Annotated in this window: 52 protein-coding genes (2 of these 52 only partly in view); 26 read left to right on the top strand and 26 right to left on the bottom strand. The window is 66.1% G+C overall.

The genetic code is table 11. From position 1 onward, the window contains the following. The 9 genes from gcvT to ITX31_RS09985 all read left to right on the top strand — a co-directional run. Positions 1–471: the final stretch of a glycine cleavage system aminomethyltransferase GcvT gene (gene gcvT / locus ITX31_RS10025; RefSeq protein WP_194783229.1), read on the top strand. Its footprint begins 651 nt before the window's first position; only the last 471 of its 1122 coding nucleotides appear in the window; its start codon lies beyond the left edge, outside the window; its stop codon occupies positions 469–471. A gap of 220 nt (positions 472–691) precedes the next feature. Further along, a complete protein-coding gene (gene gcvH / locus ITX31_RS10020; protein WP_194783228.1) occupies positions 692–1069 on the top strand; it encodes a glycine cleavage system protein GcvH in 378 nt (125 codons plus the stop codon). Next, the gene (gene glyA, locus ITX31_RS10015; RefSeq protein WP_323745638.1) at positions 1066–2367 is read left to right on the top strand and encodes a serine hydroxymethyltransferase; all 1302 of its coding nucleotides are present in this window, start codon (positions 1066–1068) and stop codon (positions 2365–2367) included. Before gcvH ends, glyA begins: the two co-directional genes overlap by 4 nt. 24 nt (positions 2368–2391) lie before the next feature. Further along, positions 2392–3813: an L-serine ammonia-lyase gene (locus tag ITX31_RS10010; protein WP_194783227.1), complete on the top strand. Its 1422-nt coding sequence runs from the start codon at positions 2392–2394 to the stop codon at positions 3811–3813. Positions 3814–3893: 80 nt separating this feature from the next. Beyond that, complete coding sequence (locus ITX31_RS10005; RefSeq protein WP_194783226.1) at positions 3894–4112, top strand: hypothetical protein; 219 nt, start codon at positions 3894–3896, stop codon at positions 4110–4112. A 2-nt stretch (positions 4113–4114) separates the two neighbouring features. Further along, positions 4115–4534: a ChaB family protein gene (locus tag ITX31_RS10000; RefSeq protein ID WP_194783225.1), complete on the top strand. Its 420-nt coding sequence runs from the start codon at positions 4115–4117 to the stop codon at positions 4532–4534. Positions 4535–4645: 111 nt separating this feature from the next. Continuing rightward, on the top strand, positions 4646–6211 hold the full coding sequence (locus ITX31_RS09995) for an alanine/glycine:cation symporter family protein (RefSeq protein ID WP_194783224.1): 1566 nt from the start codon (positions 4646–4648) through the stop codon (positions 6209–6211). 194 nt (positions 6212–6405) lie between these two features. Next, the gene (locus tag ITX31_RS09990; RefSeq protein ID WP_323745637.1) at positions 6406–8217 is read left to right on the top strand and encodes an L-lactate permease; all 1812 of its coding nucleotides are present in this window, start codon (positions 6406–6408) and stop codon (positions 8215–8217) included. Positions 8218–8239: 22 nt separating this feature from the next. Beyond that, entirely contained in the window at positions 8240–9628 is a 1389-nt protein-coding gene (locus ITX31_RS09985; protein WP_323745636.1) for an FAD-binding oxidoreductase, read from the top strand. Positions 9629–9640: 12 nt separating this feature from the next. Here the strand turns inward: ITX31_RS09985 and ITX31_RS15850 are convergent, their stop codons facing one another. Continuing rightward, positions 9641–9973 (bottom strand): hypothetical protein, encoded by a 333-nt coding sequence (locus tag ITX31_RS15850; RefSeq protein ID WP_228529129.1) that lies wholly within the window; start codon positions 9971–9973, stop codon positions 9641–9643. 775 nt (positions 9974–10748) lie between these two features. Here ITX31_RS15850 and ITX31_RS15845 point away from each other — a divergent pair. Then, complete coding sequence (locus tag ITX31_RS15845; protein ID WP_228529128.1) at positions 10749–10946, top strand: hypothetical protein; 198 nt, start codon at positions 10749–10751, stop codon at positions 10944–10946. 370 nt (positions 10947–11316) lie between these two features. On the opposite strand, the gene ITX31_RS09975 is transcribed toward ITX31_RS15845, so the two are convergent. The 3 genes from ITX31_RS09975 to ITX31_RS09965 all read right to left on the bottom strand — a co-directional run bounded on the left by ITX31_RS09975 (position 11317) and on the right by ITX31_RS09965 (position 14855). Beyond that, positions 11317–13815, bottom strand: a complete 2499-nt coding sequence (locus ITX31_RS09975; protein ID WP_194783222.1) for an MMPL family transporter — start codon at positions 13813–13815, stop codon at positions 11317–11319. 77 nt (positions 13816–13892) lie between these two features. After that, complete coding sequence (locus ITX31_RS09970) at positions 13893–14537, bottom strand: TetR/AcrR family transcriptional regulator (RefSeq protein WP_194783221.1); 645 nt, start codon at positions 14535–14537, stop codon at positions 13893–13895. Positions 14538–14573: 36 nt separating this feature from the next. After that, complete coding sequence (locus ITX31_RS09965) at positions 14574–14855, bottom strand: hypothetical protein (RefSeq protein ID WP_194783220.1); 282 nt, start codon at positions 14853–14855, stop codon at positions 14574–14576. Between the two features lie 236 nt (positions 14856–15091). Here ITX31_RS09965 and ITX31_RS09960 point away from each other — a divergent pair, with 236 nt between their 5' ends. Beyond that, positions 15092–15937: an HpcH/HpaI aldolase/citrate lyase family protein gene (locus tag ITX31_RS09960; protein ID WP_091601100.1), complete on the top strand. Its 846-nt coding sequence runs from the start codon at positions 15092–15094 to the stop codon at positions 15935–15937. A gap of 68 nt (positions 15938–16005) precedes the next feature. Here ITX31_RS09960 and rraA read toward each other — a convergent pair whose 3' ends face one another. Together rraA and ITX31_RS09950 are read right to left on the bottom strand one after the other, a co-directional pair. Continuing rightward, positions 16006–16473, bottom strand: coding sequence for a ribonuclease E activity regulator RraA (gene rraA, locus ITX31_RS09955; RefSeq protein WP_194783219.1), 468 nt, complete (start codon positions 16471–16473; stop codon positions 16006–16008). A gap of 66 nt (positions 16474–16539) precedes the next feature. After that, a complete protein-coding gene (locus ITX31_RS09950) occupies positions 16540–17106 on the bottom strand; it encodes a TetR/AcrR family transcriptional regulator (protein WP_194783218.1) in 567 nt (188 codons plus the stop codon). Positions 17107–17244: 138 nt separating this feature from the next. On the opposite strand from ITX31_RS09950, the gene ITX31_RS09945 reads away from it, so the two are divergent. After that, positions 17245–18942: an MFS transporter gene (locus ITX31_RS09945; protein WP_323745635.1), complete on the top strand. Its 1698-nt coding sequence runs from the start codon at positions 17245–17247 to the stop codon at positions 18940–18942. Between the two features lie 10 nt (positions 18943–18952). On the opposite strand, the gene ITX31_RS09940 is transcribed toward ITX31_RS09945, so the two are convergent. Further along, positions 18953–19393, bottom strand: coding sequence for a universal stress protein (locus ITX31_RS09940; protein ID WP_194783217.1), 441 nt, complete (start codon positions 19391–19393; stop codon positions 18953–18955). Between the two features lie 100 nt (positions 19394–19493). Here ITX31_RS09940 and ITX31_RS09935 point away from each other — a divergent pair, with 100 nt between their 5' ends. Beyond that, the gene (locus tag ITX31_RS09935; RefSeq protein ID WP_323745634.1) at positions 19494–20696 is read left to right on the top strand and encodes a multidrug effflux MFS transporter; all 1203 of its coding nucleotides are present in this window, start codon (positions 19494–19496) and stop codon (positions 20694–20696) included. 260 nt (positions 20697–20956) lie between these two features. Continuing rightward, the gene (locus tag ITX31_RS09930) at positions 20957–21865 is read left to right on the top strand and encodes an SDR family oxidoreductase (protein ID WP_194783215.1); all 909 of its coding nucleotides are present in this window, start codon (positions 20957–20959) and stop codon (positions 21863–21865) included. Positions 21866–21938: 73 nt separating this feature from the next. Here ITX31_RS09930 and ITX31_RS09925 read toward each other — a convergent pair whose 3' ends face one another. After that, positions 21939–22964: a YrzE family protein gene (locus tag ITX31_RS09925; RefSeq protein ID WP_194783214.1), complete on the bottom strand. Its 1026-nt coding sequence runs from the start codon at positions 22962–22964 to the stop codon at positions 21939–21941. A 128-nt stretch (positions 22965–23092) separates the two neighbouring features. On the opposite strand from ITX31_RS09925, the gene ITX31_RS09920 reads away from it, so the two are divergent. Further along, the gene (locus tag ITX31_RS09920) at positions 23093–23593 is read left to right on the top strand and encodes a DUF456 domain-containing protein (protein ID WP_194783213.1); all 501 of its coding nucleotides are present in this window, start codon (positions 23093–23095) and stop codon (positions 23591–23593) included. On the opposite strand, the gene ITX31_RS09915 is transcribed toward ITX31_RS09920, so the two are convergent. Beyond that, the gene (locus ITX31_RS09915) at positions 23583–24158 is read right to left on the bottom strand and encodes a dihydrofolate reductase family protein (protein WP_194783212.1); all 576 of its coding nucleotides are present in this window, start codon (positions 24156–24158) and stop codon (positions 23583–23585) included. The genes ITX31_RS09920 and ITX31_RS09915 overlap by 11 nt on opposite strands. A 166-nt stretch (positions 24159–24324) precedes the next feature. Between ITX31_RS09915 and ITX31_RS09910 the strand changes: the two genes are divergently transcribed. Beyond that, a complete protein-coding gene (locus tag ITX31_RS09910) occupies positions 24325–24909 on the top strand; it encodes a YdeI/OmpD-associated family protein (protein ID WP_194783211.1) in 585 nt (194 codons plus the stop codon). Here ITX31_RS09910 and ITX31_RS09905 read toward each other — a convergent pair. Further along, on the bottom strand, positions 24906–26426 hold the full coding sequence (locus tag ITX31_RS09905) for a S10 family peptidase (RefSeq protein WP_194783210.1): 1521 nt from the start codon (positions 26424–26426) through the stop codon (positions 24906–24908). The genes ITX31_RS09910 and ITX31_RS09905 overlap by 4 nt on opposite strands. A gap of 360 nt (positions 26427–26786) precedes the next feature. Here ITX31_RS09905 and ITX31_RS09900 point away from each other — a divergent pair, with 360 nt between their 5' ends. Further along, complete coding sequence (locus tag ITX31_RS09900; RefSeq protein ID WP_194783209.1) at positions 26787–28133, top strand: MFS transporter; 1347 nt, start codon at positions 26787–26789, stop codon at positions 28131–28133. Between the two features lie 97 nt (positions 28134–28230). On the opposite strand, the gene ITX31_RS09895 is transcribed toward ITX31_RS09900, so the two are convergent. The 3 genes from ITX31_RS09895 to ITX31_RS09885 form a co-directional block, all read right to left on the bottom strand. Then, positions 28231–28662, bottom strand: coding sequence for an META domain-containing protein (locus ITX31_RS09895; RefSeq protein ID WP_194783208.1), 432 nt, complete (start codon positions 28660–28662; stop codon positions 28231–28233). Between the two features lie 11 nt (positions 28663–28673). After that, positions 28674–29669 carry a magnesium/cobalt transporter CorA gene (gene corA, locus ITX31_RS09890; protein ID WP_194783207.1) on the bottom strand — a complete coding sequence of 332 codons (996 nt, stop codon included), beginning with the start codon at positions 29667–29669 and terminating at the stop codon, positions 28674–28676. A 76-nt stretch (positions 29670–29745) separates the two neighbouring features. Beyond that, the gene (locus ITX31_RS09885; protein WP_194783206.1) at positions 29746–30390 is read right to left on the bottom strand and encodes a M23 family metallopeptidase; all 645 of its coding nucleotides are present in this window, start codon (positions 30388–30390) and stop codon (positions 29746–29748) included. 87 nt (positions 30391–30477) lie between these two features. Between ITX31_RS09885 and ITX31_RS09880 the strand changes: the two genes are divergently transcribed. The 3 genes from ITX31_RS09880 (at position 30478) to ITX31_RS09870 (ending at position 33387) form a co-directional block, all read left to right on the top strand. Further along, on the top strand, positions 30478–31479 hold the full coding sequence (locus ITX31_RS09880) for an acetamidase/formamidase family protein (protein WP_194783205.1): 1002 nt from the start codon (positions 30478–30480) through the stop codon (positions 31477–31479). A gap of 14 nt (positions 31480–31493) precedes the next feature. Further along, positions 31494–32255 carry an SDR family NAD(P)-dependent oxidoreductase gene (locus tag ITX31_RS09875; protein ID WP_194783204.1) on the top strand — a complete coding sequence of 254 codons (762 nt, stop codon included), beginning with the start codon at positions 31494–31496 and terminating at the stop codon, positions 32253–32255. Between the two features lie 316 nt (positions 32256–32571). Further along, positions 32572–33387, top strand: a complete 816-nt coding sequence (locus ITX31_RS09870; protein ID WP_194783203.1) for a mycofactocin-coupled SDR family oxidoreductase — start codon at positions 32572–32574, stop codon at positions 33385–33387. 87 nt (positions 33388–33474) lie between these two features. On the opposite strand, the gene hpaD is transcribed toward ITX31_RS09870, so the two are convergent. The 12 genes from hpaD to ITX31_RS09815 all read right to left on the bottom strand — a co-directional run bounded on the left by hpaD (position 33475) and on the right by ITX31_RS09815 (position 48587). Beyond that, the gene (gene hpaD / locus ITX31_RS09865; protein ID WP_194783202.1) at positions 33475–34545 is read right to left on the bottom strand and encodes a 3,4-dihydroxyphenylacetate 2,3-dioxygenase; all 1071 of its coding nucleotides are present in this window, start codon (positions 34543–34545) and stop codon (positions 33475–33477) included. A gap of 26 nt (positions 34546–34571) precedes the next feature. After that, a complete protein-coding gene (gene hpaE, locus ITX31_RS09860) occupies positions 34572–36089 on the bottom strand; it encodes a 5-carboxymethyl-2-hydroxymuconate semialdehyde dehydrogenase (RefSeq protein WP_194783201.1) in 1518 nt (505 codons plus the stop codon). 30 nt (positions 36090–36119) lie between these two features. Then, positions 36120–36770, bottom strand: coding sequence for a GntR family transcriptional regulator (locus ITX31_RS09855; protein ID WP_323745633.1), 651 nt, complete (start codon positions 36768–36770; stop codon positions 36120–36122). A gap of 23 nt (positions 36771–36793) precedes the next feature. After that, positions 36794–38272, bottom strand: a complete 1479-nt coding sequence (locus tag ITX31_RS09850; RefSeq protein WP_194783199.1) for a fumarylacetoacetate hydrolase family protein — start codon at positions 38270–38272, stop codon at positions 36794–36796. A gap of 483 nt (positions 38273–38755) precedes the next feature. After that, positions 38756–40738: a DUF3732 domain-containing protein gene (locus ITX31_RS09845; protein WP_194783198.1), complete on the bottom strand. Its 1983-nt coding sequence runs from the start codon at positions 40736–40738 to the stop codon at positions 38756–38758. Continuing rightward, positions 40738–41235, bottom strand: a complete 498-nt coding sequence (locus ITX31_RS16170; RefSeq protein ID WP_416354803.1) for a three component ABC system middle component — start codon at positions 41233–41235, stop codon at positions 40738–40740. The genes ITX31_RS09845 and ITX31_RS16170 overlap by 1 nt, the downstream gene beginning before the upstream one ends. Next, the gene (locus tag ITX31_RS09840) at positions 41232–42329 is read right to left on the bottom strand and encodes an ABC-three component system protein (protein ID WP_194783197.1); all 1098 of its coding nucleotides are present in this window, start codon (positions 42327–42329) and stop codon (positions 41232–41234) included. Before ITX31_RS09840 ends, ITX31_RS16170 begins: the two co-directional genes overlap by 4 nt. Positions 42330–42942: 613 nt before the next feature. Then, a complete protein-coding gene (locus tag ITX31_RS09835) occupies positions 42943–43809 on the bottom strand; it encodes a trypsin-like peptidase domain-containing protein (protein ID WP_194783196.1) in 867 nt (288 codons plus the stop codon). A gap of 341 nt (positions 43810–44150) precedes the next feature. Next, a complete protein-coding gene (locus ITX31_RS09830) occupies positions 44151–45695 on the bottom strand; it encodes a DUF6297 family protein (RefSeq protein WP_194783195.1) in 1545 nt (514 codons plus the stop codon). Positions 45696–45698: 3 nt separating this feature from the next. Beyond that, positions 45699–46385 carry an ABC transporter ATP-binding protein gene (locus tag ITX31_RS09825; RefSeq protein ID WP_194783194.1) on the bottom strand — a complete coding sequence of 229 codons (687 nt, stop codon included), beginning with the start codon at positions 46383–46385 and terminating at the stop codon, positions 45699–45701. Positions 46386–46394: 9 nt separating this feature from the next. Beyond that, a complete protein-coding gene (locus tag ITX31_RS09820; RefSeq protein WP_228529127.1) occupies positions 46395–46985 on the bottom strand; it encodes a hypothetical protein in 591 nt (196 codons plus the stop codon). Between the two features lie 171 nt (positions 46986–47156). Beyond that, positions 47157–48587, bottom strand: a complete 1431-nt coding sequence (locus ITX31_RS09815) for a lipase maturation factor family protein (protein WP_194783192.1) — start codon at positions 48585–48587, stop codon at positions 47157–47159. A gap of 80 nt (positions 48588–48667) precedes the next feature. On the opposite strand from ITX31_RS09815, the gene ITX31_RS09810 reads away from it, so the two are divergent. The 6 genes from ITX31_RS09810 (at position 48668) to ITX31_RS09785 (ending at position 55552) form a co-directional block, all read left to right on the top strand. After that, positions 48668–49474, top strand: coding sequence for a PIG-L deacetylase family protein (locus tag ITX31_RS09810; protein WP_194783191.1), 807 nt, complete (start codon positions 48668–48670; stop codon positions 49472–49474). A gap of 141 nt (positions 49475–49615) precedes the next feature. Further along, positions 49616–50617: a LacI family DNA-binding transcriptional regulator gene (locus ITX31_RS09805; protein ID WP_194783190.1), complete on the top strand. Its 1002-nt coding sequence runs from the start codon at positions 49616–49618 to the stop codon at positions 50615–50617. A 33-nt stretch (positions 50618–50650) separates the two neighbouring features. Further along, complete coding sequence (locus ITX31_RS09800) at positions 50651–51970, top strand: ABC transporter substrate-binding protein (RefSeq protein WP_194783189.1); 1320 nt, start codon at positions 50651–50653, stop codon at positions 51968–51970. 80 nt (positions 51971–52050) lie between these two features. Then, positions 52051–53061 (top strand): carbohydrate ABC transporter permease, encoded by a 1011-nt coding sequence (locus ITX31_RS09795; RefSeq protein ID WP_228529126.1) that lies wholly within the window; start codon positions 52051–52053, stop codon positions 53059–53061. After that, complete coding sequence (locus ITX31_RS09790) at positions 53058–53948, top strand: carbohydrate ABC transporter permease (RefSeq protein WP_194783188.1); 891 nt, start codon at positions 53058–53060, stop codon at positions 53946–53948. The genes ITX31_RS09795 and ITX31_RS09790 overlap by 4 nt, the downstream gene beginning before the upstream one ends. Continuing rightward, complete coding sequence (locus ITX31_RS09785) at positions 53945–55552, top strand: alpha-amylase family glycosyl hydrolase (RefSeq protein WP_194783187.1); 1608 nt, start codon at positions 53945–53947, stop codon at positions 55550–55552. The genes ITX31_RS09790 and ITX31_RS09785 overlap by 4 nt, the downstream gene beginning before the upstream one ends. A 46-nt stretch (positions 55553–55598) precedes the next feature. Here the strand turns inward: ITX31_RS09785 and ITX31_RS09780 are convergent, their stop codons facing one another. Next, positions 55599–56279, bottom strand: partial view of a helix-turn-helix transcriptional regulator gene (locus ITX31_RS09780; RefSeq protein ID WP_194783186.1) — the 3' portion only. It continues 12 nt past the right edge of the window; the window shows 681 of its 693 coding nt (coding positions 13–693); its start codon lies off the right edge, out of view; the stop codon is at positions 55599–55601.

The raw sequence follows: 56279 nt of genomic DNA, 5'->3' as shown, positions 1-56279 counted from the left end.
CAGGCGCTGCTTGCCGCCGGTGAAGGACGAGGACTCGTCCCGGCAGGCCTTGCCTGCCGCGATTCGCTGCGCCTGGAAGCGGGCATGCCGCTTTACGGCAACGAACTCTCCCTGGACGTGGATCCGTACGCGGCCGGACTGGGCGGCGTCGTCGCGCTGTCAAAGGACGGAGACTTCGTGGGACGCGAGGCCCTGGCTGCCAGGAAGGAGCAGGCCCCGGCACACAAATTGGTTGGACTGAAGGGTTCCGGCCGCCGGTCGGCCCGCTCGCACTACCAGGTCCTTCAGGACGGCAACTCCGTCGGCGAAGTCACCTCCGGCGCTCCCAGCCCCACCCTGGGCTACCCGATCGCCCTGGCCTACGTCGATGCCGCCGTCTCCGCCCCCGGCACCTCCCTCGACGTCGACCTCCGCGGCAAGCCTGAATCCTTCGAAGTCGTCTCTCTCCCCTTCTACAAGCGCGCCAAGTAGTACCGAGGAAGAAGCCGTACAAAACCGGGCGCACGTGTCGGCGTCCGGCTCGCGGCGGGCGGTGCGGTGTTCTGTGTAGCCCCGCATCGCCGAAGCGAGGAACGAGCGAGGTGTCTAAGGGGCGGCAGAATGCCGTACCGTCTGCCCCAGACACGGGCACGCAGCATCGACATCCGTAGACTTTGAACCAGTTGTTCACACCACTTGAAAGGCACATCCTATGAGCAAAGTTGACTCTTCCCTCCGTTACTCCGCCGAACACGAGTGGGTGGACGCTTCCAGCCCCGTGAAGGTCGGCATCTCCGCCGTCGCTGCTGACGCCCTGGGCGACGTCGTGTACGTTGACCTGCCCGCCGTCGGCGACACCGTCACCGCAGGCGAGACCTGCGGCGAGGTTGAATCCACCAAGTCCGTCTCGGATCTGTACGCCCCGGTTTCCGGCACCATCGTGGAGGTCAACCAGGAAGCCGTGGACAACCCGGCCATCCTGAACGAAGACCCCTACGGTGCCGGCTGGCTGTTCACCGTTGAGGTCACGGAGGAGGGTGAGCTCATGAGCGCTGCCGAGTACGCAGAGAAGAACGGCGGCGAGCTGTGACGGATTTCCTGAACTCCCGCCTGGCGGAGATCGATCCCGAGGTTGCCGAGCAGATCGACAACGAGCGCCGCCGTCAGCAGGACGGCCTGGAGATGATCGCCTCCGAGAACCACACTGCGGTGGCCATCATGGAAGCCCAGGGCTCGGTGCTGACCAACAAGTACGCCGAAGGCTACCCCGGGCGCCGCTATTACGGCGGCTGCGAGTACGTGGACGTCATCGAGCAGCTGGCCATCGACCGCGCCAAGGCCCTGTTCGGTGCGGGCTTCGCGAATGTCCAGCCGCACTCCGGCGCCCAGGCGAACGCCTCGGTAATGCACGCACTGATCCGTCCGGGTGACACCGTGCTGGGACTTTCCCTGGCCGACGGCGGCCACCTGACGCACGGCATGAAGATCAACTTCTCCGGCCGGCTGTACAACATCGTTCCCTACGGCGTGGACGAAACCACCCACACCGTGAACATGGACGACGTCGCGCGCCTGGCCCGTGAGCACAAGCCGAAGCTGATCGTCGCCGGCTGGTCCGCCTATGCGCGCCAGCTGGACTTCGAAGCGTTCCGCGCCATCGCCGACGAGGTGGGTGCCTACCTCATGGTGGACATGGCGCACTTCGCTGGACTGGTCGCGGCCGGGCTGCACCCCAGCCCGGTTCCGCACGCTCACGTGGTGACCTCCACGACGCATAAGACCCTGGCCGGTCCGCGGGGCGGCATCATCCTCTCCAACGACGCGGACATCGCCAAGAAGATCAACTCCGCGGTGTTCCCTGGCCAGCAGGGCGGTCCGCTGGAGCACGTGATCGCGGGCAAGGCGACAGCACTGAAGATCGCCGCCACGCCCGAGTTCCGCGAACGCCAGGAACGCACCCTGGCCGGATCCCGGATCCTCGCCGAGCGGCTGCTTGCAGAGGACGTGGCTGCCAGGGGAATCTCCGTGGTCTCCGGTGGCACGGACGTGCACCTGGTCCTGGTGGACCTGCGCAACGCGGAGCTGGACGGCCAGCAGGCCGAGGACCGTCTTGCCCAGATCGACATCACGGTCAACCGCAACGCCGTGCCGTTCGACCCGCGTCCTCCGATGGTCACCTCCGGTCTACGCATCGGTACTCCGGCACTGGCAACGCGCGGCTTCGACGAAGCAGCGTTCACAGAAGTCGCAGACATCATCGCGCTGGCGCTCATAGCCGGGAACGGCAAGGACCTCAGTGCACTCAAGGACCGCGTCCACGCACTGGCCGCGGCCCATCCGCTCTACCCGCAGGTCGCCGACCTGGCCGGAGCACCCGCCCGCGCCTAACCGGCGCGAACCAAAGGACACCGCATGGCTGTAGGCGTATTCGACCTCTTCACCGTAGGCATCGGCCCCTCAAGCTCCCACACCGTGGGGCCGATGAGGGCGGGCGCGGCCTTCGCCGCGGAGCTCGCCGACGCCGGTGTCCTTGGCTCCGTGGCCGGTCTCCGTGTGGACCTTTACGGGTCCCTCGCGGCGACCGGCCGCGGGCACGGCACTTTTCCCGCCGTCCTCCTGGGGCTTGAAGGCTTCGCGCCGGAAGAGATCCTCCCTGATGAGATGGAGGAACGGCTCGCCGAGATTGAAGCCAGCGGCAAGGTCCAGCTGGGCAGCCAGCTCAAACCGGCCAACGGCGTCGGCGTGGTCCTTGAATACGGAATCGCGGACATGGTGCTGCACCCGCTCACCGTCCTGCCGCGGCACACCAACGGCATCCGGTTCGCAGTTTCCGGCACGGACGGTGAAATCCTCCGTGAGGCGACGTTCTTCAGCGTGGGCGGCGGGTTCATTGTGCGCGACGGCGAGGAGGAAACGGCCGCCGTCGAGCTTGAAGCCTCAAAACAGTCCCTTCCGTATCCGTTCCGCACCGCCGTGCAGCTGCTGGAACACTGCACGGACAACGGCCTGTCCATCAGCCAGGTGATGCTGGCGAACGAGCTGGTGTCCCGCTCCGAGGAGGAGATGCGCGCCGGCCTGCTGCACATCCGCGACGTGATGGACCAGTGCAAGGACTCAGCCATTTCCCGCACCGGCCTCCTGCCGGGAGGCCTGAAGGTCCGGCGTCGGGCACCGCAGTGGCACACCCGCCTGCGCGCAGAGGATCCCACCCGGGACCCGCGCTTCTGGCAGGAATGGGTCAACCTGGTGGCGCTGGCCGTCAACGAGGAAAACGCTTCCGGCGGCCGCGTTGTCACCGCGCCGACCAACGGTGCCGCGGGCATCATCCCCGCCGTGCTTTTCTACGCCACGCACTACGGCCCTGGCATGGACACGGCCACGCAGGAACAGAAGGACGACGCCGTCGTCCGCTTCCTGCTCACCGCCGGCGCGATCGGGGTGCTCTACAAGGAGCAGGCCTCGATTTCGGGCGCGGAGGTGGGCTGCCAGGGCGAGGTGGGATCGGCGTCGTCCATGGCCGCCGCGGGCCTCGCCGAGATCCTGGGCGGTTCGCCCGAACAGGTTGAAAACGCCGCGGAAATCGCGATGGAGCACAACCTTGGCCTGACCTGCGATCCGATCGGCGGGCTGGTCCAGGTGCCGTGCATCGAACGGAACGCGATCGGCGCCGGCAAAGCGGTCAACGCCGCCAAGATGGCCCTCTGGGGCGACGGCGAGCACCGCGTCTCGCTGGACGAGGTCATCGTGACGATGCGGGAAACCGGACGGGACATGAGCTCGAAATACAAGGAGACCGCCATGGGCGGCCTGGCCGTGAACGTGGTGGAGTGCTGAGCTGCGCGGGTTGAGAAGGACACATCCCGGTGGTAGACAGTAAGGACGCTTAGTAAGTTGCCAACCGGAAGGAAAGCACCATGGCCGAACGCGGAAACAGCACCCACGGGCGCCGTCTGGATGAGGAAATGAAGCACGAAACGCAGAACCTCACCCGCAACGCCGTCCCCGACCACACCCAGGAATGGCGCCAGCCAGAACCCCTGGCGGATGACACCGACACCCCCGAAGTCCAGGACGTCATGGGGGTTGCCCGGGAGACTGAAGCTTCCACAATTCAGCCGGAGGGGGATGACTGAGGATGCCCAAGACCACCAGGACCGGCACGACGAAAAAGAGCGAGCTGCCGTCCACCCTTGAACGCTCCGACAAGAAGGCGCAGGACACCTTCGCCAAAACCTATGATTCGGCCCTCCAGGAATACGGCGATGAGCAGCGGGCCGCGCAGACCGCCTACGCATCGCTGAAGCACACCTACGAGAAGGTTGGCGACCACTGGGAGCCCAAGGAATCCAAGGGTCCGTCGGATCAAAAAGCCGTCGAGGGCAGGAGTTCCAGTGCGAACACGGCCGGAGGAGTGGACGCCAACGCCTCCAAGGACCACCTGTACGACGTCGCGTCCAGGCTGGATATCACCGGCCGTTCCCGCATGAACAAGGGCGAATTGGTTGACGCTATCCAGAAGGCCAACAAGAGGGAAACCCGAAAGTCGCGCAGCTGACGACGAGGCACCTGACCCCGAGTTCCAAAATGTGACTTGTGTTACCTCCGGGACTTAAGTAAAGCTGTACTGCGAATCAGACAGCTTACTTACTAGTTCCGGAGGTCCAGCATGGCCACCAACACCCGTGTCCCGCTGGCATCCGAATCCGGGGTTCTGGCCACCATAGACACGTCCGTCAACGAGTTCATGGAGCCCATTGCGACGGCGTTCAACGACATCGTGTTCTTTCCCCTCACGATCGGTGATTTCAGCTTCCCCATAGTCGTCGCCTGGCTGATCATCGCCGGCGTCGTCATTACGTGCTACTTCGGTTTTATCCAGTTCCGCGGGCTGCGGGTTTCCGGACAGGTGATCCGGGGAAAGTTCTCCACGAAGCAGGACCCCGGGGAAGTACCGCATTTCCAGGCCCTCACCTCGGCCCTGTCCGGGACGGTGGGCCTGGGCAACATTGCCGGTGTCGGTGCCGCCATGGCTCTGGGCGGACCGGGTGCCACGTTCTGGATGATCCTCGCCGGACTGCTGGGCATGGCCACCAAATTCGCCGAATGCACGCTGGGCGTCAAGTACCGCGAGGTCCATGATGACGGCAGCGTCAGCGGCGGACCGTTCAAGTATCTGCCGGTGGCGTTCAAGCGGTTCGGCTCGCTGCCGGCCAAGGTGCTGACCGGCGTCTTCGCTGTTGCGATCCTGCTCTTCGGCGTTGCCGGCGGCAACATGTTCCAGGCGAACCAGACCTTCGCCCAGGTGCGCAACGCCACCGGCGGCGATGAGGGCTTCATGGGCTCCGACGGCGCCGCGCTGGTCTTCGGCGTGATCCTGGCCGTCCTCGTCGCCGTCGTGATTCTTGGCGGCATCAAGTCCATCGGCGCCACCACGTCCAGGCTGGTGCCGGCCATGGCTGCGGTTTACATCCTCGCCTGCGGGGCAGTTATCGCCGTGAACTTTGCCAATATTCCGGCCGCGTTCGGCGCCATTCTTGAGGGAGCGTTCCGGCCAGAGGGCTTTGCCGGCGGGATCCTGGGTGTCATGATCATCGGCTTCCAGCGTGCCTCCTTCTCCAACGAAGCGGGCGTCGGGTCCGCTGCCATTGCCCATTCCGCGGTGAAGACCCGCCGACCGGTCAGCGAGGGGTTCGTGGCGATGCTGGAACCGCTCGTGGACACTGTCCTGATCTGCACCATGACCGCCCTGGCCATCATCATGGCCGGCGCTCCCAGCCTTCAGGCCGGAATTGACCAGGTGCAGGGCGGAGGTGGGGCGCCCGACGGCGTCATTCTCACCTCTGACGCCTTTGCCACCGTGCTGCCGTGGTTCCCGGCGATCCTGGCCATCGCCGTCGCGCTGTTCGCCTACTCCACCCTGATTACTTGGTCCTACTACGGACTTAAGGCCTGGGAATACCTCTTTGGCCGTGGCCGGAAGCGGGAGGTTGCCTACAAGGTCATCTTTTTGACCTTCACCGTGGCCGGCTGCATCCTCTCCTTCAGCCAGGTCATCTCCTTCACCGATGCCGCGCTGTTCATCTGCGCCTTCGTGAACCTGCTCGGGGTGTACCTGCTGCTGCCGGTGATCAAGCGGGAAATGACGAAGTACCTTGCGGACCGCAGGAGCGGAAAGCTGGACATTCTAGGCATCGAAGACGAGGACATCGAGGACGCCGCCCCGGCCCGGTAGGTGCTGCATCCGGCCCCCACCCATCGAGATGGCAGAAAGTGCCCGTTTCAGCGCTGAAACGGGCACTTTCTGTTATCTCGGGGGGAAGCGGCAGCGGGGGCGTTGACCGGCCGGGTGCACGGGCCTAGTGTCGACCCAACTTGTCTACGGGCAGGACCGGATCCAACCGGCCCGGCAAAAACAAAGGGGTTTTTGTGCATCTTCCGGCAGCGCAGTACGAACAGGTCCTTGATCCAATCGGCGACTCCCTGGTGCTCTCCGCCATCCTGGCGGCGCTCCCGCTGCTGCTGCTGTTCGTGATGCTCGGGGTGTTCCGGCTCAAGGCTTACCAGGCGGGCATCATTTCCCTGGTCCTGTCCATCCTGCTGGCCCTCTTCGGCTGGGGCATGCCGCTGGACCAGACCCTCTCCGCCACCGCCCTGGGCGCGTTCTACGCCATCTTCCCGATCCTCTGGATCCTCATCAACGCGCTCTGGATCTACAACCTCACCGTCGCCACCCCGTGGTTCGACGTGCTGGGCCGGACCATCCGCTCCATCTCTGACGACCTGCGGATCCTGTCCATCCTGATCGCCTTCTGCTTCGGGGCGCTGCTGGAGTCGCTGGCAGGCTTCGGCGCCCCGGTGGCCATTGCCGCGGCGATGCTGATGGCCGCGGGCATGAAACCGCTGAAGTCGGCGATCGTTGCACTGCTGGCCAACACAGCCCCGGTGGCGTTCGGTGCCATGGCCGCACCGATCATCGCCCTAAACGGCGTCACCGGCATTCCGCTGCAGGAACTTTCCTCCATGACCGGACGGCAGACGCCGTTCATCGCGCTGGTGGTCCCGTTGATCCTGGTCTTCCTGGTGGACGGCAGGCGCGGTGTGCGCCAGACATGGCCGGTGGCCCTGGTTGCCGGGATCGTGTTCGGCCTGGCCCAGTTCGTGGCCTCGAACTTCTTCGTGGTGGAACTGACCGACGTCGTGGCGGCAGTTGCCACCGTGATCGCGGTGCTGGCCATGCTGCGGGTCTGGCAGCCGAAGGAACTTATCGGCATGTCCGGGGAAGCGATGAACGACGACGCCGGTGCGGAGCACGGCGCCGCGGCGGAAGAACTGGGCGGGGAGCGGGCGGAAGGCACTGCGACCCTGACCCGCACGGGCGGCGACGGCAGCACCTCGCAGGCTTCCGGAAGCGGCGGCGGCTCGGGGCGAAGGTCTGCCGCCGGCGGTGGGAGCGAGGGGTCCGTAGAAGAAGAGGGACGCGATAATAGGCGGCCGCCGGCGCGCAGCGTCTGGCTCTCCGTGGCTCCGTACCTGATCATCATCGTGGTCTTCTCCCTCGCGCAGATCCCGCCCATCAAGGCCTGGCTGACGCAGGTAGGAGGGGTGACGTTCCACTGGCCGGGCCTGGATGTGGTGAACTCCTCCGGGGACCCGGTGGGCGCCCAGAACCTTCGCTTCGACCACCTCAAGGCCACCGGAACGCTGCTGCTGATCTCCGGGATCCTCACGATGGTTCTCTACCGGATTGCGCCTGCGAAGGGGATTCGGATCTACGGAGAGACCCTGAAGACCCTGCGCTGGACCATCGTGACGGTCTGTTCGGTGCTGGCGCTGTCCTTCGTGATGAACCTGTCAGGCCAGACCACCACCCTGGGTGTCGCGCTCGCCTCGGCCGGTGGCTTCTTCGCACTCCTGTCCCCGCTGTTGGGCTGGATCGGCGTGGCACTGACCGGATCGGACACGTCGTCGAACTCCCTCTTCGGGCAGCTGCAGGTTGCCGCCGCCGAGGAGACCGGGCTCTCTCCCACCCTGATGGCGGCGGCGAACTCCTCTGCCGGGGTGCTGGGCAAGATGCTGTCGCTGCAGAACCTCGCCATTGCGGCTGCGGCCGTGGGCCTGAATGGAGTGGAAGGCACGCTGCTGCGCAAGCTGATCGGCTGGTCCCTCGGGCTGCTGGTCCTCATGACCCTCTTGATCTGGCTGCAGTCCACGCCGGTGCTCGGCTGGATGGTTCCATAGGTTGGCAACGCAAGGAGAGCGTGTGAGTACCGAGTCCCTCGACGTATCCGGTATCCCTCCGGGGGACGGGACGGCCGCCGTGCTGGGCGCTGCAGCCTGCTTTTCCGTTGACCAGCAGGACCGGTTGAAAGCCAGTACGGACCGATCCGGCTTCGTGGCTGAAAGCATCCCGGACGGGGTGGTCTTCGCCCAGGATGCCGCGGAAGTAGCCGAAGTCCTGCGCCGGGCCACCGCACACCGGGTGCCTGTAGTGCCGCGCGGAGCAGGGACGGGGCTCGCGGGAGCATCATCCTCCCGGCGGGGCGAGGTGGTGCTCGACGTGTCCGGCATGAACCGGATCCTGCGGATCGACTCCGAAGAGCAGCTGGCCGTGGTGCAGCCCGGAGTGCTGAACGCTGAACTTAACGCGGCCGCAGCAGAATACGGACTGTTCTACGCCCCGGACCCGGCCAGTACCGCCATCTGTTCGATCGGCGGGAATATCGCCACCAATGCCGGCGGCATGCGCTGCGCCAAATACGGTGTCACCCGCGAAGCAGTGCTGGCACTGCGCGTGATCCTCGCCGACGGGCGGGAACTGCGCACCGGCCGCGAAACCATCAAGGGTGTCAGCGGCTATGACCTGAACGCCCTGATGATCGGCTCCGAAGGCACCCTGGGGATCGTGGTTGAAGCGACCCTGCGGCTGCGCCCGCTGCCCGTGCAGACCGCCACGGTTGCTGCCTTCTTCCCGAACGTGGAGCAGGCGGCGAGGGCGGCGTCGGCCGTTGTTGCGGCGCGGATCCAGCCGTCCATGATGGAGCTGATGGACGGGCAGACCCTGGAAGCGGTGGACGCCGCACTTGGCACGGACTACCGTTCCCGCGGCGCTTCCTTCCTGCTGGTCCAAACCGACGGGCACGGTGCCTTCCTGGAGCAGGACGTGGTGATGGACGCCGTGTCACCGTTCGGGCTTTGTGAACGCGCTGTCGACGACGAGCAGGCCGCTGCGCTGGTGCAGGCGCGCCGGGAAGCCATCCCGTCCCTGGAGAAGCTCGGCCGGGTCTCGATCGGAGACATCGGGGTTCCCCGCGGAAAGCTGGCCGACGTCGTCTCCGGGCTGGAAGCGATCGCCGAACGCACCGGAGTGCGGATCTTCACGATCGCGCACGCCTCGGACGGGAACCTGCACCCGATGATTGTGATGGACCCGGAAGAGTCCGTGACCGAGGGGCCGCCCAAGGTGGCGCTGGGGGAGATGTTCCACCTGGCCAAGTCCCTGGGCGGCACGCTCACCGGGGAACACGGCATTGGCCTGCTGAAGCGGGACTGGCTGCAGGAAGAGCTCGGGGACGTCTCGCTCGAAGTCATGCACACAATCCGCACGGCACTGGACCCGCTCGGCATCCTTAACCCCGGCAAGGCCATCTAGGAGCCGGCTGCCCTACTCGAAGAGCAGGGAGACGCGCAGGTTCTCGATGGGGGCGGGTCCTACGCCGCGAACCCACAGGACGAGTTTCTGATTCTGCGCCACGGCCAGTGATCCAGTGCGCCCACACTGGGAGGTAGTCGTGCAGGACATGGCGGGTTGGAACAGTCCGTCACGGACGAGGTACACGTCGATGCTGCTGCTCCGGTCCGTCATCTCGACCCTCATCTCGGTGATGGTCCCCGCGCGCGGCATTCGAATTTCGTTAGCTTCCCGCGAGCTGGAGGGAGCCACCGAGCCGGAGATCGGGAAGTAACCCGAAGCGTCGGCGAAAGCTGCGGGATCCATGGTGCCGGGCAGGAAACTGACGAAGACCGTCCCCGCCCCGGCCGGACCCTGGGGCCCCTGCGGGCCGGCCGATCCCGCCGGGCCAGCGGGACCGGTATCGCCGGTGTCGCCCTTGTCGCCCTGTGGCCCGGCTGGCCCTGCCGGCCCCTGGGGTCCTGCAGGTCCTTGGAGGCCGGCCGGGCCGCCCTGACCTTCTGGTCCCGCAGCACCGGTGGTTCCCACTGGGCCCGGGACGCCCGGGTCACCTTGCAGGCCTTGCGCGCCTTGGGGACCCATGGGACCCTGCGGGCCGATCAGGCTTTGAGACCCACCCGGCCACGTTCCCGCCGTCTTGGGGCCGTAGATTGCGAAGGTCGCGGTGTCGAGGTAGAAGTCGCCGTCCACGCCCACATTGTTTGCAGGAGCCCCGGATCCGTTGTGGATGCTGTTTCCGTCCCGGCCGGGAAGCCCCGCCGGCCCGGTGGGCCCGGCGGGGCCCTGTTCCCCGGCGGGCCCGGTTGCTCCGTCAGCCCCGTCCGCTCCGTCGGCGCCGTCCGCTCCGTCAGTTCCAGCGGGCCCGGTAGCTCCCGGGACTCCCGCCGCCCCCGTCGCTCCTGCTTGACCGGCCGCCCCGGCCGCCCCCGTCGCTCCTGCCTGGCCAGCCGCCCCTGGCTTGCCGGACGCGCCCGCTGGGCCAGTCGGCCCCGCCTGCCCCGGAACGCCAGCCGGTCCCGCTTGCCCCGGAACGCCTGCTGGCCCGGATTCTCCTGGCTTGCCGTCGGTGCCCGGTTCGCCCTTGTTTCCCTTCCCGTCGGCCGACGCCGACGCCGACGCCGACGCCGACGCCGACGCCGTCGCCGCCACGCTGGGAACCTCGCCGTCAGCTCCGGCAGCCAACCAGGACACCGGGATACTGCCCGGGCCGCAATCGAGCTCCCCGGCTGATGTGGCAATGCTGGTGAATTGCAGCGAGGTGTCGTCGAGGCAGGCGTGATAGGAGGCCGAGCCCGAGGAAGCGGGTGTGCAGGCTGAGAGTGCAAGGACAGCAGCGGCTGCTGCAGCAATTGCCGGCACAAGCCGGAGGACGGGGCGGTTCACGGGGATCTCCTGGGTCGTCTTTGGGACAAGGTGGGGAGAAGGGCCGGACCAGCGCGGTGCGGTCCTCCCCCCAATGGGTCCCGCATACCGAAAACGGAGGTAAATAGACGAAGACCAATTATGCACTTCGTCCAGACAGTTATATTCCATCGATTGGACCGAGTCCAGAAATTTACGCGTGTCCCGCGATAATGACGGAGAACAAAAGAAAACAGCAGCCGCCCCCAGGGGCAGCTGCTGTTTTGCGAATCCGGGGAGGGGCGCCGCTAGCTGCGGCTGGCCGGTTCCGGTTCGTGGGAGTCAACGTGCGGGTGGCGGCGCTCCAGTGAGGCGCCTTCGACGTCGACGTCCGGCAGGATCTTGTCCAGCCACTTCGGCAACCACCAGGCCTTGTCTCCGGCCAGGTGCATCAGTGCGGGGATCAGCAGCATGCGGACCACAAAGGCGTCCAGCAGCACGCCGAATGCCAGCGCGAAGCCGATCGGGCGGATCATGGCGCTGTGGGAGAAGACGAAGCCGCCGAACACGGAGACCATGATGATCGCCGCGGCGGTCACCACGGCGCGTCCGGCACGGACACCCTGCACCACGGCAACCCGTGAGGGCGCACCGTGGGCGTAGGCCTCACGCATGCCGGATCCGATGAACAGCATGTAGTCCATGGCCAGGCCGAACAGGATGCCCACCAGGATGGTTGGGAGGAAGTTCAGGATCGGGCCTGGCGTCTCCACGTTGAAGACCCCGGAGAGCCAGCCCCACTGGTAGATCGCCACGACGCCGCCCAGGGCGCCGAAGTAGGAAAGTACGAAGCCCAGCGTGGCAATGACCGGAACGTAGATGGACCGGAAGACCAGAATCAGGATCAGCAGGGACAGTCCCACCACTACGCCCAGGTAGATCGGCAGGGCGTCGGAGAGCTTGTCCGAGATGTCGATGTTTCCCGAAGCGGTTCCGGCCACGCCAATCTCGTACTCGCCGTTCAGCGGGGACATGTCCCGCAGGGTGTGCACCAGGTTTTCGGTGGACTCACTCGTGGGACCTTCTTCGGGAACCACCTGGAAGGCGATCGTGCTGCCGTCTTCAGAGGAACCAATCGGTGCGACGGCGGAGACGCCGTCCTGCTCGAACAGGATTTCGGCGATCTCGGCCTGGGCCGCCGTTGATTCCGCCTCGGTTGGCTCGGACTCGAGCTCAGCGACTACCAGCAGGGTGCCGTTCTGGCCCTCGCCGAACTTCTCCGACAGCGTTGAATAGGCGCGGTACTGCGTGGAGTCATGCGCCTCCGAAGACCCGTCCGGCAGGCCTGTGCGCAGATCCAGTGCGGGGATGGCGATCACCAGCAGGGCCGCAATTGAAACCAGTGCCGTGAGCACGGCGCTCACCGTGGACATCGGCTTGGCGTCGCCGGGTACGGCCGTGGGGCTGGCTGCTTCCGCTGCGTGGGAGACGGCAGAGCGTTCCTTCTTGCTGAGGATGCGCATGCCGGTCAGCTTCAGCAGTGCCGGGGTGAGCGTTACCGCGATCATCACGGCAATCGCGATGCACGCAGCGCCTACTGTGCCCATGAGGCCAAGGAACGGAATGCCGGTGATGTTCAGTGCCAGCAGGGCGATCAGCACGGTTGAGCCGGCGAAGACGACGGCGTTGCCCGAGGTGCCGTTGGCCAGGCCGATCGATTCCTCCAGGTCGTACCCCGCCTTCAGCTGGCGGCGGTGCCGGTTCACGATGAACAGCGCGTAATCGATGCCGACGGCCAGGCCCAGCATCAGGCCCAGCACCGGAGTCACGGAGACCATTTCCACGACGCCGGAGAATGCCAGGGCGCCCAGGGCGCCGATTCCGACGCCGATCAGTGCGGTGATCAGCGGCAGTCCCGCGCCGATGAGCGTGCCGAGCATGACTACCAGTACTACTGCTGCAACAACCAGGCCGATGACCTCGCCGATACCGAAGATGGTGGGGATGCCCTGGGCTATGTCCGTGGAGAAATCGGCGGTGACGCCCTCAACCGGGGCGTCGTTGAACACCGCCAGCAGAGCGTCCTTCGTTTCCTGGGTGACCTCCATCTGGGTGTCCTCGAAGACGACCGTCACAATGGCGGCGCTGCCGTCCTCGGAGACCATGCGGATGTTCTGGGCCATGTTGAGGAGGGCAGTACCCTGTTCCAGCTGCGGTGCCTGCTCTTCCGCCGCGGCGGCCTGCGCCTCTAGTTCGGCCCGGCCGGCATCAAGCTGTGCCTGCTGGGCGTCCAGCTGGGGCTGGGCCATTTCCAGCATGCCCGAGGCCTCAGCCTGGGCACGGGCGGCATCGAGCTGCTGCTGGCCCGCGTCGAGTTCGGCGCGTGCCGCTTCCAGCTGGGCGCGGCCGGCGTCGAGCTGTGCCTGGCCTTCCTCCAGCTGGGTACGCTGGGCTTCGCGCTGCGCTTCGGTGGCGAAGGGATCGACGGCGTTTTCGACGCCGTCCACCTCGGAGGCGTCAGTCGCCAGCTTGGCGATGGCGTCCTTCTGCTCTTGGGTGAAGGGCGCTCCGTCCTCCGTTTGGAAGACTACGGAGCCGGTTCCGCCGGAGGCCTCCGGCAGTTCCTGCTGGAGGCGGTCTGTCACCTGGGTGGTGGGTGTGCCCGGAATGGAGATGGCGGTGGAGAGGGTGCCGCCGAAGAGTGCGAACGCTATGCCGGAAATTGCCAGCACGGCGATCCACACCCCCAGTACGGTGCGGGCGCGCCGTGCGGCGCCCCGCCCCAGGCGGTAGAGGAATTCAGCCATTTTGGTGGGTCCTTATCGAAAAAGCTTGCTTTTGCTGCGGACGGGGGCGGCGGAGGTGAACCGCCGCGAGCGAAAATCTAGGGGCTGCCAGGGGGAGTACCGGATCCGATTCCGGTGCGCAGGGCTGCGGTGAGCCGCTGGACCAGTTCGATCCACATGGTGCGGGATTCCGGGGTGTTGACGGCGCCGGTCAACGAGCTCCAGCGTTCATAGAGCACGCTGATCCCCCCGGCGAAGGTTCCCACCAGGAGCTGAATGTCTTCCGGATCGGATTCGGGGTGCCGTGAGGCCAGGGCAGACATGACCTGGTCTCCGGCGAGGGTCACGGAACGGAAGGCCATGATGGCCTGCTGCGGGGAAGAGCGGGAATCTACGCGGCCGAGGACTTCGGTGAGGTAGGAAACCGCTTCGATGAACCTGGGTGAGCTCACGAGATCCACCAGGTCATCAAGGGGAGAGTGCCCGGCCGGGGCTGTATCTTCCGGCAGTATCAGCGAGGAGGCGACGACGCCGGTGCCCACCTCGGTGACGACGTCGTCCAGCGAGGCAAAGTGGTTGAAGACGGTGCGGCGGGACACATCGGCCCGCCGGGCCAGTTCGTCAACGGAAAAATCAGTGCTGCGGCGTTCGGCCAGCAGGGCCGCGCAGGCGTCGACTATCGCTTGGCGGTGCTTGCTTTTAAGGGCGGACCGGCGGTCGGGAGACGTGCTGGTGGAAAACACACTCCTACACTAAGTGCATCGTTGCACCGGGTGCAACTAATCCCGTTCGGGCTCCGAAGCCCCACGGGCGCGGCCGGCAGCGGCCGTTCGCCGTGATCCGAGGAAGTGCACCAGCACTCCCGCGCCGATCAGGGTGACCGCCGCTCCGCCGTAGACGGTGGCGAGGGAGTACACGCCGTCCGGGGCGCCGGAGAACAGCCTGCTCAGGAGCCCGGGAATCTGCGGACCGGCGAACAGGAGCACCGTCAGCAGCGGTCCTCCGGTCAACCAGCCGCTGCGGCCGGGCTGCGTGTTCTTCCCGCTGCTCTGCTCACTCATGGCTAAAGTCTTCCAGATTTCCGGGCGGGGTGTTTCCCTGCCTCGTCCGGCGTCGCGTCACGGGGTCCAGCGGGCGCCGACGCGCTGGCCCGGTCCGGCACGGCGGAAACCAATCGGCCCTGAATACCATCGCGGGATTCCGCTGGGCAAACCGGGGGACATCCGGGGAGTAACGGTGGTCACACCTTGGGCTTCCGCATTGGGGTATCGCCGGGCCGGAAAGTAGGCTCGACCGTATGGCTCCCTTCCGAAACAGCCGCGCTGCGGCGCTGCCCGCGAAATTGTCCCGTTCCTGGCTGCTGGCTTCCGCCGCGGACGAAGCGCATTTTGCTCCCGCGCTGGCCTCGGAAGCGGACTCTGTCGTCTTCGACATGGAGGACGCAGTTCCCGCCGAAGGCAAGGCCGAGGCACGTGAGCGCGTGGTTGAGGCGCTCTCCACCGGGATGACGGCCTGGGTGCGCGTCAACGGCATCGAAACCGATTACTGGGCCGATGACCTCGCCGCCCTGTCTAAGGCCCCCGGCCTGCGCGGCGTCATGCTGGCCATGACCGAAAAGCCGGAGCAGGTCACGCACACCGCCATGCGGCTGCAGGCCGGCACCCCGGTGTTGGCGCTGGTTGAATCCGCACTCGGCATCGAGAATGCGACGGCGATCGCCAGTGCTCCGGGCACCTTCCGCCTGGCCTTCGGCGTCGGCGACTTCCGCCGCGACACCGGTGCCTCGGACGACCCGATGGCGCTGGCCTACGCCCGCTCCAAGCTGGTGGTGGCCTCCCGCGTGGGCCAGCTTCCCGGCCCGATCGACGGCCCGACGCCCGGCACGCTGGGAGAGAAGCTGCTTGACGCATGCAAGGTGACCGCCTCGATGGGCATGACCGGCAAGCTCTGCCTGATGCCCGAGGCTGCGGACACGATCAATAAGGGCCTCTCGCCGAGCGAATCCGAAATTGTCTGGGCTCACGAACTGCTAGAGGCGCACGCTGCCGGTGCAGTCGTGGGCGACGGCTCCTACCTGCCGCGACTCGCCCGCGCTCAGAAGATCTCCTCCCTCGCGGACTCCTACGGTCTCTGGAACGCCTAGTCCCCGGCTGATCGTGGCCGGGAGATCTGCGCGGCCCGAATTCCTCCGCGCTGGACCGGTTGCGCGGGTCAGCGCTCCACCAGGATGCCGTCCTCGTCAGCGTAAAGCATGGCGCCGGGCCGGAAGGTGACCCCGCCGAACTCCACTGGTACGTCCACGTCGCCCACGGAATCCTTGGCGCTCTTGCGCGGGTTGGAGCCGAGGGCCTTGACGCCCAGCGGGAGCTTGGCGACGGCGGCGCGGTCGCGGATCGGGCCGTGAATGACCACGCCGGCCCAGCCGTTCGCGACCGCCGCCTCGGCGATCATGTCCCCCATCAGGGCGGTGTTCAGCGAGCCTCCGCCGTCGATGACCAGCACCGCGCCGCGGCCCGGTGAGTTCAGGGTGGACTTCACCAGGCCGTTGTCCTCATGGCAGCGGATGGTGCGCACCGGGCCGGTGAAGCGGATGCGGCCGCCCAGGTCCTGGAACTGGAGGGAGACCGAAGCCAGTGCTTCGCCATGTTCGTCATAGAGGTCAGCTGTGCTCTTTTCCATGGCACATACTGTGCCACAGTGCATATCCAGCCGGTGTGTGCGCGGCCGCGCTGACGAAGCGGCTGGTTAGGCGTGCTTGGCTGCGGCCTGGGATTTGAGCAGGTCCACAACCTCCAGCAGCTCCTCCACGGAACCGGAGGTAGGGGAGTCTTCACCCTGGGGCCAGCCGCCGGGCAGGCCCTCGTTGTAGTACAGTCCGTCGCCCAGCAGCATGATGGCGCGGGCGATGGCCCGGTCTCCCACTTCGTCGAGGATCAGGTTGAACCAGTCGCGGTGGATCCGCTGGAGGAGCTCCGAGGCAGCGGCGTCATTGGCCTGCGCCAAGCGCACGGCGGCGATCAGGGCGCGGTCCAGGCCGCTGTCCACGTAGACGGAGGTGCGGACCAGGAAGCGCGCCGGGCCCTCGGCGTCGGTGCGCATGCGCTCCAGGTCCGCCTCGGCGAGGACCTGCAGGCGGTCAAGGATGCCGGTGGCCAGGGCTTCCTTGTTCTTGAAGTGGTAGAGCAGCCCGCCCTTGGAGACGCCGGCAAGTGCGGTCACGGCGTCCAGCGTTGCCCCTCGGGGTCCTTCGTTAATCAGCAGGTCCTCGTAAGCGGAAAGGACGCGTTCCCGGGTGGGTGTCTGTTCAGGCATGGTTTTACGCTAGCCCATTCCATGCTGTACAGTCTAGACGGTACAGTAACCTGCGGGTAGGACCCGGTGGTTACTGGCACATCTTTTTGACCCACCAGTTATCGGCAGGCGGAGCCCTGCCAAGTCCAAGGAGGAATTGTGCCTGCGGTACAGGAACGGCCAGTGCTTCAGCGGGCCGGAAAGCGTGAATGGCTGGGGCTGGCGGTGCTGATGCTCGCTGTCCTGCTGGTTGCGGTGGACAACACCGTGCTCAGCTTTGCCGTCCCGTCACTGTCCCGTGCCCTGGCGCCGACCGGAACGGAACTGCTCTGGATCATCGACATCTACGCGCTGATCCTGGCCGGCCTGCTGGTTCCGATGGGCAGCCTGGGGGATCGGCTGGGCAGGCGGAAGCTGCTCATGATCGGTACTGCCGGCTTTGGCCTCGTCTCCGTCGCGGCGGCCTTCGCCCCCTCGGCCGGAGCGCTGATCGGCGCCCGCGCCCTGCTCGGCTTCTTCGGTGCCATGCTGATGCCGGCCACGCTGTCCATCATCCGGAACATGTTCGTGGTGCCCGGTCAGCGCCGCATCGCGATCGCCGTGTGGGCTGCCGGCTTTTCCGGCGGTGCCGCACTGGGTCCGATCGTGGGCGGCACCCTGCTGGAACACTTCTGGTGGGGGTCGGTGTTCCTGCTCGCCGTGCCGGTGCTGATCCCGCTGCTGGTCTTCGGGCCGAAGCTGCTGCCGGAATCCCGTGACCCCAAGCCGGGGAAGGTGGATCCGGTCAGCATCCTGCTGGTCATGGCCACCATGTTCCCGCTGGTCTACGGCATCAAGTCCATCTCCACGCACGGACTCGACGCGTACGCCCTGGTTCCGATGGCCGCCGGCCTGCTCTTCGGCGTCGCCTTCGTGCGCCGCCAGCTCAGCCGATCCGAACCCATGCTGGATGTGCGGCTGTTCCGCAACCCGGTGTTCACCGGCTCCATCTCCGCCAACCTGCTGAGCGTCTTCGCCCAGGTGGGCTTCATTCTCTTCCTTTCCCAGCACCTGCAGCTGGTCCTGGGGCAGACGCCCCGCGAAGCCGGACTGATGATGCTCCCGGGCCTGATGCTCACCGTGGTGGCCGGCCTCGCCGTCGTCCGCGTGGTCCGCCGCGTGCGCCCGGCCTACGCCGTCGCCGCCGGCTTGACCTTCAGCGCCGTCGGCTACACCGTGGTGCTGATGACCGGCCACGACGAGAGCCCGCTGGGACTGGTGATCGCCTTCATGATCCTGGGCATCGGCGTCGGCTCCGCGGAGACCATCTCCAATGACCTGATCCTCGGCAGCGTCCCGCCGGCCAAGGCTGGTGCCGCCTCGGCCATCTCCGAAACCGCCTATGAAGTCGGCGCCGTCCTCGGCACCGCCGTGCTGGGCAGCATCCTGACCGCAGGCTACCGCAACGGCATCGTGCTCCCGGACGGCCTTGATCCGGCCGCAGCGTCCGCGGCTTCAGAGACACTCGGCGGAGCGGTTGAAGCGGCCAGGACGCTGCCCAGTCCGCAGTCCGCGGACCTGCTGGCCTCCGCCCAGGCTGCCTTCGACTCCGGTGTGGTGGCGACGTCGCTGATCGGCATTGTGCTGATGGTGGCTGCCGCGGTTGGCGCCCTCTTCATGCTGCGCCGGGTTGCGGCGGACCAGGATGCGGTGTCCGACGGCGGTGCGCCTTCCGCCGCGCCGGAGTCCGCTCTCACCGCGTCCGGCACTGCGCTCGAAGACGCGCCGGCGGAAGCTGCCGCCGTCTCCGAGGGCGCCGGGAGTTGGGGACCCCAGGCCGAACGGGCGGAGCAGGACGCCTGCTCGTCCCGCCGCTAGCGGAGAACCCCTAGTCCTTTTCCGGCGGATGCACGATCAGCACGGGGCAGTGGGCATGGGCTGCCGCAGCGGAACTGACTGACCCAAGCAGCAGTCCCGCAAAGCCTCCCCTGCCCCGGCTGCCGACCACCAGCATTTCCGCGCCCTTGCTGGCCTCCACCAGCACCTGCACCGGCTGGCCGGACACGACTAGCTTCTTCAGTCCCTCCGGAACGTCCTGGCCAAAGGCGGCCTGGAGGGTTTCTTCCAGTGCGCTCTCGGCCTCCACCCGGGGCGACCACTCGGCGGAGGCAATAGGCACTGCCAGGGCAACCGGGTAGGACCAGACAGTCACGGCCTCGATTCGGCAATGAAGCAGGTCAGCCAGCCGCCGTGCGGTTTGCAGTGCCACGAGGGAGAGTTCCGAACCGTCGACGCCGACGACGATCCGCTTGCGGGTGTCCTGTGCCATGACCCTGGTCCTGTCTGTCCGCTGCGAATGTTTCCTGCAAAGAGTCTGCGGCCCGGCTGCCGTTTTCTCCAGAGGCGGGGATTGTTCGTACTATCAGCTGGTGCCAGCCAACGAGTCCCAGCCCCGTGCGGCAGCCCCGCTGGGAGCGGGCCTGCTGCTGGTGCTCGCGTTCCTGGCAGCTACCGGACCCTTCACCACGGACCTGTATCTTCCCTCCTTCCCGGGCATCGCCGCCGATCTGGGTGTTTCGGCGTCGGGCGTGCAGCTGACCCTGACGGCGTTCCTGCTGGGCATGGCGGCCGGGCAACTGGGGTTCGGCCCGCTGTCCGACAAATACGGCCGCACCCGACCGCTGCTGCTCGGAACCGGGGCCTTCGTCCTTGCCTCCATTGCCTGCGCAGCCGCGCCGAACCTGGGGGTCCTGATTGCGGCCCGGTTTGTGCAGGGCCTGTGTGCTGCGTCCGGCCCGGTGATTGCCCGCGCTGTGGCCGCCGATCTCTCCTCCGGCCCTGCCGCGGCCCGGACCTTCAGCCTGCTCATGACCATTGGCGGCGTCGCTCCGGTGGTGGCACCCGTCGTCGGCGGTGTCCTGACCGGACTCTGGGGCTGGCGGGGCGTGCTCTGGACGCTGGCCGGCATTGCGGCGCTGATGTTCAGCTGCGCAGCCGTCGCCGTCCGTGAATCCCTGCCTGCCGAGCGCCGCTCCAGCGGTCCGCCCTTCGCCGGGCTGGGCGTGGTGCTGCGCCGCGGGCGGTTCCTGGGCTACGTGCTGCTCTTCGCCAGTTCCTTCGGCGTCCTGATGAGCTACATCTCGGCCTCCCCGTTCGTGTACCAGAGCATCATGGGCCTCGGCCCGGAAACCTATGGGCTGATGTTCGGCCTCAACGCGGCGGGGATGGTCACCGCGGGGTTCATTGCCGCCCGGCTCAGCCGGAGTGTGCCGCCCCGCCGCACCGTCCTGCGGGCCGTGGGCGTGCTGCTGGGGTTCGCCGTCGTGCTGCTGGTTCTGGTGGCTGCGGCCGTGCCGCCGCTGCTGCTCGCCGTGCCGCTGTTCTGCATGGTCTCCTCCCTGGGATTCATCATGGGGAATACGACGGCGCTGGCCCTGGCCCAGGCAGGAGGAGCAACCGGCAGCGGCAGTGCAGTGCTTGGCGGGGCGCAGTTCCTCATGGGAGCAATCGTCTCCCCGCTGACCGGACTGGGCGGAGAGTTCACCGCACTGCCGCTGGCCCTGGTCATGACGGCCTCGGCCCTGCTGGCGGCCACTGCCCTGTTCCTCACCCGCCAGCGGCATCCCGCGTAGACTGGGGGGACCATGCGACACATGAACAAGTTCCGCACGCCCATTGTCTGGCTCCTGATTATCGGCCTGGTTGGCAGCATCAGCGTCGGCTTCCTCGGCCTCTTCTTCTAGCCCCTTCATCCCTTTTTTCGGCCCGGCCCCGCCGCCCGGGTTTGCTCGGCGGCCCCGTTCAGCCATAGGATACTAAGCATGCTTACCTAATGTAGGCGGCCGCGGGTTGCGGCTCCATATCCATGAAGAATGGGAAGTGGGGAAACTTAATGGCCAACGAAAATACTTCGGACCAGTACACATTCCAGGATCCGGTCAGCCGGTATCCCTCCGTCAGTCCGCCCAAGCAGGACCAGCCGGAACCCGGCCTTGATGCCGACCTCGAGCCCAAGACGGACCGCGGCGAGGACTCCTACCGCGGAACGGGGCGGCTGGAAGGCCGCAAGGCGCTGATCACCGGCGCAGACTCCGGCATCGGCGCGGCCGTGGCCATCGCTTTCGCCCGCGAAGGCGCAGACGTCGCGCTCTCCTACCTTCCGGAGGAAGAGGAGGACGCCGCCAAGGTTATCCAAATCATCAAGGACGCCGGCCGCACCGCCGTCGCGCTCCCCGGAGACCTCCGCGATGCCGGGTACTGCGCCCAGGTGGTCGAGGATGCAGTGAAGGGCCTCGGCGGCCTGGACATCCTGGTGAACAACGCCGGCAAGCAGGTGGCCGTTGAGAACCTTGAAGACCTCAGCGACGAGCAGCTCGATGACACCTTCAAGACCAACATCTACTCGTTCTTCCGGGTGACCAAGGCGGCCCTGCCGCACCTGCCGGCCGGATCGAGCATCATCAACTCCACCTCCATCCAGGCCTACAGCCCCTCCCCGCACCTGCTGGACTATGCCAGCACCAAGGCTGCGATCAACAACTTCACCAAGGGCCTGGGCCAGCAGCTGGCGCCCAAGGGAATCCGTGTAAACGCCGTGGCCCCGGGGCCGTTCTGGACTCCGCTGCAGGTTTCCGACGGCCAGCCCAAGGACGCCCTGCCGGAGTTCGGCAAGGACACCCCGCTTGGCCGCGCCGGCCAGCCCACGGAACTCGCTCCGGCCTACGTCTTCCTGGCGTCCCCGGAGTCCAGCTACGTGGTGGGCGAGACGCTCAACGTCAACGGCGGCATGCCTTCGCCGTAAGCTCTCCACTAAAAAGCCGGCCCCGCTCACTTGCAGCTAGCAGTGAGCGGGGCCGGCTTTCTGTGTGTCGGAGCTAGGCCGGAACCGGAGTGAACGTGGCGCGGTCCACCCGGCGGTGGAAGCGCATGCCGGCCAAGCCGCCCAGGATGGCGCCGATCAGGCTGATCACCACGGTGGCGAGCAGGGCCAGCCAGGAGCCGGCGCTCACGTCGCCCAGGTCCTGCGGCAGCGGAGCCACCGAGTTGAGCTGGGTGAGGCTGCGGATGTCGTCGTTGAAGATCAGGCCAAGAATAATGACGACGGCGGCGGCCACCAGGGCCCACAGCCACACGGCAACGCCCTGCTTGGCCCCGTTGAAGCGGGCCATCCGGCCGGCAACGTAGCCGCCGGCGTAGTAGGCCAGCAGCAGTACTGCCAGAGTGACGATCGCCCCAATCAGCCCTGAGGACTGGTTCGCGGCGGCCTGGTCCAGCGCTGCGCCCAGGTCCGTGTCCGTGGAGACTCCCACGGCGGCACCAATGGCGGCTGCCAGGGCGGAGAGCAGGACGACCATACCCGTGGCGGTCAGCCAGCCGAAGAACGCTGCGCCGAACTTGATGCCGCCAAACCGCTCGCGTTCAGCCGCCAGGAGCGCTTCCCGGTTCGGCATCACCGGCTCGCCGGCGTTCCGGACGGAATCGGGATGTCCGGCCGGGACGGCTCCGGGGAGGCGGGCATCTTCGCGTCGCGCGGTGCGCCGCGTGGTCCCTGCGGGCGCATCCTCGTAGGCGGCGTCGTTCGGGTCCCTGGTTCCGGTGACGCTCGTGTTCAGGACTTCCGTGTCATTTGCGCGGGTGCCGGCCGCATGCCGGCGGGGCTCCGCAGCGGGGTCCGCGTACGCCGCCGTTGCGGTGTGCCCGGTGGACTCGTCGTGCGTCGCCGGCTCGGCGCGGCGGGGAGTTCCTGCCTGCGGCGGGGTTTCCAGCCGGCGGGTGACGTCCGGCTCCTGGGGGGTGGGGTTGGCCTGCGCTGCGGCGTCCGCGTTTCCGCGGGCAGACACATCCTCTGCCTGCCGGCGGCGGGGTTCGCCTGCTGCGGTGCTGCCTGGTTCGGTGCTCATCTGCTGCTCCTGTTGCCGTTGGGGGTGCCGGACTGAAGGTGATGACTTCATAAGCAACCTTACTGTAGCGCCGAGGTGCGGTTACTGGCGGTCCCGCGCCCGCCCGGCGGCGTGGAAGACTTGGCTGCATGGATACGGACCTGATCATCACCGTCGTTGCCGGGCTGCTTATCGCCGTGGGCGTGGCGGGCATTGTGGTGCCGGTCCTGCCGGGCAGCATCCTGATCCTGCTGGCCTTTCTGGGCTGGGCCATTGGAGTGGGCAGCGGCGCCGGCTGGTGGTCCTTCGCCTTCGGAGCCCTGTTCGCGTTGACGGGCCTCTCCGCCAGCTGGGTCCTGACCGGCCGGAAACTCAAGCAGCGGCAAATCCCCAACCGGTCCGTCCTGATCGGCCTCGCCGCGGGCATCGCCGGGATGTTCTTCATACCGGTGGTGGGACTGATCGTGGGTTTCGCCGGCGGCCTGCTGCTCAGCGAGTTGGCCCGACAGCGCAGCCTGCCGGCAGCGGCGTCGTCATCCTGGGCAGCACTGAAGGCCACCGGGCTGGGCCTGCTGGTGGAACTCGGCCTGGCACTGGCGGCCGGAACCGCCTGGATCATCGGCGTCTGGATCCATTTCGCTACCCGCTAGGTCGGGGGCGCTTAGGTTGGTAGGTTCGCCCGAAACTGCGCTCGGCGCCCGCAATGATGCCGGTCAGCTCCCAGTCATGACGCCTGCCGCCGGGGAACTCGAAAATGCGTACTCCGTCGCCGAGCAGCACCGGAGCCACGAATACCTGCAGTTCATCAATCAGGCCGTGTTCCAGTGCCTGCCGCGCAATGTCCGCGCTGATGATCTGCACGTCCTTCTCCCCGGCGATCTCCTGCGCCCGGCGGACAGCCTCCACCACGCCGCAGTTCAGGGCGGTCACGGTGGGATCTCCGGCCAGCTCCTCCGGGTGGTGGGTCAGGATGAACTCCGTGCCGGACCAGGCGCCGCCGTATGCCTGCGCGGTGGCCTCGTCCCGCTCGCCCTGCTGGGCCTTCGCCGCGTCATAGCCGCGGCGGCCCGAGATGATTACCCCCACGGCCTCGGCCATGGCCTCGGTGATCCCCGGAGGCAGGGGCTCCAGCGTTTCGAACCAGTCCATGTCATGTCCGGGCCCGGCAATGAAGCCGTCGATCGAACTGGTGAACCCCCACGCAACCTTTCCCATGGCGTGCCTTCCGGTGGTGCGGGCCGGTTCCCGCGTCCTGCAGGCGAACCTACCCGGCCGGCCGGAAGCGCCGCAAGGGAAAGGTGTTTCCCCAGCGGACAGAAGCTGTCCTCAATGTGCGGAATACTCAGAGGACGCCGCCCGAGGAAATGAAGGACCTGAGCCAATGACTGTACGAGCCGTACCGCCCGAACTGGTGGTTGCCGACGCCGCCGCCTGGCGTGCGTGGCTCGGGGAGAATGCCGCAACGAGCGACGGCGTCTGGCTGGTCCTTGCGAAAAAGGGCACCGAGGTCCCCACCGCGCTGTCCTACGCCGAGGCGCTGGAGGAAGCGCTGTGCAGCGGCTGGATAGACGGGCGGCGGAACGCCGTGGACCAGGCGACGTACCGGCAGCACTTCACGCCGCGCCGCGCGCGGTCCCTGTGGTCGAAGCGGAACGTGGACCTGGTCGCCGGCCTGATCGAGACCGGCCGCATGCGAGAACGCGGGCAGGTGGAGATTGATAGGGCGAAGGCGGACGGCCGCTGGGACCGGGCTTACGGCGGGCCTGCCGCGCTGGAGGTTCCACCAGACCTCGAAGCTGCGCTGGCGGCCGCCCCGGAGGCGGCGGCCGCGTTCGCGGGACTGGGCCGCTCCGCCCGGTATCCGATCCTTCACCAGGTGGTCACCGCACCCAATGCCACCGTGCGGGCAGCCCGGATCGCCCGGCAGGTGGAACGGCTGGCCGGCGGGGTTTACCCAGCCGGTTAGCCCGCTGACGGCGCCACGAACTCCGCCAGTGCGGCAAGCTCCCCCAGCCGTGCCTCCGGCTGCAGGTACATCATGTGCCCGGCCTCGTAATAGTGGTGCGTGAACCGGGAACGGGCTGCGTCGGTCAGGCGCATGTGCGCCCACACGTACTCCGCCGCGAAATGGGGCGTGGCGCCGTCGTAATAGCCGTAGTCCACATGCACCCGCAGGCTGGGGTTGTGCGCCATCAGCCGTTCAAGGGTCTTGGTGACGTCGATCGGTACGCCCTCGAACTCCTTGTAGCTCCACGGCTGGACCCTGCCGGTCAGGACTTCGTACGGCAGGTCGTTCTCGTAGCCGAGCTCGGCGCGGATGTAGTGGTTGATCGCTGCGGCGTAGGGGCCGTTGATGGCGGCGAGGCTGGGATCGTCCCAGTTGACGGAGGCCTGCGGATCTTCGGCAGGGGCGGTGAACCGCCCGTCGATTCGGCCCACGGAGAGTTCCTGGTCGCGAAGCAGTTCGGCGGAGAACTGGGAGTAGTCCCAGCGCAGGTTGGTGCGGCGGATGAACCCTGGATCCAGGGTGGTGAGTTCGGCCAGGCGCTGGACGGCGGCGTCGTACTCCTGCGCGCTGAGCCGCGAACCCTGGCTTAGTGCATAGCCGTAGTCCCGCGCTGCGTACTCCTCGGCGTCGCGGACCACCTCCGCGAGTTCGCGGCCCGGGTGCCGCCCGTGGAAGTGCGCGATTGCCGCGTAGGTGGGCAGGTGCAGGGCGTAGGGTGTGTCCACGCCCGGGGCGAACATGAGCGTGGACATGTTCAGGACGGTGGAAATCAGGCCAAGCCCGTTGACGGACATGCCGTACGCATCAAAGAGGCGTCCGGCGACGGCGACGGCGCGCAGGGTCCCGTAGGACTCGCCCACCAGGTATTTGGGGCTCAGCCAGCGGTTGTTGCGGGTGGTCCAGAGCCGGATCACTTCGGCTACGAGGTCCCGGTCCTGTTCGAACGCGTGGAACTCGTCTGCGGTATTGCCGTCCACTACCCGGGAGAAGCCGGTGTTCACGGGGTCGATCATCACCAGGTCCGCGTGTTCCAGCAGCGTCTGCGGGTTGTCCACCAGGCCGTACGGGGGAGGGGTGAGGTTCCCGGTGTCGCCGGAGTCCACAAGCCGCGGGCCCAGCAGGCCCAGGTGCAGCCAGACGGAGGACGAGCCCGGCCCGCCGTTGAACGCGAAGACCACGGGGCGCGGGTTCGGCGAAGCAGCCGCCTGCTCGTCCGCCGTGTAGGCAGTCAGGAAGATCTCAGCCTTCGGTTTGAATCCTTCGGACTTCCCCTCGGACGTTTCCTCCCGCCGGAACACCACCCGGCCGGTGGTGGAGGTGTATTCCAGGCCGGAGGGCAGCCGGTGGCTGCGCTGCACCAGGTCGTCCGCCACGTCCGCTGAGCTGCCGGTGCCCGACGGCGAGCCGGCTGGGTTGGCGGAGGATGCTTCGCCGGGTTCGAGGGCAGGGCTGGTCTCAGCGGACTGTGAAGGCATTCGTCCAGCCTAGCGGCCGAAATCGGGGCTTGTGTCTCGGATCACACGTCCTCTATAGTTCCACTAGTTCGCTATCAGAAATACATGTTCAATTATCGAACGTTCGGATGGTGGGTTGAGGGTGCGGGTCGGCAGGGGGATGAGATCCATTCAGGGCTCCACTGCACTCTTGGCAGGGCCTGGCTGTCCGTTGAAGGGGCTGGATTTCCGGGGTGCCTGCCTGAGGCGGACGTCCGGCTCACGGGCTGTGCGTCACATTCACGAAATAGTGTGTTGCCCGTCACAGATCAGGGTATCTTGGGGCAACAGGTGACCGACCGTTCTTTCAGTAATTTTCCCAGTCAAAATAACGGAGTTTCAATGACTACAACAAGTGCGTCTGCTGCGCCGTCCCAGCGGATGACCCGGGAGGAACGCAAGGTACTTGCGGGCACCCTGGTTGGTACCACTATCGAGTGGTACGACTTCTTCATCTACGCCCAGGCTGCAGGCTTGGTGCTCGCGTCCCTGTACTTTGCCCCGCTGGGCGAAGGCACCCCACTGGCGCAGGTCGTCTCCTGGGCCACCATCGGCATCAGCTTCCTGTTCCGTCCGCTGGGCGCCATTGTTGCCGGCCACCTGGGCGACAAGCTGGGACGTAAGAAGATGCTGGTCTTCACCCTGATCATGATGGGTGCCGCCACGGCCCTGATCGGCGTGCTGCCGACTTACGCTCAGATCGGCGTTGCTGCTCCGATCCTGCTGCTGGTCCTGCGCATCCTGCAGGGCTTCTCCGCCGGCGGTGAATGGGGCGGCGCTGCGCTGCTCTCCGTAGAGCATGCACCCATCAACAAGCGCGGCTTCTTCGGTGCCTACCCGCAGATCGGCGTGCCGATCGGCATGATCCTGGCGACCTTCGTCATGTTCCTCCTGACCAGCTCGATGAGCGAAGAGGCTTTCCTTGAGTGGGGCTGGCGTGTTCCGTTCCTGCTCTCGGTGGTCCTGATCTTCGTGGGTTACTTCATCCGCCGCTCGGTGGACGAAAGCCCGGTCTTCAAGGAAATGCAGGAGCGCAAGAAGGACTCCTCCGCACCCCTCGGCAAGCTCTTCAAGTACAACTCCCGCGAGGTCATCCTTGCCGCGCTGATCTTCATCGCCAATAACGCCGCCGGTTACCTGGTCATCGCGTTCTTCGCCTCCTACGCCGGCAAGGCGCTGGGCATGGAGCGCCCGTCGGTGCTGCTGGCCACCACGGTGGGCTCCTTCGGCTGGCTCATCTTCACGATGTACGGCGGCATCCTCTCGGACAAGATCGGCCGCGTGCGCACCTTCCAGATTGGCTACGCCTGGGTGTTCCTCTGGGCCATCCCGATGTTCCTGCTGATCGACACCGCCAACGTGTTCCTGTTCGGCCTGTCCATCTTTGTGCTGACCATCGGCCTGGGCCTGTCCTACGGCCCGCAGTCCGCGCTGTACGCCGAGATGTTCCCCGCCAGCATCCGCTACTCCGGTGTCTCCATCGGCTACGCGATCGGCGCGATCCTGGGCGGTGCCTTCGCTCCGATGATCGCCCAGCTCCTGCTGGATGAGACCGGATGGTCCGGCTCGATCGGCATCTACATCATGGTCCTCTGCGTCATCTCCTTCGGCGCCGTGACCATGGTCAAGGAGACCAAGGGTGCAGACCTGGGCATCGAGGAATCGCACCGGGCTCCGCAGCCCAAGTAAGCCTTTCTCGACCCCCCACAACGAGATAACAGAAACTGCCCGTATCAGGACTGATACGGGCAGTTTCTGTCATTTCGATGAGGGCGGGGGGGGAGGGTTAGCGGGGAAGGGAGCCGATCTGGTTGCCGGCGCCGTCGTACACCAGCAGCGTGTCCCCGGCCGGGACCGCACTGGCCGCCGAAGCCATCCACTGGTCCACGTCCGGGCAGGCCATCATGGTCATGGCCACCTCCTGGAAGCGGACGGTCCCGTCCTCCAGGGCCCAGCGGCCCATCAACCGGTTGCATCCGTCGGTGCCGGTCAGGCGCCCGTCCCCGTGCAGTTCGAGGGAAGGTTCGCGCGAGTTTTCCGGGTTGCCCCACACACCTTCGGCCGCAGCCGGGTCTGCAGTAGAGGAGGCGGAGGACGACGGCGTGTCCCCGGCGGCCCCGGAGTCGTCCGGCGAGGGGCCGGCCGTGCAGGGGTCGGCTCCGCAGGCGGATACGCCGAGCAGCAGGGCCAGGGCCAGGAGCGTAAACCGGGTGCGCATTTCGGAGCCTCCTACAACCAGTTGTTCCGTTTGAACGCTGCATAAAGCAGGATGCCGAGCACCACCATAAGAGCCAGGGCCATCGGATAGCCCAGCGGCCAGTCGAGCTCCGGCATGTTCTTGAAATTCATACCGTACACGGTGCCCACCAGGGTGGGAGCGAACAGGATGGCGGCCCACGCGGAGATCTTCTTGGTCTGCTCGTTCTGGGCAATGGACGTCTCCGCCAGCCGGTTCGAGGCCAGGGTGGAGCTGAGGGACAGAGCGTTGTCCAGCAGGGAGCGGTAGGCAGTAACCCGGTCGATCAGCCGCAGCACGTGGTCCAGCACATCGCCGAGCCGGTCCTTGAGTTCGGGCGGCACGTCATACTTCTCCGGATTGCGCTGCAGCTCGCCCACCACGGTTTCCAGCGGGCTGATGGCGCGCTGGCAGCCGATGACTTCACGCGAAAGCTCGTAGATGCGGCGTGATACTTCGCCGTCTCCGCCGAAAAGCTGGTCTTCGATCTCATCGATGTCGTTCTCAAGACCGGCAGTTACCGGCGCGTACTCGTCCACCACCTGGTCCAGGATGGCGTACAGCACCGCCTGCGGCCCGAGGGACAGCAGGTCCTGCTCGCGCTCCATCCGGGTCCGGACCCGTGCCAGGTCAGGGGACTCGGCATGCCGGACGGTCACCACGAAGTTGGGCCCCACAAAGAGGTGCAGCTCGCCGATTTCAACGCGTTCGACGTCGTCAAGGTAGCGGGCGGGCCGCAGCACCACAAAGAGCTGGTCCCCGTACTGCTCCAGCTTGGAGCGCTGGTGCCCGGCGAGGGCATCCTCAACGATCAGCAGGTTCAGTCCAAATTCCTCGGCGACGGCCAGCAGCTCAATGTCGTCCGGACGGTAGAGCCCAATCCAGGCCATGCCGCCCGTTTCCCGGGTGAGGTCGAAGGTCTCCTCAAGGGTTTCCGGGCTGTGCAGGCGTTTGCCGTCCACGTACACGGCGTTGTCCACCAAAGTCACTGCTGCTCCTCACGCTGCCAAGCCTGCTTACCAGATGAGCCTACGTCGCCTGGCTGGCCGGAGCGGCCATCCCTGCTCAGTCCGCGGTAATGATCTCCCGGTTGCGCGGCAGCCAGGGCATACCCGTCTGCGGATGCCGGAACGCCAGCGGCAGGCCCCGGGTGCGCTCCCAGTCCATCGAGTCACACGCCTGGAGGTGTACGTGCGGTTCGGTGCTGTTCCCCGAGTTGCCGCATTCGCCCAGTACTGCGCCGGCCGGGACGGTGTCCCCCACGGCGACGGCGGTGGACCCGCGGCGCAGGTGGGCCAGCAGGAGGTAGGCCCGGTTTTCTCCAGACCCGGTTGCCAGGACGATGTGGTTGCCCGCGATCCCGGCCGGCCCCTGCCGGACCCGTTCGCGCTGGGTGAGCGCGTACCTGGCCAGCGTGAGCGGTGAGCGCCGCGCCTCGTGGTCCGGTTCGCCGTCGTGCACTGCCGCGACCGTCCCAGCAGCCGGCGCCAGCACCGGGACACCGAAGCCGGCGAAATCCTCCGGATCCTCGGTGCCGAAAACTGTCCGGAACGACGGCGGCGCGGAGCGGCCGTACGCGTCAACCGCCACGAAATCGATGGCATAGGCGGTGCCGAACAGGGAGGTTCCGTGGCTCGGCACCCGGTTGGCCGGGCTGTTCTGCACGGTCCAGCGGCCGGTGAAGGGGAAGTCCAGCAGCACGGGGTCCATCGTTCCAGCGTAGGGCCGCGTGCTGCGGAGTGGTGGGGATGCGGCTGCTATTTCCAGAACCGCAAACCTCGGCTAGGCTCCCGGCGCATGGAGATCATCGAGTATCGCCCCCGCCCGGACCAGCTGGTTTACACCTTCGGCGGCGCCGAGTCGGTCATGCAGATCAAACCGGGAACCGCATTGAAGCTCTGGTCCGAGGACGCGTTCAACAACGCCCTGACCTCTGTGGAGGACCTGTCCAGCGAGAAGGTCAACCTGAACTTCGTGAACCCGCAGACCGGCCCGTTCTTTGTGGAAGGTGCCGAGCCGGGGGACACCCTCGCCCTGCACATCTTGGACCTGACTCCGGCCCGCAGCTACGGCGCCTCCGCCACCATCCCGTTCTTCGGCGGGCTCACCAGCACCGACCGCACCGCGTTCCTGCAGGACCCGTTGCCGGACACCACCTGGATTTACCATGTGGACTCGGCCCGGCGGACGGTAGGTTTCTCCGCGCGGTTCGGCGATTTCGAGGTCGCGCTGCCGCTGGAACCGATGCTCGGCACCGTGGGCGTGGCTCCGCCCGGCGGGGAAGTGCGCTCCTCGCTGGTACCCGAACGCTTCGGCGGCAACATGGACGCGCCGGAGGTCAAAGCCGGCACCACCGTGTACCTCGGCGTGAACCAGCCGGGCGCGCTGTTCTCCATTGGCGACGGCCACTACCGGCAGGGTGAAGGCGAGGCGTGCGGCACCGCCGTCGAAGGTGCCATGCACTCCACCATCCTGGTGGAATTGATCAAGGGCGGCGCTCCGTCCTGGCCGCGGCTGGAGACCGACGGCGAGTGGATGGCCGTGGGATCTTCGCGGCCGATGGAGGATTCCTGGCGGATCGGGCAGGTGGAGATGGTGCGCTGGTTCGGGGAGCTCTTCGGCCTGCACCAGATGGACGCCTACCAGCTGCTCACCCAGACAGCCCAGGCGCCGATCGCCAACGCCGTGGACGCCAATTATTCAGTGGTGGTCAAGGCACGGAAATCGCTCTTCCCGAAGGCCGACGCCTACGGCGGCCTGCATGCCGACCTGCGCCGGCGCAGCGCAGAACTTCTCTAGCACTAGGAGCGGTCATGGACCTGCAGTTGAGTGGCAAAACGGCACTGGTCACCGGCGGAACCCGCGGAATCGGGCGGGCGATCGTGGAGGCCTTCGCGGCGGAGGGAGCGAACGTTGCGTTCTGTGCCCGTGATGCCGCGGAGATCGCGGAAACCGAGGCCGCCCTTGCCGACAGTGGCGTGAAGGTGGAGGGTGCCGTCCTGGACATGGGCGACGGCGACGGCGTGGCCGCCTGGGTGGACGATGTTGCCGGCCGCTTCGGCGGACTGGACGCCGTGGTGAGCAACGTCAGTGCGCTGGCCATCCCGGACACTCCTGAAAACTGGGAAGCAAGCCTGCGGGTTGACCTGATGGGCACCGTCCGGCTGATGCAGGCTGCGATCCCGCAGGTACGCCGCAGCGACTCACCCTCGCTGGTGGCGATCTCCAGCGTCTCCGGCCGTGAAGTGGACTTCGCCTCCGGGCCATACGGGACGGTGAAGACCGCGCTGATCGCGTTCATGGCCGGCTTGGCGTTTCAGCTGGCTGACGCGGGAATCCGCGCCAACACTGTTTCCCCGGGCAACACCTATTTCGACGGCGGCGTCTGGCAGGGCATCGAGTCCGGCTCCCCGGAGATGTTCACCGAGTCTTTGGCCCTGAATCCCACCGGCCGCATGGGCACGCCGCAGGAGGTGGCCGACGTCGTCGTCTTCGTGTCCAGCCCGCGGGCTTCCCGGATGACCGGTGCGAATGTGCTGGTGGACGGCGGGCTGTCTCGCGGGATCCAGTTCTGAGGGGCTGTTCTCGCCGATGGCGTGCACAGCTTCCCACCCTCTGTGACGGGTGTGGCCTCCTGTGGTCACATCCGGCCACAGGAGTAACGAGAGCTGGGAAACCGTGCCGGCATGCCGCTGTGTTGTTCGGATTTGCTCCGGTTTGGGACATCCACTCCGCCCCGAACCGGAGCGATTCGGATAAAACGGAGCGCAGGGCTCTTGATAACCGGCAACGACGTTACTCTCCCAACTGGACGAGAACGGATGTAGCTTGTCAGCCGCAGTCAGGAATCAACGGCGTTTCCTGACCAGACGACGGATGAAGGAGTCCCTGATGGGCAAGCTCGACGGGAAAGTTGCGTTTATCACCGGTGCGGCTCGGGGCCAGGGCCGAAGCCACGCCCTGAAGCTGGCGGAAGAGGGGGCCGACATCATCGCTGTGGACATCTGCAGCCAGATCGCCTCAGTCGAATACGACATGGCCACCCCCGAAGACCTTGACGAAACAGTGCGCCTCGTTGAAGCGCTCGACCGCCGCATCTTCGCCCAGCAGGCCGACGTCCGAGATCTCGCCGCGCTCGAGAAGGCGGTCCAGGAAGGCGAAGCAGCAATCGGCCCCGTCGACATCATTCTGGCCAACGCGGGCATCGCGCCCCTGGGGCTGAACGGCGACCGGGAGCAGCCTTTTGCCGACGTAGTCGATGTCAACCTCACGGGGGTCTACAACACGGTGATAGCCGCGGTGCCGAGCCTCATCGCCAAGCAGGCGGGCTCGATTGTGCTGACAAGCTCAACCCAGGGCCTCAAGGGAACCGGCGGCAGCGGCGGTGCAGGTGGAACCGGTTACGCAGCCGCCAAGCACGGAGTCGTGGGGCTGATGAGATCGTTCGCCAACTGGCTGAGCCCGCAGAATATTCGCGTCAACTCGATCCATCCAACGGGGGTGGCCACCCCGATGATCCAGAACCCGATCATCGAGCAGCTGTTCGCCGAGAACCCGGACAGCGGCGACGCCGTCAAAAACCTGATGCCCGTTCCGTGGGTTGAACCGAGGGACATCTCCAACGCGATTGCTTTTCTGGTGAGCGACGACGCCCGGTACATCACCGGCGTGACCCTCCCCGTGGATGCGGGCTTCAACGCCCGCTGAGGCGGCGCCGACCCAGCGAAAACGGGAGGGACAGCCAAAGCTGTCCCTCCCGCCGTCGTGCGCTAGCCGGTTTCTCGTTCAAGCAGCCTAGAGCTGCGAACCGACCTTGAAGTCGGTCTCGTCGCCGCGGGTGTAGGAGAAGCCGTCAGCGCCGATGGTCACTTCCATTTCGGAGGAGTCGGTGCGGGCAACAACTTCCTGCGGGTTGCCGTCCAGGTCCAGGACCAGGGAGGCCTCGGTGTACCAGGACGGAACAACGGGGTTGCCCCACCAGTCGCGGCGCTGGTTGTCGTGGACGTCCCAGGTGATGGTGGGGTTGTCCGGGTCGCCGGTGTAGTAGTCCTGGGTGTAAATCTCGATGCGGTGGTCGTCCGGATCCAGGATGTAGAGGTAGAACGCGTTGGAGACGCCGTGGCGTCCGGGGCCGCGCTCAATCCGGTCAGAGATGCGCAGGGCGCCCATCTTGTCGCAGATCTGGATGATGTTGTGCTTTTCGTGCGTGGCGAACGCAACGTGGTGCATGCGGGGGCCGTCGCCGCCGGTCAGGGCGGTGTCATGCACGGTGTCCTTGCGGTGCAGCCAGGCAGCGTACGTGGTGCCCTCGGAGTCCTTGATGTCCTCGGAAACGCGGAAGCCCAGGTTCTCCAGGTAGGTGCGGCCGCGGGGAACGTCCGGGGTGACCTGGTTGAAGTGGTCCAGGCGCACCAGCTCGCCGGCGGAGTAGAGATCGTAGCGCTGGGTCAGGCGCTCCACGTGGTCAACATGGTAGAAGAACTCGTACGGGAAACCCAGCGGGTCCTCCACGCGGACGGAGTCGCCCACGCCCTTGGTGAAGCCGTTGGCGCGGCGCTCGGTGCGGCAGCCCATTTCCCTGTAGTACGCCTCGGCAACGTCCACGTCTTCCGGGGTGCGCACGCGGTAGGCGAAGGACGCGACGGCGGCGACGGGTCCCTTGCGCAGCACCAGGTTGTGGTGGATGAACTCCTCGAGGGAGCGCAGGTAGATGGCGTTCTCATCCTCTTCGGTCACGTGCAGGCCCAGGACGTCCACGTAGAACTCGCGGGACTTGGCCAGGTCAGTGACCACCAGTTCCATGTAGGCGCAGCGGACAATGTCCGGCGGGTTGATGGACGGCTTGGGAATGGGGTTGGCGTTCATGGTTCTCCTTCGAACAGAGTCAGGGGTTAGTAGTCGATCTTGGCGGCGTCGTCGCTGCCGAACTTGGGCGTGTGCACCTTGCCGAGGGTGATGTGCACGGCCTGCTGGTCGGTGTAGAAGTCGATCGAGCGGTAGCCGCCTTCGTGGCCGAGGCCGGAGGCCTTCACGCCGCCGAACGGGGTGCGCAGGTCACGGACGTTGTGGCTGTTCAGCCACACCATGCCGGCCTCGGTGTTCTGCGCGAAGTTGTGCGCGCGGGTGAGGTCGGAGGTCCAGATGTAGGCGGCCAAACCGTACTTGGTGTTGTTGGCCAGCTCCAGGGCTTCTGCTTCGGTATCGAACGGGGTGATCGCGACGACGGGGCCGAAGATCTCCTCCTGGAAGATCCGCGCGTCGGGCTTCACGTCCGCGAAGACGGTGGGAGCAATGTAGTTGCCCTCCTCCAGGCCTTCGGGGCGGCCGCCGCCGGCCAGCAGGCGGCCTTCGGTCTTGCCGATCTCGACGTAGGACGCCACCTTCTTGTAGTGCTCGGGGTGCACCAGGGCGCCCACCTGGGTCTTCGGGTCGTGGGGATCGCCGACGACGATGGTCTTGGCGCGGGCGGCGTACCGTTCGCAGAACTCGTCATAGACCGGGCGCTCCACCAGGATGCGGGAGCCGGCGGTGCAGCGCTCGCCGTTGAGGGAGAAGACGCCGAACAGGGCGGAGTCCAGGGCGGCGTCGAGGTCCGCGTCCGCGAAGACCACGCACGGGCTCTTGCCACCGAGCTCCATGGACAGGCCCTTCAGGTTCTCTGCCGCGTTGCGGAAAATGGTCTGGCCGGTGGTGGTCTCGCCGGTGAAGGAGATCAGCGGAACCTGCGGGTGCTTCACCAGCGCATCGCCGGCTTCCTCGCCCAGGCCGTTGACCAGGTTGAACACACCCGCCGGAACGCCGGCTTCGGTGAAGATGTCCGCCCACAGGGAGGCGGAGAGCGGGGTGAACTCGGCGGGCTTGAGCACCACGGTGTTGCCGGTGGCCAGCGCCGGGGCGAGCTTCCAGGACTCCAGCATGAACGGGGTGTTCCAGGGGGTGATCAGGCCGGCGACGCCGATCGGCTTGCGGTTCACGTAGTTGATCTGGCTGCCTGGGACCTTCATGGCGTCGTCGAACTGGGCGACGATCAGGTCCGCGAAGAAGCGGAAGTTCTCTGCGGCGCGGCGGGCCTGGCCCTTGGCCTGGGTGATCGGCAGGCCGGTGTCGAAGGTTTCCATCTCTGCCAGGCGTTCTTCCTGGGCCTCGACGGCGTCGGCAATCTTGTTGAGGATGCGGGAGCGTTCGCGCGGCTTCATCTTCGGCCACGGGCCGTTGACGAAGGCTTCGCGGGCGGCAGCGACGGCGGCGTCGATGTCCTCCTTCTGGCCCGCGGCGGCGGTGGCGTAGTTCTGGTTGGTTACCGGATCCAGCACGTCGAAGGTGGCGCCGTTGATGGAGTCCACGAATTCGCCGTTGATGAAGTGCTGGATGTGGGTGGGAAGGTTCTCCGGGATGTAGTGCTCAGCCATGGGGCGTCTCCTTTGATGCGGGGTCTGGGGTTACGGGGTGGAGCTTGCGGGGGAGTGCTTCAGGTAGGCCTCGAGGGTGGCGATCCGGTGGGCGCGGGCCGCGGCCTCGATCGTGCCGGCGTCGGCCTTTGCCTCGATCAGTTCGAGCAGCCGCTCGTGTTCGGCAACCGAGTCCTGGGCCCGGCCGGGAACGTAGCTGAAGGTGGAGGAGCGCAGGGCGCCCAGCCGGTTCCAGCCGCGGTGGACCAGGTCAAGGATGTGCGGGTTGGGGCAGTTGGTGAACAGGGCGGAGTGGAAGTCCCGGTTCAGCGCGGTGAAGCGGACCGGGTCGAAGTGCTCCAGGCAGTCGCGCATCTCGGCGTTGATTTCCTTGGCCTTGGCCAGGTCCTCCGCCGTGACGAGCGGTGCGGAGAGCGCCGTCGCGTACCCTTCCACAAGGCTTAGCGTCTGCATGGTGTAGAGGTACTCGGTGGGGTCGATGCCGGTGACCGTGGCGCCGACGTTCCGCTCGAACCGGACCAGCCCTTCGGCCTCCAGCCGGCGGATCGCTTCCCGGACCGGGACGGCGGAACAGCCCAGGTCCGCGGCGATCCGGCCGAGTACCAGACGGTACCCGGGCCCGTATTCACCGGAGGCGATCTTGGACTGGACGGTCTGGTAGGCCTGTTCGGCCTTGCTCACCGTGCCAGCGTTGGATGAGGCGTTCACACCTGTTCCGCCGCCCAGGCCTCGTACTTTTCCTTCCACGCCGCGTTCATCGGGTAGAGACCGTCGACGCCGTGGCCGGCCTTGACCATTTCGGCGATGAACTCTTCCTGGTGTTCCTGCTTAATGCAGGCTTCCACCAGTTCCTCGGCGATGGCCGGCGGGATGACCAGGATGCCGTCGTCGTCGGCCACGATGATGTCACCGGGCTGGACGGTGGAGCCGCCGCAGGCGATGGTGATGTCCGTGTCCCAGGGGATGTGCCGGCGGCCGAGCACCGCGGGGTGCGGGTTGGCGCAGTACACGGGCAGGTCGAAGCTGGCGACGGTGGAGTAGTCGCGGACGCCGCCGTCGGTGATGATGGCTGCGGCACCGTTGTGCATGGCGCGGAGGGCGAGGATGTCGCCGAGGGTACCGGTGCCCTTTTCGCCGCGGGCTTCCATGACCAGGACTTCGCCTTCGCGGACGGAGTCGATGGCGCGCTTCTGGGCGTTGTAGCCGCCGCCGTGGGTCTTGAAGAGGTCCTCGCGGTTGGGGACGTAGCGCAGGGTGCGGGCCGTGCCGACTACCTTGCGGCCGGTCTTGGTACCGGTGAGGCCGTCGATGGAGACGTTGTTCAGGCCGCGGGCGCGCATCTGCGAGCTGAGGGTGGCGGTGGCGACGGATTCGAGCTTGGCCTTCAGCTCGGGGGTGAGGGCCGACGCCGGTTCCTGCTTGGGTGCGAGGCCGGCCTTCTCAGCGGAGCCCCAGGCTTCTTCGCGCTGCTTGTCATCGATCTTGGGCTGTGCGCCGAAGGGGGCCAGCGGCGTCGTGCCTTCGGTGACGGTGGTGCTCAGGCGACCGGTGGTCTGCCCTGTAAAGGGGGAGTCCACTTCAATTTCGACGACGTCGCCCGGGACTGCCACGGAGGCGCCGGCTGGGGTGCCGGTGAGGATCATGTCCCCGGGTTCGAGGGTGAGCAGCTGGGAGAGGTCTGCGACCAGCTGTGCGAAGGGGAAGAGCAAGTCCTCGGTGGTGTCATCCTGGGCGAGTTCGCCGTTGACCCAGGTGCGCACTCGCAGGGCAGCGGGGTCCACCGTGGCGGCGTCGAGGATGGCCGGGCCCACGGGGGTGAAGCCGTCGCCGCCCTTGGAACGGAGGTTGGAGCCTTTGTCTGCCCAGCGGAGGTCGTACACGCCGAGGTCGTTGCTGGCGGTGACGCCGCCAACGTAGCTCCAGGCGTCTTCGACGGAGACGCGGCGGGCGGTTTTGCCGATGATCAGGGCGATTTCGCCTTCGAAGCCGAGCAGTTCGCAGCCGGCCGGGCGCTCAACGGTGCCGCCGGTGAGGGCGAGGGAGGAGCTGGGCTTCAGGAAGTAGGAGGGCTGCTCGGGGGTGCGTCCGCGTTCGGCTGCCCGGCTGGGGTAGTTGATGTGGACGGCGATGACCTTGCCGGCCTGTGCCAGTGTCTCCGGTGTGGCGGTGCTGCTCGTGGACATCTCACTCCTGGATCAAGTACGAAATCGTATATGATCCATAGTGCCTTGTGGGGTGGGTCACGTCAAGGCCTTATGTTGCGTACACATAGCCGATGGTCCGACCGGAACCATGCAGCTCTCGAGGATGTTATCCGACGCACGGGTCCGGTCTGAGTGTCCACGCGGAGTGGCTGGATTGCGCGCTCAGGGATAACTACCTAGGGCGGCATGTGCCGAGCCCTAGGCTTGGGTGGCAGAAGGACAGCCGGAGATATGGCGTGTACTTGGGTGCCATTGACGGTATCGGCTCCTGTTGGGGATAGCCAGCAACCAGCGCCGGCTACGACCTCGTGGCTGCTCCATCGAGGAACGACCCCCCAGTTGCTGCGATGCGATACTGACCGCGGATCGGCATACGGACAGTGCGCTGAGGCCCGATCTACCAGATAGCATTCGGTTGCTCTCACGAATCAGGCTGTGCCCCCATGACGATCAGGGAGGCGGTCAGGGCTGCTGCGGGTCGTCTTCGTCCTTAGATTTGCGGGCATACTGCTTCCAGCTGTCGGGAATGAGTTTCTCTCCACCGTGCCAGTCGTAACGAACGTGGCTCGTAAACCACTCGTCCGCATACCGCGCATGGTCGATGATGATGACCTGCATCGCACCGGCGTGGGCTCTAGCGAAGTCTGCAACTACTTTGAACATGGCTCGGACCCGCTCGCCTTCACGGTCGGCATCTCCGTCAACCGATGCCGACAGATCACCTTGGAAGTGGGCTTGGCTGGGCTGATCGAGCATCAAGAACCGCGGCACTGGTCGGTTCTGACTCATAAAGTACCGGTGCAGGGCAAGGTGTGCTGCGATGTGGTAGCCGACCCAGTTTGCACCACTGCCGAAGCCAGTTAGCTCGACGGGACCAAACTCCTCATCCACGACAATTGTGAGTGCGTTGATGTCTAGCCGGACCGGCCTATCAGCGCTCTCCGCCTCGAATTCTCGGCTGTACTCACCAAGGTATTTGCCAATGACATTGAGGCGTGACGTAGTCTGCTCGCGCACCTCGTCGCTGCTAAGTTCAGCGTCGAGACGTTTGACACGTAGCTCCGCCGCGCTTTGCGCGGCGCGGAGTCGGTCGAGCCCCTCCTGGTCGGAGGATTCTGCGCTTCGGAGGATGGCGTCGATTCGGCCACGCACGAACGACTGCTGGGCGGTTATATCGCTCGGGCCGGCATCACCGACAGAGCGTGCAGCAGCGTCGAGGGCTCTTGAAGTGGAAGCAAGAGCGTCCCGTATATCTATGATGCGCGCGCTCAATCTGGACACTGCCTGGGCGCTGCGAGGCTGCACATGCTGCACGTCGGCGAGACTGCTGCGGAGTTCACTCAACCGCTCCTGCAACTGCGTGACAGTAGCATCTCGTTCTGGAAGCTCTTGGGTACACACAGGGCACGTCTGCGCGTCCCCGTCGTGATCCGGGAGCAGGCCAATGCTTTCAAGCCTGCCGGCTTGCGCTTGAAGTGAGCCCGAGTATTCGATTTCGCCGCTGCGCTGGTCGAGAACGACGTCCCGGGTGGCAATTGCCTGATTCAATTCGCTGCGTAGACGTGCGAGGTCTGTCTCGAGACGCCGTCGTTCGTCCTGAGCACGCACGTCCGCCTTCGGATCGGCAGGTTCTGACTCCCGCGACTGTCCCGCGTACAGAATAGACAGCGCTGCAGCCCTGTAGTCCCCCGCTTCGACGAGTCCGTCGTTCGCGGAGAGGCCGACAGCGCGCGCCTCTCCGAGTAGGTCTCGGAACACGTTGTCGTGTTTGGCAGCCGCGCTCTCTGCACGGTCAAGGGCTGCGTCGGCGCGGCGGAGGGTTCGTTTAGCGTCCCGGAGCGCTTCACGTTTTCGTGCTTGGTCCCCGTCGACGGCACCGAGGAAGAACGGGAAGGTGTCCCTAAGAGCAAGTTTTATGCCATCTTCTGCTTGACGGTGGAACAACGTCGACTTCGTGCCAATCTCTTCCTGTTCCTGAAGGCAGAACAATGCGGCTGTGCCGAGACTGACAGTGCGAGGACCGGCGCCGTAGTCCTTCGTTTCGAGCATTACGTTGTCGAGCCCGATGCGGGCTCCTATCTGTACCCGAAGCGCGTCTGAGTCCACGTTCTCGCGAAGTTCATCGAACGTCGGCATGTCCAAGTCCGAACCACCGAACTGAAGCATGGCGCGTGAATTGCTTTTCGTTCGCGATGCCCTCCTGCCTGCGACAACACGGCTGCCGTCGCTGAACTGCCACATGACCGCGTACCAGGCGATGGTGCTGAACATTGCTGTGCGTGGAACAGTCGCTTCGTCTCTGCCGAGGCAGTAGTCGACGATGGTCAGCAGGGCGCTCTTGCCAGTGCTCGATTGGCCGGTAATGATGTTCAGCTCACCCGGGCGGAAGTCGACGTCACGGATGTCGCCGACTTGGTTGTAGATCCTGATCTTCAGCAGTTGCACTACGGACTGACTCCAAGTTGTGTAAAAACATTTGCGGTGGACCCGGACCGGGCGAACCATCCGCCGGTCAACGCCGAGGATACAGCTATGTCCCGCAATTCCGTGCCGGCAGCGACCTTCGTGTGATCGGCAATCGTGGAGCGCAACCCGCCAGGTCCTTCGAGGCTTAGCAGGCCGGTCCTGAGCCCGAAACGGAGCCCTTCACGCACGTACGGAGCGAAAGACCTCGCTCGAGCGGGGAAACCTGCAAGCAGATCGGCGTTGTCGTTGATCCAGGTTGGAAAATGCGTTGCGACTGACCTGGGCAAGCGGGCCCTTGTCGGAGCGTGCAATGTTAGCGGGGCGACGAGAAACGCCAGCGGCCATGGCAGAACCGTCTCAGCATCCCGTTCGTATCGAGCTGCGCACCATGCTACACACACGGCGCTTATAGCAGGGTTCAGGATATCCGACGCGGGTTGCGGGCGATGCGGCCACGCCACGATGCCGCCGTTCATTTTGGTGCTCCAGAAAGAACACCGGCGAGGAGTTGTTTATAGTCGGGATGCCATCCGTATTGTCCGTCGTTAGCAATGCTGTGGCGGGTCCCTGCAGCGTGAAACGGCGCGTCGAACTCCGCCCGGATCGTCACCAGCGCCGATTGACCAAGTGCGCGAAACAGTTCTCGCCCTCGGATAGCTCGCGCGTGGGGGTCGGTAATCCCATCGCTTTCCAGATCTTCAAGCATCTCGTCGAACCGGCGGGCCCATTCGTCTTTCAACGCCGACTCGTACCGCTCAAGCTCATCGTCGAATAGATCGCCGTTCTGCACCCACTTTGTCGTATGGGCGTAGGCACGCAGGTAGTCCACGACAGCGTTACGAAGCGTGCCGGCTCCAACCTTCACCAGTCTGAGCTGCTCAACAAAGTGCTCATCGTGACCGGCAGTAACCTTTTCGTCGTCGAAGTTGAGGGTGAAATCAACAACGAGCGCGTCCACACGAAAATCGTCTCGAATATACTGCATCCTGTCGTACAGCTCCGCCGCGGACACAGAACCTCCTCCGGCAGTGCTGAGATTTTCTCGGAGAATCAGCACCGCGCGACTGTCCCACCAGCCCCAAAGCCTGGCACGGTACTCAGCAACGTGCTTTGCCGGAACGAACGGCGCCAATTCGGCGTCCAAGAGAACGTCGAGTTCTGCGACGGACGCCTGTTCACCAAGCACTCGCATGCGAGTGAGCAATGATGCCCGGACGGAAGGAGGAGCTTGCGTCCACGCGTTCCGTCCCTGTTCTGTTGCGACAGAGCCGGTCACAGAAGCCGCATCCAAGAGCGTCAGCGCTTCTTCAACGTTCCGTTCAGCGTCATTGATACCGAGCAGGGACGCCGCGCTTCCGGGTTGCACCGGGGATGTGGTCACCAACGTCAGCATTGGCCCGTCCGCGGCAGCGAGTGAAGGAGTTTCAAGCCATACCCGGATTGTTTTCCACAGGTCGACACTCTTGTCTGTCAACGAAGTCTGCGCCACATGTTGTTTCAGTTGGATTGCACTAAGCGGCCGGCCGGCCGAATCAGTCAAAGCGACGTCGTCGAACACTTCTAATGTCATCCGCATAGACTGATCCGACGCTCGGCGGGACGCCACGAGTAGTTCATACATCGCCCACCGCACCTGATGAAGGAACCCCAGAGCGGACGCGGACGCATCGAAGCTGGCCATCGTTCCCCCTCAACCTGCATTCATGTCAATAAACTGTTCACTTCTCGTGCTCTCACTCGCAGCGACCGCCAAAACTGTGAAGGCGGTACGCTGGGCACAATGCGCATTTCGATGCATCGTCGGCAACAATCCTCGTCGGCATGGACTCCAAAAAGCCATCTTATGCCGAAGTCTCTCGGGAAAGCTGGTTAGCCCGTTTCGTCCGAGACGCGTCGATGCTACGGGCGTCGCCCCGGGGGCATTCCCTGTCGGGTAGGAAACAGTCCCGTGCTAGGTAAGGGACTGCGGCTAACCGTCCCAATGCAGAAAAATGCCCGCAAGCCGGTCGTTCGTTGGACACTTTGAGTTAAGGCACTAAGGCAACATGGTCATACATAGCATTGACTTCGCCCTAGAGAGCAACTAGGGCGCCTTTCACTCCGGTGGCGTACAGGGTCATACCGATTTCGTGCCCCACACCCCTGATGGCTCATTAAGAGCTCTTGGAAGTGGAAGTGACTTGCTAAGCGAGGTTCTCTGGAGCAACCGTAGCTAAGGGAAGGGGGATCTGTGCCGCTTCGTACAGCGCAAAAACTGTTTCTTGGATGGCACTTGCCTTGAAGACAATTCCCAGATCAATCATGTCATCGAATGTGGCGATGCCGGTACTCACCATCTGGACGAGGCCGTTGACTTTACGGGTGTGAACAGCAGCGACAATGCCGAGTAATGCCATTCTGGAACCGGCGTGGAATGATCCGTCTCGAGTCGTGTACGACCCCCGGTCGTACAGGACAACCGGACTTCCGCTTGATCCTGGGAAGACAGAAGCATCTATAAGGAAGGCTGGCAGATTGTTGTAATCGTTGAAGATTGGTGTGGCCGTCTGTCCACGCCTTGCAATCGGCAGCATGGAGGACTGGTCGAAGAGGCCATTTGGGTATCCAATCACAGTCACTTGCTCAATGGCGTCGAGCGAGTTTGCGGTGTCTTGAGTGGCAAGTTGATCCGGCAAGAAACCTCGGTAAAACGGGGCTGCTCCGTTATTTGTCATAGCGGTTAGAACGTCCGCGAAGAACATGGTGCCAATGTCGACGCCAGCGTCGGGGTGCCCCACCCAACTCTGGGTATTGAAACCCGTCATTGACAATCGAGTACCGCGACTGGCTGGTTGGGCCGCGTTGTCAGCCGCTGGCATCGTGAAGGCAACTTCCTCCGCCCCCTCGAGTACGTGTTTGTTTGTTACTAGAACGGGCCTAAATTGTCCCTCGTGAACTGGGTAGTTGATTATGAAACCCGTCCCAGTGGATCTCCCAACGGAAGTGAAGGCTTCAATGAAAACTGTTGTGTAGAAAAGTTGGTCCGCGATTGATTCAACTGGAGGGCGCATAGCCAGAGCTTATCCCGCCTGACCCTCACCATGATTAGGAAACTCGCATTTTTGCCCCACGCTTGACCCACTCCACCTGATGAGGATTTGACCATCCATTCGCCCATAAGCCGGTCGCTCACCGCTCTGCACATTTCGCACTCGGTAGCTGCCAACTGCTAAGGGGCTAATGTGCATTCATCCCGGGTGTGAGTAGGTGCGCTGATTGAGGGAACCGCATCAGTCAGCTAATAAACTTGAAATACGCCGATAGGCCAAGTAAGCGTGACGAAGCACTTGGTACAGATTCGCCGATTACGTGGCAGTGATCCTCGGTATCGAAGTGCAAACGTGTTCGGGTCCTACTTCGGACTCGAGTACATCAAGACAAGAACACACACCGTCGAAAACCCAGCCTGCGCCAGCAGCAGCCCCCCGGGCACATGGCCCAGGAACAGCCCGAGCAGCAGAGGAACCAGCGCCAGAAGCGTCGTGTCGAAACCACGGATCATGGAGCCGGCCTGCGCGCTGGGCATCGGGCCGAACGGGGTGTCCTTGGGAGGAATGGACCAGTCGGGCTGCACCCGGTACGCGCCGCGCACTGAGGACGCACCAAACCCCACGCCGGCCAGCGCACCCAGGGTAATCAGCGACGGATCGCCCGCACCGAGCAGGAACAGCATTGCGCAGACTACCGCTGTCCACAGCGCCAGGGCAGCGGCAGGCAGGGCCATCCGGCTCAGCCGCACGACGGACGCCGGCAGCGGCAGCAGCATGTCCAGGCCCGGCATAATCGCAGTCCGCCGCGCCACCGCACCCAGCGCCGGAACCGCCACTAACACAGCCACCGCAATCATCCCCAGCTGCACCAACGGAGGCTGCGCACCGCCGGCCAGCAACACGACCACGAACACCGCCAGCACCAGCACCGGACGGATCCACAAGCCGCGGGTCCGCAGGAACGCCGCGGTATCCGCACGCAGCAGAGCACCAAACGGCGTCCGACCACCCCGCGCATACCAGCGCACCGAACGGCCGGAGGCAACGCCGTCGGGCTCTGCCGAAAGCGCCCGGCCCACCTCATTGAGATCCATCAGGTACACCGCGGCACCGGCATGCCCGGACACCGCGCCGCCGCGGATCAGCTCCCGGCCCGGGATCCGATCCAGCCGTGAGAACACGAGCAGGCCCAATGCGCCGGTAACGCACAGCCCTGTAATCGCCAAAGCCCAGGACCCCGCGGCAACCCGCACCGTGATCAGACTCAGCAGCGCCAGCACCAGTACGCCGGCAAGCATGCCGCGGCGCCGCTCAGCCGCCGCCCGCGAAGTCGGCCGGGCCTGCTGCCACGCCGCCAGCAGCACGGCACAAACAGCAGCCACCCCAAACGTTCCGGCGGTCAGGAGCTGCCCCGCCGCGCCGGCTTCAAGGTCCATCACAAACCCGAACGGCGGATACAGCACGGCCGCACCCGCCCCCACGGCAGCCAGCCGCCGGACCAGCCGCCCGGCCACCATCGGCCGCCGGTCCAGCGGCAGGCTCAGCCACCAGTACCCCTCGGGCCCGCTGACCGCCGCGGGGCCGAACTTCCGGGCGACGGTCATCACCATCACCAGGGCCGCGAACACCAGCACAGCCGCGGCCGTGCCGTCGGGCAGGGCGAACGACGGCGGCGCCACCAGGGTGCGCCCGGAACCGGCGTCCCAGGCCTGGGCCACCTGCTCGCGCAGGGCCAGGACAAGTCCCACAGCCAGGGCTGCGATAGTTCCCAGCGCCAGCACGGCGGTGTAGACGTCGACGAAAGCATCCCGAAGCCGGGTCCGGCCGCGGGAAAAGGCCCGCGAGGCCTGCCGGGTGTAGCGGACCGGGTTGAAGGAGGGAGCTGTCTGGACGGTGTCGGTGGTCATGGGTCAGCGTCCGGCGATTTCCGCGGCGGCGCGCTCGGGCGCGATCTCCCGGACGTCGTCGTCAATCAGCAGGCACCGCTGCGCGGTGGCCAGCAGCAGCGCCGGATCGTGGGTGACCAGCAGGACCGTCCCGCCGCCGTCGGCATAGGCCTGGATGCGTTCTCCCACACGTTCGCGCATGGCGGGGTCTAGGCGCTGCTCCGGTTCGTCGAGGATCAGCAGCGACGACGGCCGGATCAGGGCCGAAGCCAGCAGCAGCCGGCGGCGCTGGCCGGAGGAGACGGAGGCGGGAACGGCGTCGGCCCTCTCCTGCAGGGCGAAGAAGTCCAGTTCGGCGTCGACGGCGGCGTCCGGATCCGGGACCGAATGGCCGCGGGCGACCAGCTGCAGGTGCTCGCGCACGGAGAGCGAGGGGAAGAACGCATCCTCGTCGAACAGGGCGGCGACAGCGCGGCGGAACGGGACAGCGTCCTCGTTGACCGGCAGCCCGTGGACCCGCACCTCGCCGTCGAGCATCTGCTGCTTCCCGGCGATGGTGCGGGCGGCCGTGGACTTGCCGGCACCGTTGAAGCCGACGACGCCGAGGATCTCCCCTGCGCTGGCGCGTGCCGTGATCGGCCCGCACACCGGCATGCCCCCGTAGCCTACGGACAGGTTAGAAATGTCGAGCACGGCCCCCGGGAAAGTCATGGGACTAATCTAATCGGGCTGGGGATTGCGGGCCGCAACGTCCCCAGGCGGGAGATGGGCAGCATCAACCGGCAGAGGCCAGCGGCCCGTGGCCCGGTGGAAATCAATGGCCTGCATCATGGGCGCCACATTAAAGGCATTGACGTTCAGGCTGTATTTGACGCCATTGGCGAATCTGACCCACAGAAACGGCTGTCCTTTCAGCCGCTGCATCCGGTAATCAACAATGTCGCTGTAGGGGAGCACCTGCTCCGGCCCAAAGATCTTCCGGAAGGCCAGCTCATATGGGCGCGGCGCCACGTAGACCTTCCGGTAGATCCACAGGAACGCTAACCCGCCAAGGAAGATGGCCACGGAACTGATAACCATCCCAATCTCCGCGTTATCAATGGACAGGGCCGCCAGACCCATCAGGAGCCCGACGGCGATGAAGAGCCATCCGACTCCCGGCACCACCTTGGGCGGGCGGATCCGTTCCGGATGGTCCTTGGCACGGTTGGGGTGCTTCCGTGCCCACCAGGAAATAAGGGCGATGAACACGGTGACGCCGATCGTTAGCGCGATCTGCAGAATTGTCCCCGCTGACACCATTTCCCCCATGACGTTGTCGCCGCGATTGACCCCCCGTAGCCAGGGTCTATTTCGAAATCATCCTCACGCGTAGGGAGGGAGGCAAACACCGGGCCGTGTGGGAGTGTTGAAAAGCAAGCCGTCACTGCGCGCCTCGCCGCCAGCTCCTGAATCACTCACCGGATCTCCTGCGGACGTGCGTCACCGCCCGGCCAGGCTGACGGGATCCGTCAGGAAGCCGGCGGGCTCACGCACCCACCACACGCCGTCGGCCCGGCGTTCCGCGGGGGTGGAAAAACGGTACCGGTACACCCGAGCGCGCACCCAGCGCGGCGGCGTGCCGTCAAAGGGATCGGTGCGCAGCAGCGCGAGGATGCGGCGGTCGCCCTCGAGCAGCTTCTGCAGCAGCACCGGAAACCAGGAACCGCCGGAGGCACCCAGGGCCAGGAACCACATCAGCCAGTCCAGGCGCAGATGGTACGGGGCGAACTGGCGCGGACGCCGGGCCGGATCGCCGGGCTTGCCCTTGAACCCGTATTCGTGCCAGCGGGCGTCCGGGCCGGGCTCGTCCAGCGTTCCCTCCAGCACCACTTCGCGCCGGGTACGCGTAATGGACCCGAACGCGCCGTAGGCATTGGACAGGTGCCATCGGTTGAAGCTGGCGTTCATCAGCTGGTCCCGCCGGAACAGGTTCCGCAGCGGCTCCCAGGCCCAGTAGAGCATCAGGGCCGTCATCGCCAGGACAACGACGGCGAACCACACCGGCGTCGCGGCCGGATCCGGCGTCGCCGCGACGGCAGCCGGCAGCACCGCCTGCACGAAGGAATCCGGCACGGCGGAGAACGCTATCAGGATGGTCAGCATGTTCAGCCAGGCGAAATTCCCGGAGAGCACCAGCCAGCACTGGGTAACGATCACCACCGCGGCCGCAATTCCGGCGATCGGCTGCGGAAAGAAGAGGAAGAACGGCACCACCAGCTGCGCGAAGTGGTTGCCCAGCACTTCGACCTTGTGCAGCGGGCGGGGCAGGTGGTGGAAGTACCAGCTGGCCGGGTTCGGCATCGGCTGGGTTTCATGGTGGTAGTACAGCGCCGTGAGGTTGCGCCATACCGGGTCCCCGCGCAGCTTGATCATCCCCGCACCGAATTCCAGCCGGAACACCAGCCAGCGGAAGAGGAACAGCACCGTGACCGGCGGCGCCACCTCATCAGAGCCCAGGAACGCCGCCAGGAATCCGGCCTCCAGCAGCAGCGACTCCCAGCCGAACCCGTAGAACGTCTGGCCGATGTTCACAATGGACAGATACAGGAAGAAGAGCAGCAGGAAGGCGGCCAGCGGCAGCCACGGCGGGCCGAGCTGGGGCAGGCCCGCCACCAGCAGGAGCGCGACGGCGGCGCCTGTCCAGGCCACCGCGAGCAGGAACCGGTCCGTGTAGCGCCACCGGAACAGGGTGGGAATGCCCCGCCCGGCGGTCCGGGCGAGGTACCGCGGAGCAGGCAGCAGTCCGCGCTCGCCGAGCATCGCTGGAAACTGGTTGACGGCGGAGAGGAACGCGACCACATAGACCGCGGCGATTCCGCGCTGCAGCACCTGCCGCGCGAACTCGTAGCCCCCTGCACTAAACAGCTCCATCGCCTCCCTACCGTAGCGCTGAAGTCCTACGCTGGCACTGGTGGCGGAAAACTCTCCTCAGCTTCCTGGGAGGTGCCGTGATGGATGGTTCCCGCATCCTGGCCCTGATTGTCGCCCACCCCGATGATGACGCCTACGCGCTCGCCGGAACCGTGGCCCTGCACGAGCACGATCCGGGGTTCCGTTTTGTCCTGGTCCACGCGACCGACGGCGGCGCCGGGCTGGTCGATCCCGCCTATCCGCCTGCCAGTGAGGACCTGGGCAGTATCCGCCGGCGGGAAATGGAGGCCGCGTGGATCGCGCACGGCCGGCCGCCGGACCGGCACGAATGGCTGGATTACGACGACGGCGGCGTGGACCGGGTGCCCTTCGCCGAGCTGGTGGACCGCATCGGCGGAATCCTGGCGCAGGAACGCCCCGACGTCGTCGCGACCTTCGGCCCGGACGGACTCACCGGGCATCCCGACCACATTGCCGTAGGCGCCGCCACCGACGCCGCGTTTCTCCGTCTGCGGGCCGGCGGTGGCCCGGGACTGCGGCGGCTGCTGCACGGCGGAATCCGCCGCTCTACCTGGGAACGCTGGAACCGCGGCCGGATGCGGCGCGGGCAGCGGCCGTGGGAAGCCGGCCGAATGTATGACGTGAACCCCGTGCCGGATGAAGAGATTGGCATTGAGGTCAACGTCAGCGCCGTGGCGGACCGGGTCGTAGCGGGGCTGCTGCAGCACCGAACGCAGCGCCACGTAATCTCGCCGGGGGTGCCGCCGGACGCGGAGGAGGATGCCCGCTGGACCCGCATGGTCGCCGTCGAACCGCTGGTTTTGGCCTGGCCGCCCCGGCAGCCGGGAGCGCCGGTCCTGGGCGACGTGTTCGAAGGGCTCGGCTGACCGGGCCGCTTGCCATCTCGAGCGCGCGCGTTTACGAAACGTGATGGATCCGGGAAATCTCCCTCTAGGGTGTGACGCAGATCGCGCAACCGTTTACGTAAACCGTTTGCGCCCGCGCAGGAGCCCACCCGGAGGAGGAACATGACAACGATTCGGGACGTAGCGAAACACGCCGGCGTATCTCCGGCCACCGTTTCCCGGGTGGTCAACGGCCTTGTGGGCTACTCCGAAGAGACCCGGCGGCGCGTCGAAGATGCCGTCAGCCAGCTCAACTACGAGACGGACTTCATGGCCCGCGGGCTGAAAACGCGCCAGACCTCCGTCATCGGGCTGCTGGCGCCCATGGTGTCCGACGCCCTGGCCTCCGAAGTGATGCGCGGCGTCGAGGAAGCAGCCCGCGAACAGGGATATGCCGTGATGCTCGGTCGAACCGGATTGAAATCGGTCTTCATCGACGGCTACCTGCGGACGCTGCGGACCTACCGGGCAGCAGGCGTGATCCTGATCTCCGCCGTCATCACGGACGAAATGAGGCAGTTCCTTGGCCCGAACATTCCCCTGATCTCCGTCGCCATTAGCGACAAGTCAGGGTCTCCCAGTGTCTCCATCGATGACGAGCGGGCGGCCTACGACGCCACCCGGTACCTGCTCGCCCTCGGGCACCGGCGAATCGGCCTGCTGGCCGGGGACCCGTCGTCGGTATTCGTTGCGCATCCCCGGCAGCGCGGCTATGAGCGGGCCATGGGCGAGGCCGGGGAAATCCCCGTCATCGCCCACGGCACGTTCTTCTATGACAGCGGCGCACCCGCCCTGGCGGAACTGCTCCGGCAGGAACCGGACCTCACCGCCGTCTTCGCCGTCAGCGACGAGATGGCGGCCGCCGCCGTCAACGAACTGCAGGAACGCGGCCGCCGCGTCCCACAGGACGTCTCCGTACTCGGCTTCGACAACACTTCCACCGCCCAGCATGTCCACCCGCCGCTCAGTACCGTCGCCCAGCCTTTGGAAGAGATGGGCAGGACGGCCGTCGGCAAAATCCTGCGGGCCCGCGATCTTGGGGCCCGGATTGTTCCGCACTCCATCGTCGCCCGGGGCTCCACCGGTCCGCCCCGGCGGCCGGATCCAGCCCAGCACCCGAACTAGCCAAGCACCACTCGCCACCACAAGGAGCACAGCATGAGGCAACGACGCCACAATCGACGGATTCTGCTCGGAACGGCAGTACTGACCATCTCGGCGCTCGCCGTTAGCGGCTGCGGCGGCAGCAGCGGGGAACCCGAAGCGCAGCAGGACGCAGCCGCTGCGTTCGAAGGCCGGGGACCCATCAACTACGTTTCCTCCCGGGACGCCTCCGGCGCCGCCCAGGACACCATCGACAAATGGAACGCCGAGCACCCGGAGGAGCAGGTGACCTTCATCGAACTCCCCGATTCCGCAGACCAGCAGCGCCAGCAGCTGGTGCAGAACGCCCAGATCGAGTCGGACACGTTCAGCGTGCTGAACCTGGACGTCGTCTGGACCGCGGAGTTCGCTGCGAACCGCTGGATCATGCCGCTGCCCGAGGGCGCACTGCCTACCGACTCGATGGTCCCCGCGGCGGTAGAGACCGCCACCTACCGGGACACGTTCTACGGTGCCCCGTACTACACGGACGGCGCCCTGCTCTATCACCGCACCGACCTGCTGCAGGCAGCCGGAATCGACGCTCCGCCCACCACGTGGGAAGAGATGACAGCGGCGTGCGAGAAGGTGCTGGCCCTTCCCGAAGCTGACGGCATGTCCTGCTACGCCGGGCAGTTCGACAAGAACGAAGCCCTCACGGTGAACTTCACCGAAGCGGTCGGCTCGGCCGGCGGCCAGCTCTACGACGATGAAGGCGCCCCGGCGGTGGACACTCCGGAAGCCCTCGCCGGACTCACCCAGCTCACCGAGGCATTCAACGAGGGCCTGGTCCCCAGCGACGCCATCACCTACCTGGAGGAACAGGGCCGCCGGGCCTTCCAAGAAGGAAAACTCGTGTTCCTGCGCAACTGGCCGTTCGTCTACTCCTCGCTGACCGCCACGGACGGCTCCAGCGCCGTCGTCGACAAGTTCGGCATCAGCGCGGTGCCCGGCATCGGGGGCAATCCCGGTGTCTCCACCCTGGGTGGCCGGAACCTCGCCGTCTCGCCGTTCACCGAGAACAAGGCCACCGCCCTGGAATTCATCCAGTTCTTCACCAGTGAGGAAGAGTCGAAAGCCCGCCTGGACAAGAGTTCACGCGCCCCGGTCTATCCCTCCCTGCTCGAGGATCCCGCCGTCGTCGAAAACCGACCGTTCTACCCGACGCTGCTGGAATCTCTGGAGAACGCGCAGGCGCGTCCCCAGGTGGTTCAGTACGGCGCCACGACGACGGCGATCCAGGAAGAAGCGTATGCGGCCCTCACCGGGGAGAAAGACCCGGAGACGGCCCTCGCCGACATGCAGGCCAAGCTCGAAGAGCTCGCAGCCGACTAGCCACGAGTCGGCCGCCGGCATGGGTGCCGGCGGCCGACTCCGCAGCCAGGAATCCCAGACCCCGCCCAGTGAGGAACGCCATGAGTACCAGCACTGCTGCGCCTGTGCGCCGTCCCGACGGCCCAGCCCCCGTAAAACGCAAACCCGGAAACCGCACCGCCGGAGAAGGCAGGATGGCGGCGCTGCTGCTGTCCCCAACCCTGCTGGTCCTTGCCCTCGTGATCGCCTACCCGCTTGTGTCCGCCCTCTACCAGTCGCTCTTTCGAGAGGAATCCGGCCTCGATGAGGACGGTTTCGTAGCCGAAGGGGAGAGCTTCGTCGGGCTGGCCAACTACACCGATCTCCTGGCCGGGGAATCCGGCCAGCGGTTCCTGAACGCGCTGGGCAACACCACCTTTTTCACCTTCACCACCGTGGCACTTGAAACCGTCCTGGGCCTGGCCCTGGCGCTGGCCATGAACCGGGCCTTCCGCGGCAGGGCGATCCTCCGCGCAAGCATCCTCATTCCCTGGGCCGTTCCCACCGCCGTCTCCGGCCTTCTGTGGCGCTGGATCTTCCAGTCGGACGGCATCGCCAACACCCTGATCGGCACCGAGATCCTGTGGACCGCCGAAGGGTTCCAAGCCAAAGCCGCAGTGATCATCGCCGAAGTGTGGAAGACCGCGCCGTTCATCGGCCTGCTCGTCCTGGCCGGGATGCAGGTCATTCCGGGAGAGGTCTATGAGGCGGCACGCATCGACGGTGCCGGCTGGTGGCGGCAGCTCGGCTCGATCACCCTCCCGCTGGTGAAGCCCACGCTGCTGGTCGCCGTCCTGTTCCGGCTCCTCGACGCACTGCGGATGTTCGACCTGCCGTTTGTGCTGATAGGCCCGGGCAAGCAATCCGTGGAGACCCTGTCGATGCTCGCGTGGGACGAATCAAACCAGCTGCGCTACGGCTCGGCGTCGGCATTCGCCATCATCCTGTTCCTCTACGTGGCCCTGGTGGCAATCCTCTTCGTGAAACTGCTCGGCGCGGACGTCGCGGGCACTAAGGAGATGCGGAGCCTCCGCAAGGCAGGTTCCGCCCGGAAGGCAAAGGCATCCTCATGACACAGATTCCCGTCCTCACCCGTCCGGACAACCCGGAAGAAGCCCCGCAGCGGGCACCAAAAAAGCGCGGCTGGCAGAGCTACCTGACGTACGCCGGACTCGCGGCGATCTTCGTATACTGCCTTTCGCCGTTTTACTGGATGCTCGTCTCTAGCCTCCGGCGCACCTCGGACATCTTCGACAACTCCCTGATTCCCCAGCCGTTCTCCATGGAGAACTACCTCAAGGTCTTCGACGGATCCACGCTGTTCGGCAAGGCCCTCCTGAACAGCCTGATCGTCGCCGGCATCACCACCACGGCTGCCCTGGTGCTCGGCATCTTCGCTGCGTACGCCATTTCCCGGCTGAACTTCCGGTTCCAGTCCGTGATCCTGGGCCTGGTCATCGCCACGTCCATGTTCCCCGGCATCTCCGTGGTGGTGCCGCTGCTGCGCCTGTTCACGGACATAGGATGGATCAACACCTACCAGGCGATGATCGTGCCCAACCTGTCCTTTGCCATTCCCCTGGCCGTCTGGAACCTCACCACCTTTATGAAGGCGCTGCCCTTCGACCTGGAGGAAGCGGCAATGATTGACGGCTGCACCAAGTGGCAGGCATTCCGGAGGATCCTCCTGCCGCTGGCGGCCCCCGGAGTCTTCACGACGGCGATCCTCACCTTCATCCACAGCTGGAACGAGTTCATCATCGCCCTGTCCATGATTAATGATCCGGAACTGCAGACCGCCACGGTGGCTATTTCCAAGTTCACCGGCGCCACGGAGTTTCAGGCACCCTTTGGCGAGCAGATGGCAGCGGGCGTGATCGTCACGGTTCCGCTGGTGATCATGGTCCTGATCTTCCAGCGCCGCATCGTCGAGGGACTCACCTCCGGAGGCACCAAATGACAGTGCCTGCACCACCGGGGCGGGGCTCCGGCTGGTGGCAGGACGCCGTCATCTACCAGGTGTACCCGCGGTCCTTCGCCGACGGCGACGGTGACGGCGTGGGGGACCTCGCCGGCCTGTTGGACCGGCTGCCGTACCTGGCCGCCCTTGGCGTGGACGGCATCTGGATCACCCCGTTCCAGCCGTCCCCGCAGATCGACCAGGGTTACGACGTCAGCGACTACTGCGGCGTCGATCCGCTCTTCGGCACCATGGAACAGTTCGACGAACTGCTGGACGCGGCCCACGCCTTGGAGCTGCGGATCATCCTGGACATTGTGCCCAACCACTGCTCCTCGCAGCATCCGCTGTTCCAGGCCGCGCTGGCGGCCTGCCCGGGATCGGCGGAGCGGGCCATGTTCCACTTCGCGGACGGGCGCGACGGCGGCAACCCGCCCAATAACTGGCAAAGCGTCTTCGGCGGCATGGCCTGGAGCCGGGCGAACCCTGGCTCGCACACGGACCGCCAGTGGTACCTGCACCTTTTCTCTCCGGAGCAGCCGGACTGGAACTGGCGCAACCCCGCCGTGGGGGACTACTTCGAGGACGTGCTCCGGTTCTGGCTGGACAAGGGCGTGGACGGCCTGCGGATTGACGTGGCCCACGCCCTGTTCAAGGCCGACGGCCTGCCGGACGCCGCGGGCACCGACGCCGTGGTGGACGGGCTGCGCTCCAACCCGCAGGTCTCCGACCAGGAGGAAGTGCACGAGGTGTACCGGCGCTGGCGCCGCCTGACGGACTCCTATACGCCGGAGCGGATCCTGGTGGGCGAGGTGAACCTGGCACCGGAACGGGCTGCCCGGTACACCCGGCCGGATGAGATGCACCAGGCCTTCGCGTTTGCCTTCGTAAAGCTGGGCTGGGACGCCACGGACTGGGCCGCCGTCGGCACCGAACTCGAAGCCGCCCGCCGGGCTTACGGCGCGCCGCCCACCTGGGCGCTTGAAAACCATGACGTTCCCCGGTCCGTGACCCGGTTCGGCGGAGGCAGCTGCGGGCTCCGGCGCGCACGCGCAGGGCTGCTCGCCGTCCTCGGCCTGCCCGGGGGCGCCTACATCTACCAGGGCCAGGAACTGGGACTGCCCGACGTCGAGGTGCCGCTGGGTGCCCGGGTTGACCCCATGTGGGCCAAGGGCGGGGTGTCCCGCGACGGAGCCCGCGTGCCGCTGCCCTGGACCACCACGCCGGATTCCTCCTACGGCTTTTCCCCCGACTCCGCCGCTGACCCCTGGCTGCCAACACCTGTTTCCTGGGGATCGCGGTCCGTCCAGACGCAGCGGACGGATCCGGGCTCAACCCTGAACCTTGTCACCGAGGCGCTCACCGTGCGCCGGCAGCTGATCGAGAAGGAAATCTTCACCCCGGGTGATCCCTGCGAATGGCGCGTTGAAGACCACGGCCTGCTCATCTGCGCGCGGGGGGACAACATGGTCCTGGCCGTAGCCATGGGCGATGACCCCTGCCGGCTTCCGGAGGGGAACGTCCTGCTGGCGTCGGCACCGCTGACCCCGGACGGACTCCTGCCGCCGGACGGCGCCGCCTGGGTCCTGACCGAGCCTTCCTGACCGGCGCTGGGCTGCGCAGCTCCCGGCGGGCTATCCGGCCAGCGGGCTACCCGGAGTACACCGGCCGGGCGTTCGCCGGCGGTTCGCCGACCTCCTCAACGGTGTGCCCGGTGCAGGCCAGTGCCGTGACACTCGCCCGTTCGATGCTGGAGACGGTGAACCACCGGATTCCGTTCCGCAGCCTGCACCATCCCACCAGGAACCACCGGCCGCTGGTGGAGGCGAAAAGGATGGGTTCGACGTCGCGCGTGGTCACTGCCCCGTCCTTGGCGGTGTAGCGGATGCGGACCACCCGCTGGTCTGCCATCCCTTCTTCCAGGGCGGACCGAACCGCCCGGGAGGACGCGGGCGGGGCGTTGACCCACACGCGGGAAGCCAGCTCATCGGCCCGGGCGCGGGTGCGCGGGTCCAGCACGTCCAGGATCTTCCGGACGCCGGCCGCTGCGAGATCAGCGTACGGGGCGTCCGACGCCGCGGAAACAGCGGCCATCAGCGCCACCGCCTGCGAGGGGGAGAGGGTGACCGGCGGCAGGGACCCTCCGGCCGTCAGGCCGTAGCCGCCGCCGGGCCCGGGGCGGGACCAGATGGGTGCGCCGCTGTTCTCCAGCGCGTCGAGGTCCCGCTTGACGGTGCGGACGGAAACGCCGAACTCGCGGGCCAGTTTCTCGGCCGAGCAGCCCCGGTTCCCGCTGCGCCGCAGCATCTCGGACAGGGCCACGAGCCGCTC

This window comes from Arthrobacter gandavensis (genome assembly GCF_015355785.1).
In the GTDB taxonomy this organism is placed as follows: domain Bacteria; phylum Actinomycetota; class Actinomycetes; order Actinomycetales; family Micrococcaceae; genus Arthrobacter_B; species Arthrobacter_B gandavensis_A.
This window is presented reverse-complemented; position numbering and strand designations above follow the sequence as displayed.

Coding starts and splice junctions, on each gene's coding strand:
- ITX31_RS09850 (WP_194783199.1), bottom strand. CDS start 38,272: ATGTCCACGAGCAGCACCGCCACACCGGAGACACTGGCACAGGCCGGC.
- ITX31_RS09900 (WP_194783209.1), top strand. CDS start 26,787: ATGACTACAACAAGTGCGTCTGCTGCGCCGTCCCAGCGGATGACCCGG.
- ITX31_RS15850 (WP_228529129.1), bottom strand. CDS start 9,973: ATGGATCCCGCAGCTTTCGCCGACGCTTCGGGTTACTTCCCGATCTCC.
- ITX31_RS09965 (WP_194783220.1), bottom strand. CDS start 14,855: ATGAGTGAGCAGAGCAGCGGGAAGAACACGCAGCCCGGCCGCAGCGGC.
- ITX31_RS10005 (WP_194783226.1), top strand. CDS start 3,894: ATGGCCGAACGCGGAAACAGCACCCACGGGCGCCGTCTGGATGAGGAA.
- ITX31_RS09975 (WP_194783222.1), bottom strand. CDS start 13,815: ATGGCTGAATTCCTCTACCGCCTGGGGCGGGGCGCCGCACGGCGCGCC.
- ITX31_RS09905 (WP_194783210.1), bottom strand. CDS start 26,426: ATGCCTTCACAGTCCGCTGAGACCAGCCCTGCCCTCGAACCCGGCGAA.
- ITX31_RS09785 (WP_194783187.1), top strand. CDS start 53,945: ATGACAGTGCCTGCACCACCGGGGCGGGGCTCCGGCTGGTGGCAGGAC.
- ITX31_RS09835 (WP_194783196.1), bottom strand. CDS start 43,809: ATGCGCCCTCCAGTTGAATCAATCGCGGACCAACTTTTCTACACAACA.
- ITX31_RS09875 (WP_194783204.1), top strand. CDS start 31,494: ATGGACCTGCAGTTGAGTGGCAAAACGGCACTGGTCACCGGCGGAACC.
- ITX31_RS10000 (WP_194783225.1), top strand. CDS start 4,115: ATGCCCAAGACCACCAGGACCGGCACGACGAAAAAGAGCGAGCTGCCG.
- ITX31_RS09895 (WP_194783208.1), bottom strand. CDS start 28,662: ATGCGCACCCGGTTTACGCTCCTGGCCCTGGCCCTGCTGCTCGGCGTA.
- ITX31_RS09950 (WP_194783218.1), bottom strand. CDS start 17,106: ATGCCTGAACAGACACCCACCCGGGAACGCGTCCTTTCCGCTTACGAG.
- ITX31_RS09825 (WP_194783194.1), bottom strand. CDS start 46,385: ATGACTTTCCCGGGGGCCGTGCTCGACATTTCTAACCTGTCCGTAGGC.
- ITX31_RS09870 (WP_194783203.1), top strand. CDS start 32,572: ATGGGCAAGCTCGACGGGAAAGTTGCGTTTATCACCGGTGCGGCTCGG.
- ITX31_RS09885 (WP_194783206.1), bottom strand. CDS start 30,390: ATGGACCCCGTGCTGCTGGACTTCCCCTTCACCGGCCGCTGGACCGTG.
- ITX31_RS09920 (WP_194783213.1), top strand. CDS start 23,093: ATGGATACGGACCTGATCATCACCGTCGTTGCCGGGCTGCTTATCGCC.
- ITX31_RS16170 (WP_416354803.1), bottom strand. CDS start 41,235: ATGAACGGCGGCATCGTGGCGTGGCCGCATCGCCCGCAACCCGCGTCG.
- ITX31_RS09830 (WP_194783195.1), bottom strand. CDS start 45,695: ATGACCACCGACACCGTCCAGACAGCTCCCTCCTTCAACCCGGTCCGC.
- ITX31_RS09910 (WP_194783211.1), top strand. CDS start 24,325: ATGACTGTACGAGCCGTACCGCCCGAACTGGTGGTTGCCGACGCCGCC.
- ITX31_RS09915 (WP_194783212.1), bottom strand. CDS start 24,158: ATGGGAAAGGTTGCGTGGGGGTTCACCAGTTCGATCGACGGCTTCATT.
- rraA (WP_194783219.1), bottom strand. CDS start 16,473: ATGGAAAAGAGCACAGCTGACCTCTATGACGAACATGGCGAAGCACTG.
- ITX31_RS09940 (WP_194783217.1), bottom strand. CDS start 19,393: ATGGCACAGGACACCCGCAAGCGGATCGTCGTCGGCGTCGACGGTTCG.
- ITX31_RS09815 (WP_194783192.1), bottom strand. CDS start 48,587: ATGGAGCTGTTTAGTGCAGGGGGCTACGAGTTCGCGCGGCAGGTGCTG.
- ITX31_RS09805 (WP_194783190.1), top strand. CDS start 49,616: ATGACAACGATTCGGGACGTAGCGAAACACGCCGGCGTATCTCCGGCC.
- hpaD (WP_194783202.1), bottom strand. CDS start 34,545: ATGAACGCCAACCCCATTCCCAAGCCGTCCATCAACCCGCCGGACATT.
- ITX31_RS10010 (WP_194783227.1), top strand. CDS start 2,392: ATGGCTGTAGGCGTATTCGACCTCTTCACCGTAGGCATCGGCCCCTCA.
- hpaE (WP_194783201.1), bottom strand. CDS start 36,089: ATGGCTGAGCACTACATCCCGGAGAACCTTCCCACCCACATCCAGCAC.
- ITX31_RS09810 (WP_194783191.1), top strand. CDS start 48,668: ATGGATGGTTCCCGCATCCTGGCCCTGATTGTCGCCCACCCCGATGAT.
- gcvH (WP_194783228.1), top strand. CDS start 692: ATGAGCAAAGTTGACTCTTCCCTCCGTTACTCCGCCGAACACGAGTGG.
- ITX31_RS09800 (WP_194783189.1), top strand. CDS start 50,651: ATGAGGCAACGACGCCACAATCGACGGATTCTGCTCGGAACGGCAGTA.
- ITX31_RS09790 (WP_194783188.1), top strand. CDS start 53,058: ATGACACAGATTCCCGTCCTCACCCGTCCGGACAACCCGGAAGAAGCC.
- ITX31_RS09930 (WP_194783215.1), top strand. CDS start 20,957: ATGGCCAACGAAAATACTTCGGACCAGTACACATTCCAGGATCCGGTC.
- ITX31_RS09880 (WP_194783205.1), top strand. CDS start 30,478: ATGGAGATCATCGAGTATCGCCCCCGCCCGGACCAGCTGGTTTACACC.
- ITX31_RS09795 (WP_228529126.1), top strand. CDS start 52,051: ATGAGTACCAGCACTGCTGCGCCTGTGCGCCGTCCCGACGGCCCAGCC.
- ITX31_RS09960 (WP_091601100.1), top strand. CDS start 15,092: ATGGCTCCCTTCCGAAACAGCCGCGCTGCGGCGCTGCCCGCGAAATTG.
- ITX31_RS09995 (WP_194783224.1), top strand. CDS start 4,646: ATGGCCACCAACACCCGTGTCCCGCTGGCATCCGAATCCGGGGTTCTG.
- ITX31_RS09840 (WP_194783197.1), bottom strand. CDS start 42,329: ATGACATTAGAAGTGTTCGACGACGTCGCTTTGACTGATTCGGCCGGC.
- ITX31_RS09820 (WP_228529127.1), bottom strand. CDS start 46,985: ATGGGGGAAATGGTGTCAGCGGGGACAATTCTGCAGATCGCGCTAACG.
- ITX31_RS09925 (WP_194783214.1), bottom strand. CDS start 22,964: ATGAGCACCGAACCAGGCAGCACCGCAGCAGGCGAACCCCGCCGCCGG.